The following is a 57,671-nucleotide window of genomic DNA, read 5'->3' on the forward strand; positions in this document are numbered from 1 at the left end:
GTTCTGGATGGCCGCCGGCTTTGCCATGCTCGAAGCCGGGCTGGTGCGGTCGAAGAACGTGGCCATGCAGCTGATCAAGAATATGGGCCTGTTTTCCTTTGCCGCCATTATGTACTGGCTGGTCGGCTTTAACCTGATGTATCCCGGCGATGGCTGGACCATCACCGGCATCCTTGGCGCCTTCTCGCCCACGTCGCTGGAACCGGTCGGTCTGGACGGGGTCGAAACTGATCTGTCCTACGCCTCTGTCGGGTCGGACTTTTTCTTTCAGCTGATGTTCTGCGCCACCACTGCCTCGATCGTGTCGGGCACCGTGGCCGAGCGGATCAAACTGTGGCCCTTCTTCATCTTCGTGATCGTTCTGACCGGCGTCATCTATCCGATTGAAGCGTCCTGGCAGTGGGGCGGCGGCTGGCTGTCCGAGATGGGCTTCAGCGATTTCGCAGGCTCGACCCTGGTGCATGCCGCAGGCGGCTTCGCAGCACTGGCCGGCGCCATCGTGCTGGGTCCGCGGATCGGCAAGTACAACAAGGACGGCAAAGTTGTTCCGATCCCCGGTTCGAACCTGGCGCTGGCCACTCTGGGTACCTTCATCCTGTGGCTGGGCTGGTTCGGTTTCAACGGCGGCTCGCAGCTGGCTATGGGCACCATCGGCGATATGGCCGATATCAGCCGCATCTTCGCCAACACCAACATGGCCGCAGCTGCCGGTGCCGTCGCCGCCCTGATCTTGACGCAGGTGATGTTCGGCAAGGTCGACCTGACCATGGTTCTGAACGGCGCGCTGGCCGGTCTGGTGTCAATCACCGCAGAACCGCTGGCCCCGTCGCTGTTTCAGGCGCTGATCATCGGTGCCATCGGCGGCGTGATCGTGGTTCTGACCGTGCCGATGCTGGACCGGATGAAGATCGACGACGTGGTCGGCGCCATCCCGGTTCACCTGATCGCGGGGTTCTGGGGCACCTTCATCGTCGCCTGGACCAATGGCGATGCGTCCTTCGTGACCCAGATCATCGGCTTCGCCGCCATCGGTATCTTCGTCTTCGTGGTCAGCTTCATCCTCTTCTCGGTCCTCAAGGCCACCGTTGGCCTGCGGGTTGGCGAGGAGGAAGAGATCAACGGCCTGGATATGGGCGAGCTGGGTATGGAGGCTTACCCCGAGTTCTCGAAGGGCTGATTTGAAACCCTTGAAAATGAAAACCCGGGCAAAACTGCCCGGGTTTTTTTGTTGTCAAATGGATCACACGCCGACGTCGATTATCGCCTTCGCCAGAATCGGTACTGTGGCCGCATTCAAACCGGCGATGTTCAGGCGGCTGTCGCCGACCATGTAGATGCCGTGATCGGCGCGCAGCTTCTCGACCAGTTCCGGTGCCGCTCCCAGACGCGAGAACATGCCGCGGTGTTGCGCGATGAAACCAAATCGGTCAGACCCGCTCAGGCGCTGCAACTCGTCGGCCAGTTGCTGACGCAGACCCAGCATGGACAGGCGGACCTCTTCCAGTTCGGCGGCCCAGTCGGCGCGCAGCGCGTCGTCATTCAGGATCGTGGTCACAACACGCGCGCCGTGATCGGGCGGGAAGGAATAGTTCTGGCGGTTCAGGAAAGCCAGCGTCGCCTGATTCAGCGCCGTTTGCGCGGCGTCATCGCTGACCGCCATCAACAGGCCCGTGCGTTCGCGATACACCCCGAAATTCTTCGAACACGATGCCGCGATCAGGCAACGCTTGACGGACGAAGCGACCAGACGGACCGCCTGCGCATCTTCATCCAGACCGTCGCCAAAGCCCTGATAGGCGATGTCGATCATCGCCACGAGGCCACGGCTGTTGATCAGATTCACGACCTCCTGCCATTGCACCATGTTCAGGTTGGCGCCGGTTGGATTGTGACAGCAGCCATGCAGCAGAACCACGTCGCCCGCATTGGCGGTCTTGAGGTCCTCGACCATGCCGTCGAAATCGACGCCACGGGTTTCGCCGTCGAAATAACGATACTGGACCGTCTCCATCCCCAGATAGTTCAGGATCGACAGGTGGTTCGGCCAGGTCGGGTTCGATACGAAAACACGCGCCGAAGGGTTGGCCATGCGGATCATCTCAAACGCCTGACGGCAGGCACCGGTGCCGCCAGGGGTCGCCACGGCGGCGATGTTGCCGCGCGGCACAGCATTGCCAAGGATCAGCCCGATCATCGCGTCGGCATAGGCCGGATCACCGGCCAGGCCGGTATAAGCCTTGCTGTCCTGCTCTTCCCAGATACGCTGTTCGGCGGCCTTGACTGCGCGCATCACCGGGGTGATACCCTCGGCGTTCTTATAGACGCCCACGCCCAGATCGATCTTCTGATCGCGCGGGTCTTCGCGGTACATCTGCATCAGCGCCAGTATCTTGTCGGCGGGCTGCGGTTTGAGATTTTCGAACATCAGGTCTCTCCGGTTGCGACGGGCAGGGTCGGGAAGGCACCCCATTCGGCCCAGGAGCCGTCATAAAGCGAGTGGTCTTTCTTGCCCATGCGTTCAAGCGCAAGGCTGAGGATCGCGGCGGTCACGCCCGACCCGCAGGATGTGATGGCGGGTTTCGACAGGTCGACACCGGCAGCCTCAAACACGGCGCGGCATTCGTCGGGCGATTTCATCGTCCCGTTCTTGTTCAGCAGAGTCCCGAAGGGCACATTGCGCGAGCCCGGAATGCGGCCGGAACGCAACCCTGCGCGTGGTTCGGCCTCGGTTCCCGCGAACCGGGCGGCGGACCGCGCATCGATGATTTCGTGATCGGCCAGCTTGGCGGCGGCCGAGACCTGCGTGACATCGCGAACCAGATGGTTCTGGACCCGCACGGTCATGTGGCGATCGCGGATAACCGGGGGCAGATCCTCGGTCTCGCGCCCTTCGGCCTGCCATTTCGGCAAGCCACCATCCAGAACGGCGATGTTGTCCTGCCCCATTAGCCGGAACAGCCACCAGACACGCGCCGCCGACATCAGCCCGGCACCGTCATAGACCACCACCTGATGGCCGTCCCCCACGCCCATCGCCCGCAGCCGCGACATGAATTTCTCGACCGGGGGTGCCATGTGCGGCAGGTCCGAACGGTGATCCGAGATCTCGTCGATATCAAAGAACCGCGCGCCGGGGATATGGCCTGCGTCATACTCGGCCCTGGCATCGCGCCGCTGTTGCGGCAGGTACCAGGACCCGTCCAGTATCCGCAGGTCCGGGTCATTGAGATGGGCCGCAAGCCATTCGGTTGAAACGAGGGTTTTCGGATCGTCCTGCATCAAAGCCTCCCCAAAGCGAGCTTGGTTTGTCCCTATACGCGCGCGCATTGGGGTTCAAGGCTGGATGGGGCGTTGCCCGCCTAACGCGCGCGCCTGAGTCTGAAAAACTGAACAATCCCGATCACACTGATCAATATCCAGAAGGATTCGATTAGCATCGACGCCAGATTGAAGTTCTGAAGCAGCGAATAGACGATCAGCACCGACCCGGCCAGATTCAGCACCGGAAAGGCCAGATCCTCGGAATTCATCATCCGCATCTGCGTCGCGAAATAGGCGGCCACGACGACCATTGCTCCAAAAGACCCGATGCCATCCGCCAGAGTCAGGCTGTCCAGAAAAGCGGTCATGGCGTGTCCCTTTCGTGCAAATTCCGGCCTCAGCCAATCGCGGCCAGCGCATCAAGCTGTGCGTAATGATGCATGTTCAGGAAAGCCGCGCCCTGATCGCCTGCGCGGTAGCCATGCGGCAGGTCCGCCGCAAACCGCAGCCCCTGCCCGGCCTGCAACGGCACCCATTCGCCATCCCGCAAGATCTCAAGCGATCCGTGCAGGACAAAGACCTCTTCCGTCACGCCGGCGGCATGCGCGGCGGATTCGTGGCTCTGGTTCGGGGCGAGATCGACGTGAAAGGTTTCGGCCCGCAATGCCGGGTCGAAGGGAAAGACGATCTTGACCTCGATGCTACCGGGAAAGGTCACCGTTCGGAACACGTCGGGCGTGGTGGCGTCGCGCAGCGAGGCAGGCCCGATCAGCGCGCTCAGCGGCAGCTGGAATCCCTTGGCGATCTTCCACAGGGTCGCGATGGTCGGGCTGGATTCACCACGTTCGATCTGGCCCAGCATGGCTTTGCTGACGCCGGTCATTTCGGCCACTTTGGACAGGCTCAGCCCCGAGGCCGCCCGCACATCCCGTAGTTTCAGCGTTATTTCATCCGGTGCCATCGTATTGCCCTGCGAATCCCCTTGTGCGTTATAGCGCACATGTGATACGTGCGCTATAACGTACGCAACCCGCATATCGCAACCGCGGCAAAAGGGAAACAGCATCATGCCAATGTACCGATCCAGAACCTCCACCCATGGCCGCAACATGGCCGGTGCCCGCGGCCTGTGGCGCGCCACCGGCATGACCGAGAGCGATTTCGGCAAGCCGATCATCGCCATCGTCAACTCGTTCACCCAGTTCGTACCCGGTCACGTGCACCTGAAGGATCTGGGCCAGATGGTCGCGCGCGAGGTCGAGGCCGCGGGCGGCGTTGCGAAAGAGTTCAACACCATCGCGGTGGATGACGGCATCGCCATGGGGCATGACGGTATGCTGTATTCGCTGCCGTCGCGCGAAGTGATCGCGGATTCGGTGGAATACATGGTCAACGCCCATTGCGCCGATGCGATGGTCTGTATCTCGAACTGCGACAAGATCACCCCCGGGATGCTGATGGCCGCTATGCGCCTGAACATCCCGGCAATCTTTGTCTCGGGCGGCCCAATGGAAGCGGGCAAGATCGACATTGCCGATCTGGACGTCAAGAAAATCGATCTGGTCGATGCGATGGTCGCTGCCGCCGATGATCACTATACCGATGAGCAGGTGAAACATATCGAGGAAAACGCCTGTCCCACCTGCGGGTCGTGTTCGGGCATGTTCACCGCCAACTCGATGAACTGTCTGGCCGAGGCGCTGGGTCTGGCGCTGCCGGGCAATGGGTCTACGCTGGCAACACATGCGGACCGCAAAGAGCTGTTCCTTGAGGCCGGTCGTCGGATCGTCGAAATCACCAAACGCCATTACGATCTGAACGAAAAAGGCTTTCTGCCGCGCGAGATCGCGACGTTCGAAGCCTTTGAAAATGCCATGAGTCTGGATATCGCGATGGGCGGGTCGACCAATACGGTTCTGCACCTGCTGGCCATCGCGCATGAGGGCGAGGTGCATTTCACCATGACCGACATGGATCGCCTCAGCCGCAAGGTTCCGTGCCTGTGCAAAGTCGCGCCCAACACCGAAAACGTGCATATGGAGGACGTTCACCGCGCCGGAGGCATTTTCTCGATTCTGGGCGAACTCAGCCGCGCCGGGCTTCTGCACGATGATTGCAGCACCGTGCACTCGGCCACGATGGGCGAGGCGATCGCGAACTGGGACATCAAGGTGGCCAACAATCCCAAGGCGCAGGACCTCTTCAAGGCCGCCCCCGGCGGCGTGCGCACGACGCAGGCGTTCAGCCAGTCGAACCGGTACAAGGAACTGGATATCGACCGCGAAGGCGGCGTGATCCGCAGTAAGGACCATGCCTTCAGCCAGGATGGCGGTCTGGCGGTGCTGTTCGGCAATATCGCGCGCGACGGTTGCATCGTGAAAACGGCCGGTGTGGATGAGAACATACTGACATTCACCGGGACGGCCTATGTCTGCGAAAGCCAGGATCAGGCGGTCAACGACATCCTGACCGGCAAGGTTGCTGCGGGTGACGTGGTGGTGATCCGTTACGAAGGTCCGCGCGGCGGGCCGGGCATGCAGGAGATGCTGTATCCGACCTCGTATCTGAAATCGAAAGGTCTGGGCAAAGCCTGTGCGCTGCTGACCGATGGTCGTTTCTCGGGCGGCACCTCCGGCCTGTCGATCGGCCACGTATCGCCAGAGGCCGCCGAAGGCGGTGAGATTGGTCTGGTGCGGCAGGGCGACAGGATCGAGATCGATATTCCCAACCGCTCCATCCACCTGGCCGTCTCCGACGAGGAACTGGCGGCGCGGCGCGAGGAGCAGGACGAAAAGGGCTGGGAACCGGTCCTGCCGCGCAAGCGCAAAGTTTCCACCGCGCTCAGGGCCTATGCCAAGCTGACCACAAGCGCAGCGAAAGGGGCCGTGCGTCAGGTCTGAGCCGTCCCACCACTCTGTCACTCAAGACCGGCCGATCGGTTCTGGGTGATATTCAGAAAATTCAATCTCGCAAAGGTTGTCTCAAATTCTCAGATGCTTACATGATACCTACCCTCATTTTCGTGAGGTAGATTAACTGATTAGGAAGGAGAATTAGAATGGGTAGAGGTGCACCCCAAAACGATCCGAATGGCGGAGGATACCCATCGCAAACTGGTAATCCGTCCGGCGGCGGTCGCGGCAATGACAACCCCGGTGGTAAAAAGTAGACCGGTTTGCGCGTAAACCACATGTGTTTCCGCTGAGTTAAATCCAGAAGGTCTCATAAATATTGGCGCTGCGCGGCTTCAACGTTTGCGCAGCGTTGCATTGAAACAAGAACTGCCCAAGCCGCCCTTCGACCGATCAGTCGCCCAGTTTGGCGTGAACCTCGTCCAGATCAATCTCACCAACCGGCATCTTGTTGGCCGGGTTCTCGAAATCATATCTGAACAGTTCGAAATCCTGTTTGTAGATCTCGTAGATCAGGTGCATCGACAGGTCGTCGAAATAATCCTCGACCGGATGCGCACGTTTGGGGCCGTGACCCTCGGATTCGTTAAACCTGGGTATCCCGGTCAGGTCCACGGCATGCGGCGGGTTCAGATTGTCCAGAACGCCCTGCATCCCGTCATTGAACTTCTCTGTCCAGAAAATCCGGTCATAGCGACCGCCATTGACGATGAAAGTGGACACGTGCCCTGACATGGCCGACCAGTGAATATCGGGGTCCATCGGTCTGCGCCAGCGGATCGTGTCGCGCGCAAACAGCAGGAACCGGCGGAAGCTGGCGATCTGGTCGAACTCGCCCTTGCCGTCCTCGCCGCCCACTTCGATCCCGTAATTGTAAATCAGCGTTGGCACCAGATTGCCGCGATACCGTTTGCCGTTGCGCTGAATGCCGCAGATCTTGTCGAAGAACGAGCTGAGCACCCGGGTGTAGGGGTTGCGCACGCAGGTAAAGGAATAGGATGCGTGATTGCGCACATTGGCGGAAATCCGCGATTGGCTGGCGTCAAACGCCCATTTGTGCATCCCGTCCGTGGCGTCGTGAATGTCACCGTCAAAAAATCGGCCGTGATCCGAGAAATACATGATCTGACCGATGGTCGAGCAGGCGCATTTCGGCACGACACGGTAAACCATGCTTTCACTTTCGGTCATCCAAGTCCCTGGAAAACCCATCTGCTGTGCCTCCTCAACAGGTCAGAACCTGTCACGCTCGCCCGCTTTTGTTGCTAAAGAACCAAAAATATTCTGTTTATTCAATCGCTCATCCTCAGTATCACGGAAGGAAGCAGGCAGAAACGGGTATCATAACGACACTATGGCAAGGATTGCCTACATTCTTCTGTGCCATAAGGACCCTGACGCGATCATCGCGCAGGCCGAGCAGCTGACCGCCGCCGGGGACTGCATGGCCATCCATTTCGACGCACGTGCCAGCGCGGTGGCCTATGATCGAATCCGCTCCGCCCTGAAGGACAATCCGAACGTGACCTTTGCCGCGCGGCGCATCAAATGCGGCTGGGGCGAATGGTCACTGGTTCAGGCGACCCTCTATGCCCTGCAGGCGGCTGTCGACGCGTTTCCCCGCGCCACGCATTTCTACATGCTGTCGGGCGATTGCATGGCCATCAAAACCGCCGAATACGCCCATTGGTTTCTGGACGAGAACGACAAGGATTTTGTAGAAAGCCACGACTTTTTCGCCAGCAACTGGATCAAGACCGGCATGAAGGAAGACCGGCTGATCTATCGCCACTATTTCAACGAACGCACGCAGGGCAGGCTGTTCTATGCCTCCTATGAGATGCAGAAGCGCTTTGGCCTGAAACGCGACATCCCGGCCGATCTTCAGATCATGATCGGCAGCCAGTGGTGGTGTCTGCGCCGCCGCACGGTTGAGATGATCCTGGAGCTTTTGCAGAAACGCCCGGATGTGATCCGGTTCTTCTCGACCACCTGGATCCCGGATGAGACCTTCTTTCAGACGCTCGTGCGCCACCTGATCCCGAAACAAGAGATCGAAAACCGGACCCCCACATTCCTGATGTTCTCGGATTACGGAATGCCGGTGACGTTCTACAACGACCATTACGACATGCTGCTGGGTCAGGATTACCTGTTTGCCCGCAAGATCAGCCCCGAGGCGCATGAGCTGAAGGACCGGCTGGGCAGGCTTTACGCCAGCGAGGGGGTCGAGTTTCAGATCTCGGACGAAGGGCGGAACCTTTATAGTTTTCTGGCCGGGCGCGGGCGTGTCGGGCGCCGCTTCGGGCAAAGGTTTTGGGAGGCCGGCAACACCCTGGGCCCCGAGCGTGAGATTTTCCTGATCGCCTGCAAGAAATGGCACGTTGCTAAACGCCTGGTCGATCAGATCGTGTCCGAGACCGACATTCCCTGCGTCGAATACCTGTTCAACGAAGAGGAAACCGCCCTGCCCGATCTCGGCGGGATCGAGACGACGCTGATCAAACGCTCGCGTCACCGGCGCGCCGTGGTGCGCATGTTGTTCGACAGTTTCGAGACCGACCAGCTGGTGATCTGCGTCGACCCGGCCAATCTGGATATCATTCAGGATTTCTGCGCCGATCAGGCCAGGACCCATGTTCTGGAAATCGAATGCGAATATTCCGACGATTACCTGATCGGACACGCGCGCCGGGTCGGTCTGGCGGGTGAGCACAGCCCGACGGAAACCGTGGCACGTCTGGTGCCGGCGCTGCGCAATTCACTGGCGCATGAATCCGAGCTGATCCGGGGGGCCGGTTTTGACGGGTATCTGCGAATTCGGGAATCCAACCCGCGCGCGGAAAATGAGGCGGCGGTGGCCGCGTTTCTGGGCGTTTCGCAAGACAAGGCTCAGGCCGTCATGCGCCTGGACTACCTGTTCGCGGACTGACCCGGCGACCCCGTTCAGGGCCGCCGGATCACATGATCAGATGTCGAACTTGACGCCCTGCGCCAAAGGCAGATCGGCCGAGTAATTCACCGTGTTCGTCTGACGGCGCATGTAAGCCTTCCACGCGTCCGAGCCGCTTTCGCGCCCGCCGCCGGTTTCCTTCTCGCCGCCGAACGCACCGCCGATCTCGGCCCCCGAGGGTCCGATATTGACGTTGGCGATGCCGCAATCCGACCCGGCTGCGGTCAGGAACTGTTCGGCCTCGCGCATGTTCAGGGTGAACACGCAGGAGGACAGGCCCTGCGGCACGTCGTTCTGGATATCCAGCGCATCGTCGAAATCGTCGTACCCCATGACGTAAAGGATCGGCGCAAAGGTTTCGGTTTTCACTACAGCGGTCTGACCGGGCATTTCGACAATGGCGGGCTCCATATAGACGCCGGCGGGCACGTTTTCGGTTACACGATTGCCGCCATGCACGGTGCCGCCTTCGGCCTTGGCGGCCGCCAGCGCGGCCGTCATTGCCGCGCCCGAGGCCTCATCCACCAGCGGGCCGACCAATGTGCCATCGGCCAGCGGGTTTCCGATGGGCAGACCGGCATAGGCTTTCCTGAGGCGGCCCACCAGTTCCTCGCGGATCGAATTGTGCACGATCAGGCGGCGCAGCGTGGTGCAGCGCTGACCGGCGGTGCCGACCGCGGAAAACACGATGGCGCGCACTGCCATTTCCAGATCCGCCGAGGGACCGACGATCATCGCGTTATTGCCGCCCAGTTCCAGAATGCACTTGCCGAACCGCTGCGCCACGATGGGGGCAACGGCGCGCCCCATGCGGGTGGAACCGGTGGCGGAAATCACCGGGATCTCCTCGCTCGCGACCAGCGCCTGACCCAGCGCAGCGTCCCCGATCAGGGTCTGCAACAGCCCGTCGGGCGCGTCACCGAACCGCGCCAGCGCAAGTTCAAAGATTTTCTGGCAGGCCATCGCCGTCAGCGGCGTCTTTTCGGACGGTTTCCAGATCACCGGATCGCCGCAGACCAACGCCAGCGCCGCATTCCACGACCAGACGGCGACGGGGAAGTTGAAGGCCGAGATCACACCGACCGGACCTGCCGGATGCCAGGTTTCCATCATCCGGTGACCGGGACGTTCAGACGCGATGGTCAGACCATAAAGCTGGCGCGACAGGCCCACGGCAAAGTCGCAGATATCGATCATCTCCTGCACTTCGCCCAGCCCTTCGGAGGTGATCTTGCCAGCCTCCCAACTGACCAGCGCGCCCAGATCGTCCTTGGCGGCGCGCAGTTCCTCGCCCAGCAGGCGGATCAACTCGCCCCGGCGCGGCGCCGGCACCACGCGCCACGCCTTGAACGCGGCCCTTGCACGGGCAAAGACGGCGTCCATTTCTACCAGCGGCGTTTCATGCACCTCGGCCAGCAGGCTGCCGTCGATCGGAGAGGTCACCCTGAGCGTGCCGCCGGTCAGATCGGCAGCCTCAAGATCCAGATTTGCCAGGGTTGTTTGCGCAGTCATAACGATGTCTTTCATATCTCAGGCCGCCTTGTTCTGTTCGGTTACGTCACCGGCGCGATAGAGCCGGCCAAATTCGGTGTTGAGGAAATCTGCAAGCTTCACCTGCTCCTGCCGCACAAAGCCTGTTGTGGGCAGCGCTCCCGTCCGCATCAGGTCCACCACGCCCAGAACGCCCGCAGCGGTGGTGACCTGAATGGCGCTCCAGACCTGTCCGTTGAGAGTGCGGGCAAAGCTCTTGTTGATCAGGGACTTCTCGCGCAGCGTGCCGTCGATCATGCCCTTGGCGGTGCAATAGACCAGCACAACGTCCTGATCGGTGCGCGGCAGCGCGGTTTCAAAGATGTCCTTCAACAGATCGCGGCGATGTTCCAGCCCCAGATCCTTGAGCAGCAGTTTCAGGATATCACAATGGCCGGGATAGCGGATCGAGCGGTAAGACACCGCCCGCGCCTTGCCGTCCAGCGTTTCAGGCAAGGTGCCCAACCCGCCCGAGGTGTTGAAACACTCATATTCCACCCCGTCATGGCCCAGCAGTTCGTAATCCTCCAGCGGCGCGGTCTTGACGCGCTCACCGTTCACGATGGCGTCGCAGGGGTTGCAGTATTCGTTGATAAGCCCGTCGGTCGACCAGGTCAGGTTGTATTTCAGCGCGTTGGTCGGGTAGAGCGGCAGCGCCCCCACCCGCATATGCAGACTGTCCAACTTATCAAACTCCGCCGCCAGCGACGCGCCGGCGATGCCGACAAAACCCGGCGCCAGACCGCATTGCGGCATGAATGCCGTGCCACTGTCCTGCGCCAGATCGCGTACGGCATTGGTGGCCGCGACATCTTCGGTCAGATCGAAGTAGTGGGCACCTGCCGTCTTGGCGGCTCTGGCAATCTTCGGCGTCAGAAAGAACGGTGCCGCCGAGATGACCGCATCGAACCCGGCCAGCGCCTGGGTCAGATCCGCCGCGTCATCCACATCAATTTGCCGGGTTGCAATTCCCTGCCGGTTCAGCACCGACAGCGCCGCCAGGTCCCGGTCGGCCACAGTGACCGAATAGTTGGACGATGATTGCAGCAGGGTGGCGATCATCTGACCGATCTTGCCTGCTCCGATAACACAAATATTCCAGCTCAAAACGCGCCTCCTCTTTCGTTTCACGCGTTTCGGGGCTTTGTTGAGTCGGGTTTTCCGCCGAAGCCGCCAACGTATTGTTGGCGATCGACGGCCAGACTGCTCCTGAAACGCTTTCCTGAAAGTATGAAGCCGCGGCTGTACAAATCGCAGGGGCTTTCTTGACGAAAACGCCGAAACTTACGTCATTTTGACGTCGGTTTCGGCGATATGTCTTCAGCGCAGCTGTTTCCGTGTCAGGCGGTCTGGGCCATGCGCGACGCAAGGGCTTCGGACGGCGGCGCGGCGCTGGTGACCTGCATCTCGTCCAGCGCGTGTTTCGCAGCGGCGACCACCGCCTGCATGACCTTGGTATCCATGTGGCCGATGCAGCCGATGCGAAAGCTCTCCACCTCGGTCAGCTTGCCCGGATAGATGATAAACCCTTGATCCTTCATGACATCGTAGAACCGGCCAAAGTTGAAACTGGGGTCTGCCGGGCAGAAAAAGGTGACGATGATCGGCGACAGCCACTCATCCGACAGCAGGGTTTCGAAACCCAGCGCTCGCATGCCGGCGACCATGACATCCCGGTTTCCGGCGTAACGGGCCCCGCGACCGGCAACACCGCCTTCGGCCTCATGTTCGCGCAGCGCCTGCAGGAAGGCGGCCACGACATGGGTGGGCGGGGTGAAACGCCACTGACCGGTTTTCTCCATCGTGTCCCATTGGGCATGCAGATCCAGGCTGAGCGAGTTGCAGTTGCCCCTGGCCGCGATCAGGGCCGTCTTGCGCGCCAGCACGAAACCAAACCCCGGTACGCCTTCGATGCATTTATTGGCCGATGAGACCATCGCCTCGAACGTATACTCACTGGGTTGCAACGGGATCGCGCCAAAGGCCGACATGCTGTCGATCAGCAGTTTCCGCCCGGCCGCGGCGGTGGCGTCGGATATCTCGGCCAGCGGGTTCAGAATGCCCGAGCTTGTTTCACAGTGAATGGCGACGACATGGGTGATCGCCGGGTCCTCGGCCAAAATCTGCGCCACTTCGGACCCGCGCGGCGGCAGATAGTCGCCCTTGTCCAGAACCACATGCGCGCGCCCGGCATATTCCAGCGTCTGCGCCGCGCGTTTGCCATAGGCGCCATTGGCCAGCACCAGCGCCTTGCCCGAAGGCGGGATCATCGATGTCAGCATCGCCTCGACCGCGAAGCTGCCCGACCCCTGCATGGGAACGCAGTCATAGTCCTGTTTTCCCTCACCCAGCAGGTCCAGCAACCGGGTGCGCAATTCGGCGGTCATGGCGCGAAAATCACCGTCCCAACTGCCCCAGTCGCGCAGCATGGCCTGTTTTACGGTGTGCGAAGTTGTCAGCGGCCCCGGCGTCAGCAGATAAGGTTCGCCGAGGTTCGGGCGGGGAAAGGATGGCATGGTGCGTTGCCCTTTTTGATGCTTCCCTTCTCTTCTATTCAGGCACCGCCACATCCTCCAGCCGCCATAGCTTTTTTCTATGACTATTGGTCTGTCAGAAAACCGACATCAAATCCGACCCTGCCCCAAGGGGGGTCGATCATAACGGCGGGTGGCGCTGAGCCGCGGTTCAGACCTCTGCGCTCAGCCCTTCGGTCGAAAGATCGTCGAGCTTGGGCATCAGCCGCAGCAGTTCGCGCGCATAATCCGTGTGGGGGTTAGCAAACAGCTCGTTGGTTTCCTGCAGCTCGACCACCTTGCCCTGTTTCATCACCGCCACCCGGTCGCACATCTGGCGCACCACGGGCAGATCATGGCTGATGAACAGAAGGGTCAGGCCCAGATGTTCCTGCAGGTCCTTCAGGATGTTCAGAATCTGCGCCTGGATCGAGACGTCCAGGGCGCTTGTCGGCTCATCACAGATCAGAAAGGCGGCTGTGTGGCCAGCGCCCGCGCAATCGAAATACGCTGCCGTTGCCCGCCCGAAAATTCATGCGGGTATTTCATCCCGGCCTCATGGCCCAGACCGACCTGATCCAGCAGCTCATCGACTCGGCGCTTGACATCCGCACCGTCCATCAGCCGGTGGTGACGGATCGGTTCGGCAACGATATCATCCACGCGCATACGCGGGTTGAGCGACGAATAGGGATCCTGAAAGATCATCTGGATGTTCTTGCGGTACGCATCCAGAGCCGCCTTGTTGGTCAGATCGCTGACCACCTGCCCCTCGAACGTGATCGTGCCGCCATCGACGGGGTAAAGCCCCGCGATCATCCGCGCGACGGTGGATTTGCCCGACCCGGATTCCCCCACAACGCCGAACACCTCGCCCGCGCGGATATCGAAACTGACCTCGTCCACAGCGGTGAAATAGGTCCGATCCCACGGCAGCAGGCCCCTGCGCTGAAGGAATTTCTTGGTCAGGTCGCGGATTTCGAACACCGGTTTGGTGGTGTCATTGTCGACCTTGGGCCAGTGGCGGGCCATGTCCTCGATCGCAAAGCGGGTTTCGCGCCCGCCATAGCTGATCTGCGGAAAGCGGTGCAGCTTGAGCGTCGGGCGCGGCACGGCGGCAATCAGCGACTTGGTATATTCGTGGCTGGGCTGGCCCATAACTTGCGCGGTGGGGCCGGTTTCAACCACCTTGCCCGCATACATCACCGTCACCTTGTCGGTGGTGTCGGCAATCACGCCCATATCATGGGTGATCAGAATAACACCGACCTGACGCTCCTGCGCCAGTTCCTTGATGAGGTCCAGAATCTGCGCCTGCACCGACACGTCCAGCGCCGTGGTCGGCTCATCCGCGATGATCACGTCCGGCTCGGTGCACAAGGCCAGAGCAATGACCACGCGCTGCCGCATCCCGCCCGAGAACTGGTGCGGATACTGGTCCAGCCGCGTATCCGGATCGGGGATACCCACACGGTCGATCAGATCGCGGGCGCGTTTATTGGCTTCGGCGTCCGAGCCGCCCAAATGGGCCTGAATGGTTTCAACCAACTGCTCGCGCACTGTGAACAGCGGGTTCAGCGAAGTCAGCGGGTCCTGAAAGATCATCGAAATTTTCTTGCCGCGCAGCCCGCGCATCGCCTCGGCGTCCAGACCGCTGATCTGGTCGCCGCTCAGCCGGATGATGCCGCTGGCAATCCGGCCGGGACGGTCCAGCAGACCCATGATCGCCGCGCCGATGGTGGATTTTCCGGCACCGGATTCCCCCACCAGACCGTGGATTTCACCAGGCTCGACCGACAGGTCCACATGGTCCACCGCAGTGAATAGTTGGCGGCGCGTCGGGAATTCGACCGTCAGGTCGTTGATCGTCAGTAGGCTCATGAAATCACCGCAGCTTGGGGTTCAGCGCGTCGCGCAGCCAGTCGCCCAGCAGGTTGACCGAAAGGGCCAGCGCCAGAAGGGTGCAGGCCGGGAAGAACAGGATCCACCACTCACCCGAGAACAGGAAGCCCTGCCCGATGCGGATCAGCGTGCCCAGCGAAGGCTGGGTCGGCGGTGCGCCCACGCCAAGGAAACTCAGCGTCGCCTCGGCAATGATCGCCAGCGCCAGCGAGATCGTGGCAATGACCAGAACCGGGCTGAGCACGTTGGGCAGAATATGGCGGAACATGATCGGAACCGAACCGCGCCCGATCAGGCGCGCGGCCTGTACGTATTCCTTGTTCTTTTCCACCAGCGCCGCGCCGCGCACGACGCGGGCGAACTGCACCCAGTCGGACAGGGCGATGGCGATGATCAGCACGTAGATCGCCATTTCATCGCGGTACTCCGGCGGGGTTACGCCCTTGGCGATGCCAAAGATCAGCATGGCCACCAGAATGGCCGGGAAGGTCAGCTGCACATCCGCGATCCGCATGATCAGGGTCTCGACCCAGCCGCCGAAATAGGCGGCCACCAGCCCCAGGATCACGCCGATGATCATCGCCAGCAGCACCGCAGCCGCGCCCACGAAAAGCGAAATGCGCATGCCATAAAGGATGGTCGAGAACACGTCGCGGCCCTGATCGTCTGTGCCCAGCAGGAATGTATCCTGAGTGAAGGCATTGGGCGTGCCCGGCGGGGTAAAGCCGTTCATCAGGTTCAGCGAGGCCGGGTCGAACGGGTTATACGGCGCGATCAGCGGCGCAAATACCGCCGCCAGAACCAGGATCACCACCACGATCGAGGCGACGATGGCCACGGGCGAATGGCGGAACGACCACGCAAAATCGCTGTCCCAGAACTTGGCAAAGCGCGTTTTGGCGGGGGCTTTCGGGGTTTCGATAGTATCGGTCATGTGGCCCTCGCGTCGACACGCAGGCGCGGGTCAATGGCATAGTAAAGAAGATCGACGATCAGGTTGATCGAAACGAACATGACCGAGATCAGCATCAGATAAGCGGCCATGACAGGGATATCGACAAACTGGATCGCGTTGATGAACAGCAGGCCGACGCCCGGCCACTGAAACACCGTCTCGGTGATGATGGCGAAGGCGATGATCGAGCCAAGCTGCAGGCCCGTGATGGTGATCACCGGCACCAGCGTGTTCTTCAGCGCGTGGCGGAAGTTGATCACCCGGTCCGACAGGCCGCGCGCCCGGGCAAAGCGGACATAGTCGGCGCGCATCACCTCAAGCATTTCCGAACGGACCAGCCGCATGATCAGCGTCATCTGATAGAGGCCCAGCGTGATCGCCGGCAGGATCAGCGCCTTGAGCCCCGAGGCGGTCAGGAACCCCGTGGACCAGTTGCCGATCATCACGGTTTCCCCCCTGCCAAAGCTTGGTAACAGGTCCAGTTCCACCGAGAATATATAGATCAGCAAAATCCCGATCAGGAAGGTCGGCAGAGAGACCCCGATCAGGGACACGGTCATGATGATATTCGCGGCAACCCCTTGTCGTCGGATGGCGGTGAACACGCCCAGCGCGATGCCCATGGTGATCGCCAGAAAGCCCGACACAAAGGCCAGTTCCAACGTTGCGGGCGCGCGCTCGGCGATGATGGTCGAAACCGGACGCCCCTGCCGGTACGAGACACCGAAATTGCCCTGCACAGCGCCTTGCAGGAACTTGAAATATTGGACCGGAAAGGGCTGATCCAGCCCAAGCTCGGTGCGCAGCCGGTCGATATCGGCTTGCGTACGCTCCTGCCCCAGCATGTTGTCGATCGGATCGCCGACAAAGCGGAACATCGAAAACGCGACCAGACCCACGACCAGCAAAACGATCACGGATTGGAACATCCTTCGGACGATATATGCGAACATTCATTTTCCCCGTTGATCTGTCTCTCTATGCCGCCCGTGACCGGATGGTCAAGTCGGTGCCGGTGGCCGGACGTCGCGTTCCGGCCCGGATCAGGGTTCGGCCCGTCAATTCACCGTCACCCAGCGCAACAGAAAGAAGTTGTCCGGACGCTGGGTCAGCGCGACATTGCTGCGCGTGCCCCAGACCAGCGGCTGCACATACATCGGCACATAGACCTGTTCATCCTGAATGATCCCGGTCACCTCGTCCAGCATGGCCTGCCGTTTGACCGCGTCCAGTTCCGACTGGATCATCGGCAGCAATTCATCCACCCGCGCGTTCGAGAAACCGCCGAAATTCCAGCTGCCCAGCTTCTTTTCCTCATTCTGGGTGGCGACAAGGAACCGGACCGGATGTTCGGCATCAAAAGTGCCGGGGCTCCAACCCAGCAGATACATGTCGTAATTGTCCTCGCGCAGCTCGGGCCAGTAGTTGCGCACGGGCATCGCGTCCAGCTCTGCGGTAATCCCGATCTGGGCCAGCATGGACACCACGGCCTGACACACAGCCTCATCGTTCAGGTAGCGGTCATTTGGGCATTTCAATCCGAACGAAAAGCCATCCGCGAACCCCGCCTCGGCCAGCAGCGCCCTGGCGGCTTCGACGTCAAAGGCCGGGCGACCGGCATTGGCTTCGGAAAAGCCGCTCATGGCCGGGCTGACTAGTTGCGAGGCGGCCTCGGCATTGCCGCGCATGATGGTGGCCAGAATGGCATCGACATTCACCGCCTGCGCCACCGCCTTGCGCACCCGCGGATCGCGGAACGGGTTCGGCTTGCCCGCATCGTCGGTGTATTTCAGCGTTTCGGCTTCATGCCCGAATCCCAGCATGATGACCCGCGCCTCGATACCCTGAATAACCTCGACATCGCCGCTTTCCTTCAGCCGCGCCACATCCTGAATGGGCACCGGGTTGATCATGTCCACATCGCCCGCCAACAGCGCCGCCACGGCGGTGGCCGGGTTCTGAATCGGAGTGAACTCGGCGCGGGTGATATTGTGCTCCGCCTCGCCCCACCAGCCATCGAAGGGTTCCAGCACGGTGCGCAGACCCGGCTCGCGCGTGGTGACTTTGAACGCGCCGGTGCCGTTGGCGTTCAGCGTCGCGTAATTGCCGGTTTCCTTGTCCGGAACGACGGCGTCATTTGCCTCGGTCCAGCCCTGATCCATGATCATCCAGTTGGCGATCGACGAGGGGAACAGAGGGTTCGGAGCGGTCGTCATGAAATCGATCGTGTAGTCGTCGACAACCTTCACCTCGCTGATCGGCGCGAACCAGCTGCGGGTATCCGCCGCCTCGCCCGAGGCGCGCTGATAGCTGAACAGCACGTCCTGCGCGTCAAAGCTGCTGCCGTCATGAAAGGTCACGCCCTCACGCAGTTTGAACCGCCAGCCTGCACCGTCGCCGATGGGCTCCCAGCTGACCGCCAGCGCGGGCTCGACGCTCATGTCTTTGTCGCGGCGGACGAGACCTTCGTAGACGTTGTTCAGAAAGCCCAGAACCGGTGCCGAATTGACCGCATGCGGATCCATCGTCTGGGGGTCGGTGGTCGAGGCCCATTTGAAATCGGCGGCCTGAACGCTGGTTGCGGCCAGCAAGACCAGACCGATGGCGCTGTTCCTGAGGATCATGACGAAATCTCCCTGTTTGTCCCGCGACGGGGCGTTGCATTGAAGACTAACGCAAAAAACAGCAGGGCGCGACATTCGCGCCCTGCCAGATCACAGACGTGATCGCCTTAGTTCAGCGTAAAATACTTGAACTTGGCTGTGTCATCCGGTGCAACGCCGGTGCCGACATTCGACTTCATGCCCCAGTTCAGCACCTGGTGGTGGATCGGGATATAAAGCTGTTCGTCCTGCACCACCTGCCAGATCTCGGCGATCTGCTTGTCACGCTCGGGCAGGTTGGTTTCCGAAGCCAGCGCCACGATCTTGGCGTCCAGATCCGGGTTGGAATAGCGCGTGCCGTTCCAGGAACCGTACTTTTCACCTTTGGTGTGGGCGAGGAAGTTGAAGATGTATTCCGAATCATAGGTCGGAACACCCCAGCCCAGCATGTAGAAGTCGGTTTCCAGGTTGTTGATCAGCGGGAAGTGCTGCGCCTTGGGTTTGGCATCCAGGTTTACCGTCACGCCGATCTGCGCCAGCATGCCGACGGCCGCCTGACAGATCGCCTCATCATTGATGTAGCGGTCGTTCGGGCAGTTCAGCGTCAGCGAGAACCCATCCGGATACCCGGCTTCGGCCATCAGCGCTTTGGCCTTTTCCACATCTGTCGAGGACGAGCTGTCCATGGCTTCGTTCCAGCCGTTCACGAAGGGCGGGGCAATCATGCCCGCGGGGGCCGATTGGCCGCGCATCACCACCTGCTTGATCGCATCGCGGTTGATCGCCATCGACATGGCCTTACGGACACGCACATCGGACAACGGGTTCTTGCCGTCGACATTGTCCGAGGTCAGATCCGCGTCACCCATGTTCATGCCGAAAAAGATGACCCGGTTCTGCGGCGCGGTGCGCACGTCCAGACCATCGGTGCCGGACACGCGTTCAAGGTCCTGCACAGGCACATCCTGGATAAAGTCCACCTCACCCGACAGCAGCGCGGCAACCCGGGTCGCAGCGTTCTGGATCGGGGTATAGACGATCTCGGTCACCTGCATCGGGAACTCACCTTGGCCCCAGTAATTCTCGTTGGCGGTCAGAACCGTTTTGACGTCGGGCTCGCGGCTGACCAGCTTGTAGGGGCCGGTGCCGTTGGCGTTCTTGGCGGCATAGGTATCTTCGCCACCTTCATAGTCCTGAACCTTGACGGCGTTGTTCGCCTCGGCCCAGCCCTTGTCCATCATGAACATGTTGGTCAGGTTGTTGGGCATGATCGGGTTGGGACCGTCGGTTTCGATTTCAACCGTATACTTGTCCGGCGCGCGCACCTCTTTGACCGAGGCCAGCAGTTCCTTGTAATCGGAATCCGGTGTCATCGCACGGTTCAGCGAGAACACGACGTCTTCGCTGTCGAACTCGGCGCCGTCATGGAAGGTGACGCCTTCACGCAGCTTGAATACCCAGATATTCGGGTTGTCTTCGGACGGGCCCCATTCGGTGGCCAGCGCCGGAACCATCGCACCGGTCATGTCGCGCATCACCAGCGGCTCCATGATCTGGTGCGCCAGCGCCGAGGTCGGGCCCTCGTTCTGAGCATGCGGGTCCAGCGTCAAGGCATCGCCCGCACGCGCCCAGCGCAGGGTTTCGGCCGAAGCACCGGCCGCCATCAGCGCGGTGGCGCTGGCGGCAATCATCAGGTTTCTTAGGATCATTATAGTCTCCCCGGTTTTTGTTCGCGCCGTTTCAGCAAACGACGGGCCGCTTTCCGCGGCCATGGTGACCCTGATCATCCAGATCATTCTGGCAGTTGCAACAATTGATTGTGATTAACCGCGACGACCCGAGGGAAAGTCCGGCCAAACCGCCACAATTTCGGCGGCCTTCACCGCAATCCGCACGGATATCGCGGTGGTTTCAGCCCGGTCTGACCGGATTGAACCGTGATCTAGCGGGCGCCCGGGGAACAACCCGCATCAGATCCGTCAGCCGTCAGCGGGTGAAAGGCACGAGCGCCTCATCCAGCGGTGCTTGCCCGGTGGGCAGGCTCATCTCATGAATCACCGGGTTTGACCGCGACACGACCTTGCCGTTGCGGATCACGGCCAGACGGTGGGCGCGCAGCCTGATCGCCTCGATCGGGTCGGTGGCCTGCAACAGGACGAAATTCGCGGCGCAGCCCTTGGCGACGCCGTAGCCCTGCAGCCCCATGATCCGGGCCGAGTTCTCGGTGACCGCATCGAAACACCACGCCATGTCCGCGCGGCTGGATAGCTGACCCACATGCAGGCCCATGAAGGCCACGTCCAGCATGTCGGCCTTACCCAGCGAATACCACGGGTCCATCATGCAGTCCGAACCAAAGCCCACGATGACGCCGGCATCGCGCAGCTCGCGTACGCGGGTCTGGCCCCGGCGTTTGGGATAGGTGTCGTGCCGGCCCTGCAACATGATGTTGATCAGCGGGTTCGGGATGGCGTGGACCCCGGCCTCGACCATCAGCGGGATCAGTTTCGAGACATAATAGTTGTCCATCGAATGCATCGAGGTCAGATGCGAGCCTGTCACCCGGCCATTCAGACCCAAACGTTGAGTTTCAAAGGCCAGCGTTTCGATATGGCGGCTCTGCGGGTCGTCGCTTTCGTCGCAATGCATATCGACCATCAAACCGCGCTCGGCCGCGATTTCACACAACAGTCGGACAGATTCGGCCCCGTCCGCCATGGTACGTTCGAAATGCGGGATGCCGCCCACCACATCGACGCCCATATCCAGCGCCCGGATCGTGTTCTGCATCGCGGTCGGGTCGCGCAGGACACCGTCCTGCGGGAAAGCCACCAGTTGCAGGTCAAGGTAACCCTTCACCTGTTCGCGCACCTGCAACAGGGCCTGCACACCTTTGAGTTCGTCATCGCACGTGTCCACATGACTGCGGATTGCGCCAATGCCCTTGGCCACGGCCAGTTCGCAATAGCGCAGGGCGCGGGCAACGATATCCTCAACCGACTGGATCGGCTTCAACTCACCCCAAAGCGCAATCCCTTCCAGCAACGTGCCCGAGACGTTCAACCGCGGCGTGCCCAGCGACAGGGTCGCATCCATATGGAAATGCGGGTCGACAAAAGGTGGTGAGACCAGCTGCCCACCGGCGTCGATCATCTCGCCCGCTTCGGCGGTGATCCCGGGTTCGATCGCGGCGATCCTTCCATCCGCACAGGCGATATCCACCCCGGTTCGGCCATCGGTCAGGGTGGCATTCTTGACGATCAGATCGAACATGGCGGCTCCTATCGTTGGCCCTTGAACCAGGGGGTAAGCAATGCACGCGGATAATCCGCTGACCGCGCCGCAACCACAAGCGCGATGATCGACAGGATGTAGGGCGCCATCAGAAACACCTGCCCGGGCACCAGCGCGCCGATCTCGGTCTGCAACCGGACCTGCAACGCGTCGAAGGCGCTGAACAGAAGCGCACCCAACAGCGCCTTGCCGGGGCGCCAGCTGGCAAAGATCACCAGCGCTATGCAGACCCAGCCGCGCCCGTTGACCATACCGAAGAAGAAAGCGTCAAAGGCGCTCATGGTCAGGAATGCCCCGCCCAGCGCCATCAGGGCCGAGCCCGCGACAATCGCTCCGATCCGCAATCCGTAGACCGACAGGCCCTGCGCGTCGACGCTGTCCGGATTGTCGCCCACCGCCTGTATCGCCACGCCCAGCGCGGTGCGATTCATCACGTACCAGACAACCGCAACCATCAGCAGTGCCAGCCAGGTCAGCGCCGTCTGCTGAAACAAAACAGAGCCTAAAAAGGGTAAATCGGACAGAACCGGCAGATCCAGCGGCTGAAACGGTTCGATCCGGGGCGGCGACGACACGTTCGGCAGCGCCGTGCGATAGGTGTAATAGCTGACCGAGGTAGCAAACAACGTGATCCCCAGCCCCGAGACATGCTGTGACAGGCCCAGAGGCACCGTCAGGATTGCGTGCAGCAGGCCAAACAAAGCCCCGGCCAGCGCCGCGACCATCACGCCGCCCCACAGCCCGGCACCCAGCCAGACGGCCATCCAGCCGCACATAGCGCCAACGACGAAGATCCCTTCGATCCCGAGGTTCAGCACCCCGGCGCGCTCGCAGATCAGCGCGCCCAGCACGCCGAAGATCAGCGGCGTCGCAATGCGCAGCGATGCGGCCCAGAAGCTTTCGGACAGCAGGATGGTGAGGATATCCATCATGGGGCCGCTCCTGCCGTGCCAACCCGCACGACCCGGTATCTGGCAAAGAACCCGCCAACCAGCACGCAGAGCAGCGAGACCGACACCACCAGGTCGGCCAGAAAGGACGACACGCCCATGGCGCGGCTCATGCTGTCGGCCCCCACAAAGACCGAAGCGATGAAGAGTGCCGCGATCACCACGCCCAGCGGGGAAAGACCCGCCAGCATGGCGACCACGATGCCGGTATAGCCGAAACCGGGCGAGAGGTCGGCGGTCAGGTAGCCCTTAAGCCCCGCCACCTCGCTGACACCCGCCAAACCGGCCAGACCACCCGACAGGATGGCGACGCCGAATAGCGAGCGCTTCACGTTGATCCCGGCATGGCGTGCGGCGGCAGCATTCTCTCCGACCGCGCGCAGACGGAAACCCCAGACCGACCGTGCCAGCATGAATTGCGCCATTCCCGCCAGTATCAGAGCCACAATCAGTCCCGAATGCACCCGCATCCGGTCTATCAGCGGTGGCAGCATGCCCTGATCCAGCACCGGGGCCGATTGCGGCCAGCCCAGACCCATCGGGTCCTGCAATGGCCCCTCCAGCATCATCTGCACAAAGATCAGGATGATGAAGTTCAGCAGCAGTGTGGTCACCACCTCATCCGCACCGAACCGGGTTTTCAGATAGGTGGGGGCGACCATCCCCGCCGCCCCCGCCGCCGCGCCCAGCAGGACGATCAGCGGCAATAGCAGGACGCCCGATACGTCCAGCACCCCGGACCCGATGGCCACAGCGGCCATCGCCCCCAGATACAGCTGCCCTTCGGCTCCGATGTTCCAAAGCCTGGCCCGAAAGGCCAGGGCCGCGGCCAGCCCGGTAAAGATCAGTGGCGTGGCGCGGGTCAGCACCTCGGAAAAGGCAAAAACAGAGCCAAACACGCCGCGAAACATCTCGGCATAGGCGGCCACGGGGTCGGCCCCGGCGGCCAGCAGGGGAATGGCCGCAAATCCCAGCGCGATGGCGGCGGACAGGACGGGGACACCCAGCGTTACGGCGCGCGGCTGGCTTTCGCGGGGTTCGATGCGGATCATGCCGGCTCTCCTGCCATCATCAGCCCGATCCGTTCGCGATCCCGGCCGGGGGCCTCGTGCAATTCACCGTCCCGGATCACCATGATCCGGTCGGCAAGGCCCAGAATCTCGTCCAGATCTTCCGAGATCAGCACCACACCCGCCCCGCGTGCACGGGCCTCCAGCAGGCGTTGCCCGACCTCGGCCGCAGCCCCCATATCCAGACCGCGCGTGGGCTGGTTAGCTAGGATCAGACGCGGCGCACGCTCAAAAACGCGCGCCAGGATGAGTTTCTGGATATTTCCCCCCGACAGCAGCCGTGCCGGGGCCTCGACACCCGGCCCGCGCACATCATAGGCCGCAGCCAGACGTTCGGCATTTGCCTGAATGGCTTCGCGCCGCAACAGGCCGCGGGATTGCACGTCGGGATCATCCAGCCGTTCGATAATCATGTTCTCGGCCACGCTCATCGCGCCGACGATGCCCTCATGGTGGCGGTCTTCGGGGATGCGACCGACGCCCGCACGCACCATCGCCGAGGGGCTGGGGGCGTCGATGTCGGCCCCGTCAACGCGGACCAGGCCCTGTTCCGGCTTCACAAGGCCCGAGATCACGCTTGCCAGCCCGTTTTGTCCGTTGCCCGAGACCCCGGCGATGCCCAGAATTTCATGCGCATGTACGGTCAGGTCTATACCCCGGAGCGTATCGCGCTGGGACCGGCCCGGCACGGTCACGCCCGACAGCGTCAGAACCGGCGCGCCGGGTGCCATATGTGATCCCACCAGTTCGGGTGTCTCGGCCCCGACCATCATCCGCGCGATGGATGTCTCATCCGCTTCAGAGGTCGCCATCTCACCCACCTTGCGCCCGTGGCGGAGCACCGCGATCCGGTCGGAAAAGGCCAGAACTTCGCGCAGCTTGTGGCTGATGAAGATCACCGACAGCCCCTCATCCGTCATCATGCGGATGTTCTCGAACAGCGCGTCGGCCTCTTGCGGGGTCAGCACTGCGGTGGGTTCGTCCAGCACCAGAATCCGCGCCTGCCGGTACAGCGCCTTCAGAATCTCGACCCGCTGCCTTTCCCCAACCGACAAACGCCCGACCGGAATTTCCAGCGGCGCGGTCAGCCCGCTTTGGGCGATGATCGCCTCGATCCTGCGCCGCGCTGCACGTCGGTTGCGGCGCAGCGCGAACAGCGGCTCGGACCCGAGCATGATATTGTCCAGGGCCGAGATGTTCTCGGCCAGCGTGAAATGCTGATGCACCATACCCACGCCGGCCGCCAGCGCCAGTTGCGGATGGCCCAGCGGCAAAGGCCGCAGGACTCCCGCCGCATCCGCCACCTCGATCGAACCCGCATCGGGCAGGTAATGCCCGAACAGCATGTTCATCAGCGTGGTCTTGCCCGCGCCGTTTTCGCCCAGCAGCGCCAGCACCTCGCCCCGGTTCAGGGTCAGGCTGACATCGTCATTGGCGACAACCGGGCCGAACCGCTTGCTCAGCCCGTTGAGCTTGAGAACCGTGGAATCTGTCATCGGAAACACGGGCCGGTGCCCAGACCGGCCCGCCTGCGATCAATTGTCGGAAACCGGGCGGTCATCGTTCACATTGACGCGGAACAACCCGTCCAGAATCTCGCCCTGCCGGGCATTGACCGCCTCGACCACATCCGCCGGAACCAGTGCCTCGTCCAGAACCATCGAACCGCCGCCATAACCCATAAAGCTGTACTGGCCGTAATCCGCGGCCTCGAACGACCCGTTGGCGACATTGGCGATGGCCTTGTCGATGGTCGGCTCCATATGCCAGAGCGCCGAGGCCATGATCGTGCCCGGATAATCGCCCGAGGTGTCGATCACGTTGCCCACGGCCTTCACGCCACGTTCCACGGCCGCATCTGACACACCAAAGCGTTCCGCATACATGATGTCCGCGCCCGCATCCATCATCGCAATGGCGCTTTCCTTGGCTTTGGGCGGGTCATACCAGCTGTCGATGAAGGTCACGAGGAACGTGACGTCGGGGTTCACCTCACGCGCGCCGTCCATGAAGGCGTTCATCAGCCGGTTGACCTCGGGGATGGCATAGCCGCCGACCATACCGATCACGTTCGATTCCGTCGCCGCGCCGGCCACCATGCCGGTCAGGTAAGAGGGTTCGTGAATCCAGTTGTCGAAGACCGAGAAATTGGGTCCGACCGGACCAAAGGACGACCCCATCAGAAAGGCGGTATCCGGGTAATCCTTGGCCACCTTGCGCGCCGCGCGCTCCAGGCCGAAAACCTCGCCCACAATCAGTTGCGAGCCCTGCTCGGCATATTCGCGCATCACCCGTTCGTAATCGGTGTTGGCGACATTCTCTGAAAAGACATATTCGATGTCCCCGCGCTCGGCCGCGGCATTCAGCGCCTTATGGATGCGGCTGATCCATTGCTGTTCGACCGGAAGCGTGTAAATCGCCGCGACCTTGACGGTCTCTGCCGCCGCTACGCTGACGGAATACAGGGTCGACGCCGCCGCAACCGCGGCCAGCAGAACTCTGCGGGTCATATTGTGTTTGGCCATCACTCTCTCCTGTTTTCCGGGATGCGAGCATCTTTTTACTGTTCAGTCAATTTTTTCGATGGCGTTGCCTGTTGATCCGCCACGACGGTGACCGAGTATCAGGTCGAAACTTGCGGGCCCGGCTCACGTCTCAAAAAGAAACATGATTCTACTTTAAGTTGCAAAATGACTTAGGGTTAGTTTCGCATTTCGCGATCGCTTCACAGCATTTGCACAGAAATTCGGCGGCGGAGAAAATAAATTGTGGAAAATTGATTTTCGATCTTAAATTTTTATTCGCTTAAGTTTAACACCCGAAAAAACAATCAGCTTAACGCTGTAATAACAATTGCACTTGGGTATCGGAAGTTCGGGCTATGCTGGATTTTGTTTCGTCAACACATTCTCACAGCACGGCACAAGGGCACCCTGCACCGCACAGCGCGCCGTCCGGACTTTACGCCGGTCCGGGCAAACGTGTTTTCGATGTTCTGTTCGCTTTGCTGCTGTTGCCTGCCGTAACGCCGGTCATTCTTGTCCTGTGTTGTCTTGTCCGCCTTGATGGCGGGCCGGGTTTTTTCGGTCATACCCGCATCGGTCAGAATGGTAAACCCTTCAAATGCTGGAAAATTCGCAGCATGGTCGTTGACGCAGAGGCACGGCTTCAGGCGCATCTGGACGCTGATTCCGCAGCCGCGGCCGAATGGGAACGCGACCACAAACTGACCGATGATCCCCGGATCAACCGGCTTGGGCACCTGCTGAGGAAGACCAGCCTGGACGAGCTTCCACAAATCTGGAACGTGCTGAAAGGCGAGATGAGCTTTGTCGGACCGCGCCCCGTGGTGGCCATCGAACTGGTGAAATACGGCAGTTCGGCCTCGGCCTATCTGGCCCAGAAACCCGGCATTACCGGGCTGTGGCAGGTGTCGGGCCGCAACGATATCAGCTATGGCGAGCGGGTTGAGATGGATGTCACCTACCTGACCCGGCGCAGCTTTCTTTGGGACATCAAGATCATAACTCAGACGGCATCCGCCGTGTTCCTGCGCACAGGCCGTTAATACGCCTGAGGGCCTTTATTATTGGTTCAGAGCCATGTAATGAGCGGCTGCGCACGCGTTCTGCGTGCGTTTTGCAATCAGGAATCCGGGCTGAAAATGAAGCAATCCCCCATACAGCAGGCGCAGCTTGCGCCGGGCCGGCCATCAATGATGGACACGTCCGAAGAGGCCGTCCTTGACCTGAGCGCCCTGATGGGAACGCTGTGGCGCGGCAAGTGGATCGTGGCACTGACCACGGCCCTGACCCTGTTGCTGGGCGGCTATTACGCCTTTGTTGCCGCAACCCCGCAGTTCCGTTCAAGCGCTGTGGTCATGCTGGAGACCAATCAGGAAAGCGTGGTCGATCTGCAAAGCGTGGTCGGCGGGCTGGCCGGCGATACGGCTGAGATCAATTCAGAGCTGGAGGTGCTCAGGTCCCGCGGGCTGATGGGCAAGGTGGTGGACAAGCTGGATCTGGTGTCGGACCCGGAGTTTAACACCAAGCTGGCTGCGCCGTCGCTGCTCGGCTCGGCCAGGACCGGGTTGAAATCCCTGCTGGGCCTGTCGCCGGATGCCAAAGCCCTGCCCGATGACATCCATGACCAGATCACCCGCGACGGGGTGATCACCGCGCTGCTGGAAAAAGTCTCGGTCCGGAGTGTTCCGCAGAGCTTTGTATTCCGGGTCACCGCCGAAACCGAAACCGCGCGCAAATCGGCACTGATCGCGGATACCATCGTCGATCTGTATATTCTCGACCAGATTGAGGTCAAATTCGCCGCGACCGAACAGGCCACCATCTGGCTTTCGGATCGTGTGGCCGAGTTGCAGCAGGAGCTTGAAACCGGCGAGAGCAAGCTGAGCGAATTCAACGCCTCGACAGCGCTGATCTCGCCCGAGGCGCTGCAGCTGCAGGAGGTTCAGCTGAAGGATCTGCGAGAGCGCAGCGCCACCGCCAGCGCAACGCAGGATGCAGCGCAGTCCCGTTACGAGCGCCTGCAGGCGGCCGATGGCGCCGCGGCGCAGGCCGAGGCCAGTGAGGACCCGCAGATTCAGCGCCTCTATGCGCAGATCGCCGGATCCGAATCCAACCGGCAGGCTTTCGAAACCGCGTTTCAGCGGTTGCTGGCGCGCACCGCCCTGGAAGCGCGCCGCGCCACGCAGCAGGTTCAGGCGCTGACCCGATCTGCTGAAGATCTGGGACTGCAGATCGCGCGGCAGAACGCCGACCTCATTACATTGCAACAGTTGACCCGCGAGGCGGAAGCCATCCGGTTGCTGTATGAATATTTCCTGACCCGCCTCAAGGAAACCTCGGCCCAGGAGGGGATTCAGAAAGCCGACAGCCGGCAGATTTCCCGCGCGGTGATCCCGACGGACCCGTCGGAACCCCGGAAGTCGCTGATCATGGTCGCATCCGCCCTGCTGGGTCTTGTGCTGGGCATGGCCGTGGTGTTCCTGCTGGAAGCCCGGCGCAAAGGCTACCGGTCCGCGCAGGAGCTGGAGCGCAAGACCGGATACAGCGTTCTGGGTCAGGTCCCGATGTTCCCCGCGCGCGGGCGGCGCAAAGTTCTGGAATACCTCGCCTTGAAACCGTCTTCGGCCGCGGCCGAGGCGGTGCGCAACCTGCGCACCTCGCTGATGCTGTCCAATGTGGACCATCCGCCCCAGGTCGTGGTGATGACATCCTCACTGCCAGGTGAGGGCAAGACGACGAACTCGCTGGCGCTGGCGCAGAACTTTGTCGGTATCGGCAAAAAGGTCCTGCTGGTCGAAGGTGATATCCGGCGGAGGACGATGACGGCGCAGTTGAACGACGTTCCGAATACGGGAATCGTCTCGGTCTTGTCCGGCGATGCGACACCGCAAGCGGCGATTTTCCAGGATCCGCTTTTGGGCTGTGACATTCTGGCGGGCGAAGAAACCTCGGCCAACGCCGCCGACCTGCTGGCTTCGGAACGGTTCAAGCAGTTCCTGGACGACATGCGCAAGATTTACGACGTCATTCTGATTGACACGCCGCCGACGCTGCTGGTGTCGGACGCGCGCCTGATCGCCCGCAACGCGGATGCGGTTCTGCTGACGGTGAAATGGAACGATACGACCGAACAGGACGTTACTGAAGCGCTGCGCCTGTTCCACATCGACAACCAGCGTCTGACCGGAATTGTGCTGGGCCAGATCAACGTCCGAAGCGCCAGACACTATGGTTATTCCTACGGCAGCTACGCGACGAAATACTACAGCAACTGAGGTCGCGAACCCCGGAACGCCACATGAAAACAGCGCGCCGCAAGGACGCGCTGTTTTGCATTGATCCCGGTTCTGATCAGTTGGTGCTTACGGTACTGGTCGTGTTGGTGGTCGAGCCGCCGCCACCGGCCGCCGCCAGCCCGACCGCTGCCGCCACAGCGCCAAGAGCCGGCGCAACCAGCGGTACGAAACCGGTAACGCCCTGCTGCGCAGCGGCCACGGCCGCGTCACCTGCCGGCGCGGCGGTTCCGGGCACGTTCTGGCCCGCTGCCGCATCGGCGGGCACGTCCTGCGCATAAACGCCTGTGGTTGAGAGGGCAAAAACCAGAACAGCGTTTCTGATCATCGTATGTCTCCTGAAACAAGTCTTGGCCGGACGCTAGCACACCCGGTCAGGGCAGAAAATGCCAGTTTGGGCAAAATAAAAGGTTACCTTGGGAAAGTGATGTTTTTCAGCGACTTGTTGGTGAATCACCCGACCACGGCGCGGTTTGTCAGACATCTGACGCAATGTGCCTTCTTTAAAGCGCCCGAAAACTGCGCTAACGGGCCACGTAATCATGCGGATTCGCCAAAAAGATGAATGAAACCGTCGGGCGTTGACGTAAAGGAAGACCCCGTTCGGAAAAGCGGCTAAGCAGGCGCCAAGAAAAAAGCGACGACAAAAGTGAAGATTCGAGCGGTATCAAAAGGGCGATTCAGCCTGCTGGCGGCGCTGTGCGCCATGGTTTCCGGCATGGCCTCCGCGCAGTCCGTTTCGACATATGGCACCCCCGGCCTGCTGGAGCTTCCGAGCGCGGAAATGTTTGATGACGGAACCCTGGCCTTCACCGCCGCGGGCCTGCGGGACACCGGGCGCGCGACGATGACCTTCCAGATGCTGCCCTGGGTGCATGGCAGTTTCCGCTATGCGTATATCAAGGATTTCGACGGCGATGTCGGCGACCGGTATGACCGCAGTTTCGACATTCACTTTCGGCTGCGCGAAGAAAGCCGGAACGCGCCGGCCGTGGTGCTTGGGTTGCGCGATTTCGGCGGCACCGGGCTGTATGCCGCCGAATATATCGTCGCGACAAAAACGTTTCGCGACCGGTTCAAGCTGACCGGCGGTATCGGCTGGGGGCGTCTGGCCGGGAGGGGGGCGTTTTCCAATCCGCTGGGCCTGATCAGCAGCCGGTTCGACGTCCGCGAGGACGAGAACGCAGGCGACATTTCCGAAACCGGGCAGCTTGATTTCAGCAACTGGTTCCAGGGCGACGCGGCGCTGTTTGGCGGTGCAAGCTGGCAGTATAGTGACCGGCTGACCTTTCTGGCCGAATATTCGCCGGACCTGTACACCGCCGAGCGTGAGAATATCGGCTTCGATGTCCGGTCGCCGATCAATGTCGGGGTCCAGTACCGGTTCCGGAACGGGTCGCAACTGACGACCTCTTTCCTGTATGGCACCACGCTGGGAATGACCTACAGTTTTTTCATTGATCCGCGCAAAACGGTCGCTCCGGGGGGACAGGGAGCAGCGCCGCCGCCTTTGTTGCCGCCGGAGCGGGTCGCCGCGCACGCGCCGGGCCAAACTGCCGATCCCCGCGACCGGTTGCAAAAGGCGCTGAAACAGGAGGGGCTGCGGCTGGTCTATCTGTCCCGTGACGAAGACACGGTTCGGGTCGGGGTCGAGAACAACACCTTTGGCCAGGCCGCTCAGGCGCTTGGGCGCACGGCGCGGGTGCTGGCCAACGAGCAGCCACCGCAGTCCGAACATTTCGACATCGCGCTGATGTCCAACGGCGTGCCGCTCAGCGCGGTTCGGGTCAACCGGAACGACCTGTACGAGCTGGAGCATGATCCCGACAACGCCTGGCGCAGTTTTGCCCGGGCGCGGATTTCCGACACGATCCCGGTGCTTCAGGGCGGGTATCTCAGCGATGCCTACCCGCATTTCTCGTACCGGTTCGGGCCTTATCTGAATTTTTCGTTCTTCGATCCCGACGACCCGCTGCGGTACGAAATCGGGGCCGCACTTGGGCTGGACTATACCCTGTCGCCCGGGCTGACCCTGTCGACGGGGCTGCGCCAGCCGATCCTCAGCACGCTGGACGACAGCACCCGGGCGTCGGATTCGCCGCTGCCGCATGTGCGGTCCGACTGGGCGATCTATGCGCGGGAATCCAACCTGCGTATCGAGCATCTGACCGCCGAATACATGTGGCGGCCGGCGGAAAACCTGTATGCCCGCACCACGCTGGGCTATCTGGAAACCATGTTCGGCGGGCTCTCGACCGAGCTGCTCTGGTATCCGACGGACAGCCGTCTCGCGCTTGGGGTCGAGGTCAATTACGTCGCCCAGCGCGATTTTGACGTCTTGTTCGGCTTTCAGGACTATTCCGTCGCCACCGGCCATGTCTCGGCCTATTACGACCTGCCCGGCGATTACCACGCACAGGTGGATGCGGGCCGCTATCTGGCGGGCGATTATGGGGCGACGTTTTCGCTGGATCGTGAATTCAACAACGGCTTCACGGTTGGTGCCTTCTTTACCCTGACCGATGTCAGCTTTGAGGATTTCGGCGAGGGATCGTTCGACAAGGGCATCCGACTGGAAATTCCCGTCTCCTGGCTGACCGGGCGGCCGTCCCGCAACAAGGTGCGGCAGACGATCCGCCCGGTTCTGCGCGACGGCGGCGCGCGCCTGAACGTGCGCAATCGCCTGTATGAAGTGACGCGCGAGGCCCGCGCGCAGCACCTGTCCCGCGGCTGGGGGAGGTTCTGGCGATGAAGACCCTGCGATCTGCCATTCTCGCCCTGATGCTGGTGTCCTGTGGTGAAGCGCGGCAGGATTTCGATCTGCTGAAAGGCGCGCTGCAACCCAACACCCCCCGGTTCCACCCGCGCGCCGAAACACTTGCCGCGCGCCGCCCGATCCCGCCCCGGCTTGAGGTCGGCTTTCCGTCGCGCGGTCTGGGCGGCGTGATGCTGCTCGAGGTGGAACGCAACGGCGTTCAGACCTGGCTGACGGCGGACGGTGCCACCATTACGCTGGACCAGGGGATGTTGACCTCGACCAAGGGGTTCGGCGGTGGCATGGCCGGATCGGATGTCAGCCAGAGCACGCGCCTGATTCTGTCCGGCGGCGACGGTCAGGCCGAACGGTTCCACACTTTCCTCAACGGCAATGACGAGATCGAACTGCATGCCTACAGATGCCGGATCACGACCGTCGGAACCGAGACTGTTTTGTTGCGCGGCAATCCTGTCGCGACGGAAAAACGGCAGGAACGCTGCTATGGGCTGGCCGAAAGCTTTACCAACATTTACTGGGTGCAGAACAGCACCGGCCGGATCGTCCAGTCCTCGCAATGGACCGGCGATTTCCTGGGCAACATGACCATGAAGGTTGTGCCGGATGAAACTTGAGATTGTGACCAGCGGAGGATCCCTCGTGCGCCAAATTCCACTCTTGCTCAGCGTGATGATCCTGGGCGGATTGATCACCGGATGCTCGACCATTTATCGCAGCCCGTCGGTGACCGCGGGCGTGTCGGACAGCGGCAAGGTACGTGTCGTGCCGGTGACGCCGGAAACCGTTCTTGTGGCCAATCGCTCGACTTACGCGCCGAAAACCCTGCCATCGGTCTTTCAGCTTTCGGCCGGGTCGGGATCCGGCACCAGCCAGCGCGGCCTTGGCCCCCTGCCCGACGCGCCGTCGACGCAGGACGGATCGCGCGCGGGGCTGCAACTGGACCCGCCGCCAAACGTGGACCCCGGGCCCTATACCATCGGCATCGGCGATGTCGTGGTGCTGTCTACCCCGTCCACCCAGGGCACGGCTGGAGAATTGTCCGGCCTGCTGGCGGCCCAGAACAGCCGCAACGGGTATACTGTGCAGGATGACGGATCGATCAACATCCCCGATGTGGGCCGGGTCCGGCTGGCGGGGCTGACGGTGGACGAGGCCGAGGCCCTGCTGTTCCAGCGGCTGGTGGAAAACCAGATCGACCCGACCTTCAGCCTTGAGATCGCCGAGTTCAACTCCCGCCGCGTCTCAGTCGGCGGCGCCGTTGGTCAACCCGGCGTTCAGCCGATCACCCTGACCCAACTGACACTGGGCGAGGCCCTGTCGGCCGCCGGGTCGGTTTCGGTCCGCGATATCGACAACAGCTCGGTGCGGATTTACCGCGACGGGCAGATGTACCAGATCCCGCTCGAAGACCTTTACGCGCGGTCCGATCTGCAAAACCTGAATCTGGCCGCCGATGACTCGGTCTTTGTCGATACCGATTACGATCTGGATCGCGCCGAACGCTTTTTCGCGCAACAGATCCAGTTGCGCGAAACCGTTCTGCAGGGCCGTCAGACCGCCCTGCAGGAACTGTCGACCGCCGTCGACCTGCGCCGCGATGACCTGAATGAACGCCGTGACACCTTTGTTCAGGCGGTGGAACTGGATGCAGTCGACCGGGATTTCGTTTACCTCAGCGGCGAGGTCCGCACCCAGGGCCGCTATGCGCTGCCCTTTGGCCGCCGCGCCTCGCTGGCGGATGCGCTGTTTGACACCGGTGGCGGCATCGCCAAGGAAACCGGCGACGCCTCAGAGGTCTATGTTCTGCGCGCCTCGCAGGATGCCCGTGAGTTTGGTGCGGTCACGGCCTGGCACCTGGATACCCGCAACGCGGCGCATCTGACGCTGGCGGCGCAGTTCGAACTGCGCAGCAACGACATCATTTTCATTGCCGAAAACCCGGTCACGCGCTGGGGCCGCACGATCAGCCAGATCACTCCGTCGCTGATCACCACACCCATCGTCGCGGCGGTGAACTGACACCCCGTGCCCTTCGGGCGGGTCGTGCGCCGGACAGTCGCACGGCCCAACATGCCCCTAATTCTGCCAAGTCCCTTGGGAAGTTTCTTTTGAGCGCACCACGCCTGCATATCCCAAACCACGTCCTTTTCGGCCGGAGCGCCTGATGGTCAAAGCTGCGCTCACAGCGGTGATGTTGCGCATTTGCGGCACGGTTCTGTGGCTGGGCTTCACGATGCTTTGCGCGCGGGTTCTGACGGTCGAGGATTTCGGGCTGGTGTTTTTCACCGTGAACGTGATCATCACCGGCGGCGTCATCGCGGCGCTGGGATATGACGTCGCGGTTCTGCGTTATGGGTCCCAATATGCGAAGGCCGGGCAGGGAGCGGCGATGCGCAAATTGCTGAGCGAAGCCCGGCTGGTGGTATTTGCCGGCGGGCTGGTGGTTCTGGGCGGGTTCGTGGTGGCCGCGATTTTTCGGGTCGACACGCCGGTGACAAGCGACACGGATATCGCCATCGTGGCCGGGCTGGCGATTGCCGCCACCGCCCTGATGGCGGTGCATCGCGACATGCTGCGTGCAGGCGGCAAGCTGTCACAGGCGCTGTTGGGCCAGTCCGTGCTGCGGACAAGCGTGCCGCTGATCCTGACCACAGGCGCGCTTTTGGTGACGCAGGTCACGCCGATGGCGGTTTTGCTGTTTTATCTGGCCGGATTACTGGTCTCGCTGGTCTGGGAACAGGCCTGCATCACCCGCCTCGAACTTGGAACCGACGGTGGCGCCGGGCTGAAACACCATGCCAACACGGCCTTTTCCGTCTGGCCGGGTGAAGCTGCGCTGATCGTATTTCACCGGGCCTGCGGCATCGTCATCGGGTTGACCACGGGGCTTGAGGCGGCGGCACTTTTCATCGCGGCCGAACGCGTATCGCAGCTTGGCGTCTTTCTGACCGATGCGGCGCGCACGGCCATCGCGCCGATGATCGCACAGGCGCGCAACACGGCCGAGATTCAGGCCGCCATCACCCGCGCCAGCGTCCTGATGCTGATCAGCGGCGGTATCGGCTGCGCGCTGCTGCTGGCGGGCGGCTGGGTGCTGCTGTGGGGTTTCGGGCCCGAATACCTGCACGCTTTCCCCATCCTTTGCGCCCTGCTGGCGGGTCAGCTCAGCTGGACCATCCTGGGTCCGACCGCGCTGATCATGAACATGCAGGGTCAGGAACGCGCGCGCAGCCTGGTCACCATGCTGGCCACAGGCGCACTGCTGATCTGTCTGGTCTTCACCCGCTCACCCCTGTTTGCCGCGCTGGTATTCGCGCTGATGTCCTGGGTCATGAACGGGGTGCTTTGGGCCCTTATTCGGTCGCGGCTGGGTGCCAAATCGGGCGTTTTCGGCATCACCCGCCACGATGTCCGGGCCTTGTTCCATGACGAGGGCGACATCGCCGCAATCCTGCGCAAGCGCCTGAATTTCATCAAGTTGCGATCCTGAACGACCATGAATTTTGTAACGCCCCGCACCGCCCTGCCCAACCTGTTCCTGATCGGCGCCCCCAAAAGCGCGACCACGTTTCTTTATGATGTTCTGCGCCGCACCCCCGGCGTTTACACCGCAGAAAACAAGGAACCCGCCTTCTTTCATTTCGACGGGCAGGTTCCCCGGCACCGGGATGCGCCGCTCAGGCCGCTTTATGCCTGCCTGACGCCCGAGGAATACGGGGCGCTGTATGCCGGGGCAAAGGACGCCCGTTACATCGTGGATGCCAGCACGCATTACCTGTCGACCCCGCAATGCGCGGCCCGGATCAGGGATATGCAGCCCGATGCCCGCATCATCGCCGTTCTGCGGGAACCGGTCACGCGGGCCTATTCCCATTACCTGATGGGGGTGCGCGACGGCTTTGTTACCGAAGACCTGATGGGGGCGCTGGACCGGGAAGAACGTGAGATGAAACAGCCTGCGGTTTTATGGGGCGAACACTACCGCATGATCCGCCGCTCTCAGTATCTGGCGGGGGTCAGGGCGTTCCATGCCGCCTTTGGCGATCGGTTTCGCCTGTATCTGTTCGAGGACATCCAACAGAGCCCGCAGGCCGTTTTCGCGGATCTGCAACGGTTTCTGGATCTCGAAATCCCGGACCCTGCCGAAGACGAAAACCAGACCGCGCGCAATGCCTATGCCGTGGATCGGCTGCGGATGATCACGCGGCTGCTGAATGCCTACCGGGCATCCGGGTTGCGGCAGCTGGTGAACCGTCTGACCCCCGCCGGGCTGCGCAGGAAGCTGCGCGAAAGCTACGAGAATCTGCGTCTGACCGAGGCCCAAAAGCCCGAGATTCCGCCAGCAGCCCAGCAGCGCCTGAGCACCTGGCTGGACGAAGATTTTGCGGAAACCCTGCGCTATGCCGACCAGCACGGGTTGCTGGCCCGCCCGGACCGAAAGGACCCCAAGTATGGCTGAGCCGGATATCAGGTCGCCGGGCGCGGCACGTCTGAAGGTTTCCGCGGTTATCGCCACCCTTGGCCGGTCCGACGAGCTGATCAGGCTGTTCGAGACCTTCCGTCAGCAAAGCCGCCAACTGGACGAAATCGTGGTCGTGGACCAGAACGCCGATGATCGCCTAACCCCCGTTCTCTCCAAGTTCCGTGACCTGCCGGTAACGCATATCCGGGACGACAGGCTGCGTGGCGTCAACCGCAGCCGAAACCACGGGTGGCGGCAGTCCGGCGGCGATGTGGTGTTCTTCCCGGATGACGATTGCTGGTATCCCGGGGATTTCGTCGAAAAAGCGCTGTCGGCGCTGGAACGCAGCGGGGCGGATATCGTCTCGGGTCGGGCCGCGGCCGAGGACGGGCGCTCGATCAACGGTAAATTCCTGAACCGCGCGGTTTGGGTCGATCGCCGCTCGGCGTGGTTCACGCAGATCGAATGGGTCATGTTTCTGCGCCGCGATGTCCTTGAGGCCACCGGCGGGTTCGACGAAGGGATCGGCCCCGGATCAGGCACCCGCTGGGGCGCGAACGAAGTGCAGGACCTGTCCCTGACCGCGCTGTCCGGGAATTACCGGCAATATTACGACCCTGCCCTGTTCGGCCATCACGCTGAAATGCAAATAGACACCGCCGACGAAAACAGCCTTGCCAAAGGACGAACCTATGCCCTTGGCTTTGGCTATGTGCTGGCAAAACACGGGTACGGCTGGGGTGCGGTGGCCTATTGGGTGGCCCGTTCGGCGGCCGGAGCGCTGATTTCGGCACTCAGGGGCAATCCGGGTCTGGCCAAATACCGAATGAATGTTGCGCAGGGTCGCCTGACCGGCTATCGCGAGCGCCGCGCCCTCGACCTGCACAAGAAGAAGCACACCGATAGATGAAAACCGTTTACTGGATGAACCCTCTGGTGATCATGCTGGCCTGGGCCTGCATCGCGGTTTTCTCCTATGCCATGTCGGCTGACCTGTATTACCTGTTCATGCGTACGACCAAAACGATCGAGTCGTACCATGTCGGGATCGCGCTGGCCGGGATCGGAGTTTTCTGTGCCGCGGCGGTTCTGGGCATGTATTCCGTGTCCGCGCGCAAACCGTCGCGCGATCAGGTGATCGACGATCTGACCTTTGTTTTGCAATCGGTGCGGTTCCGGCGCGTCTGCCTGATCTATGCCACGCTGATGGCGGCGGCCTATGCGATCTGGCTGGGACCCACGCTGAACCCGTCGGTCATCATCGCGTTTGTCACCGGCAAGGGATTTGTCGGCCGCGAGGCGGGAAACCAGATCGGCGGGCTGACCACGATGACGCAGTTCGGCGTCGCGCTGGCCGTGGTCTGCGGCTATGGGGTCGCGCTGTGCACCAGGAAACACTGCCGGGCATTTTACAAACGCCTGCTGATCATCATTCTGTTTCTGGCGCTGTATCGGTCGTTTATCTGGAGCGAACGCCTGGCCCTGGTCGAATGCGTCATTCCGGCGGCGACCGCCTGGGTGATCGCCCGCAATACGGGCCAGTCTTCCTTTCGCATCCTGCCAGTGCTGGCGGTGTTTTTCGTCGTCTTCTTCTTTGGCGTGACCGAATATTTTCGCTCGTGGAATTTCTACAGCCAGTTCGACATCAACATCGCGTATTTCTCAGCCTCGCGGTTCTTATCCTACTACGTTTCTTCGTTCAACAACCTTGCGGTTTCGATCGAGTATTTCGAACCCAGCGGGTTGCCTCTGAACTCTCTGAACTTCCTGTTCAAACTGCCCTTGCCGGGGTTTGAAGCCCTGAACCAGATTCAGGCCAATCTATGGGAGCAGACCTTCATGGGCGGGCTTGAGCGGTTCGGAAACCCCGAGTTCAACCTGTTCACCGGCGTTGGCATGATGATCAGCGACTTCGGCCTGTTCTGGGGCGTCGCCCTGTTGTCGGTGCCCGGCTTCATCTCGGGCCGCCTGTATCGGCTGGTGCAGATCGGCCGGTTTTCCGGGCTGTTCCTGTTTCCCGTCTGGATGATCGGTCTGCTGGAGTTTGGCCGTTTTCTGTATTGGGGCACGTCGCGCACCCTGTTGATCTGGGTTCTGGCCTTCGTGCTGTTGTGGATCGCGAACGCGATGATCAATGCGGTGCGTGCATCCCGGGCGCACCCGACCCCGGTGCAGGTCTAGGAGGCGGCGTCCAACGCGGCCAAAAGCTGCTCTGCGGCCCGTTTCCAGGTGAACATTGCCGCCTGTTCGCGCCCTTTGGCGGCCAGTTCTGCGCGCAGGGCCGGCTCAGCCTCGATCCGCAGCATCGCGGCGGTCCAGTCCTGCTGACGGCGCGGATCCGCATACAGGGCTGCATCACCGCAAATTTCCGGCACCGCGCCCCCGGTTGTCGCCACCACCGGACAGCCGCAATACATCGCCTCTAGCGGGGGCAGCCCGAACCCTTCGGTCAGGGATGGAAACACCAGTGCAGAGGCGTTGGCGTACAGGGCCTTAAGCTCGGCATCCGACACCCGGCCCAGGAACCGCAGGCCGTCATTTTCGGACAACCCTTCATCCCGGAACACCGCGCTGTTGCCGCCGCCAGCCACGATCAGCGGCAACGCCCCTCCGCCGCGCGCTTTCGCTGCTGCCGCCAGAAGCTTTAGGTTCTTGTGCGGTGCAAGCGAGCCGATTGCCAGGAAATACCCGCCCCGCTCCAGCCGGTGACGGGTAAGGGTCTGGTCATCCGGTGTGATCGTCGCAAGGTGATCCACCCCATTATGGATGACGCGCGCTTTTCCTTTTGGGAAGACACCGAACCGCTCAAGCTCCTGACGGGAAAAATCTGAAACTGTCAGCAACACGCGGGCCCGCCGTGCGAGGATCGGCAGATACAGTCGATACAGGCTGCGAAAGGCCCGCGAGTAAGAGGCGGGCTGGGTAAAGACCTGTGCATCGTGGATCATCACCGCCTGCCGCGACCGGATCAGCGGCCCGGTATTGCACAGGCTCAGCAACCAGTCCTGATGCTGCAACAGACCGGGCAGTTCGGTTTGCTCCCACATATGGCCGGATCGGCGGGAATGCCCCCGGCGGGCGAGATTCAGAACCGGCTCCGGGCGGGTCTCCGGGTTCTGTACCGGCGCACCGGGCACGGCCAGCTGCATGTTTGCCGCTGCGGGCAGGTGCGCCAGCGCGCTTGCCAGTTCGCTGGCGACCCGGTCAACGCCGGTCAGCGACCGGGTCAGAAAGCGGCCATTCAACATAAGGGATTTCGGAGGGGTCATGATGCGGTTCCGCCTGTCGTTTCCGGCCCTGCCTTTGGGCCTGTCAGGCGTTTTCCAGTGACGCGGATACAAAGGCGGAAATCTTGTCCTTGAACACGGAGGTGTCAAAGCCTCGCGCCAGCGCCTGAATCTGCTGCGGTGCGGCCACCAGATCCGGCTGGCTTTCGAACCGGTCGATGGCGGCGTTCAGGGCATCAACCGTCTGTTCATGGAACAACAGCCCGCTGACCCCTTCGACGACCGTGTCCAGCGCCCCGCCGCGCCCATAGGCAATCACCGGACGGCCGCTGGCCATGACCTCGACCGGGACGATGCCGAAATCCTCTTCGCCCGGAAAGATCAGAGCCCGGCAGGCGGCGAACTGATGCTTCAGCTCGGCAAACGGCACCCGTCCAAGAAAGGTGATATTGGGCCCGGACTTGCGTTCGAGCGTTTCACGCATCTCGCCATCCCCGACGACGACCAGTTTGCGCCCGGACGCGTTGAACGCGTCAACCGCAAGGTCCGCCCGTTTGTAAGACACCATCTCGCCCGCCAGCAGATAGTGATCGCCGACCGTGTCGGAGATCCGGAATTCCCCGGTTTCGACCGGCGGGAAAATCACCTCGGCGTCGCGGCGGTAGAACTTTTGAATGCGTTGTCTGATGAACGAGGAATTGGCAATGAACCGGTCAACGCGGGCCGACGTCGTGACATCCCATTTCCGCAACCTGTGCGCCATGAAGGGCATGCCCAGACTGGCAACCCCACCCGCCTGCGCGCGGTATACATGGTAATGATCCCAGATATACCGCATCGGCGAATGGCAATAGCTGATATGGGTCGCATCGGGGCGCGGAATGATCCCCTTGGCCGGCCCGGACTCGCTAGACAGGATCAGATCGAATTCCTGCATGTCCATTTGTTCCAGCGCCAGCGGCATCAGCGGCAGGTATTTCTGGTAATGCCGCTTCGCGCCGGGAAGCCGGCCGATAAAGGTTTGCCGGACCTCGTGCCGCCGAATCTTCTCGCTGACGTTTTCGGGGTCATAGACATGGGTGATGATCACGGCATCGGGGTACAGGTCGAGGAACGCTTCCAGCACCTTTTCCCCGCCGCGCATCCCGACGAGCCAATAGTGAACGATGGCAACTTTCACGGGGTTCAGCCCTTGGCCCCCTGACCACGTGCGTAGATATCTTCGTACCGGACGATATCGTCCTCACCCAGATAGGTGCCGGTCTGCACTTCGATCAGAACCATCGGCACCTTGCCCGGGTTTTCCATCCGGTGAACCGCGCCCAGCGGGATATAGACGGACTGGTTTTCGGTCACCAGCTGCTGATGGTCGTCAATGGTCACGCGGGCGGTGCCCTCAACCACGATCCAGTGTTCCGAACGGTGGAAGTGGCTTTGCAGGCTGAGCGAAGCGCCGGGGTGAACGTGGATGCGTTTCACCTGGAACCGGTCGCCGACCACAAGGCTTTCGAACCATCCCCAGGGGCGATGATCCTTGGGAAAGGCGGTGGCCTGCGGCGCGCCTTTCTTTTTCAGTTCGGAAACGGCTTTCTTGACGTCCTGCGCGCGGGAGGTATCGGCCACCAGCACCGCATCGTTCATCGCCACAGCGATGATGTTTTCCAGACCGATGCCGACGATTTCCAGCTGATCGCTGTCCGAACGCAACAGCGTGTCCTGACAGTCGATCGCCGTGGCACCGCCGCTGGTCACAACGCCCTGCGCATCCGGGCCACTTTCGCGCCAGACCGCATCCCAACCACCCAGATCGGACCAGGACGCGTCAAACGGAACGACGGACAGGTTCGTCGCCTTCTCCATCACCGCATAGTCGATCGAGATGTCCTCGACCTGGCCCCAGTGTTCGGGATCGAGGCGCAAGAACCCAAGATCCGCCGCCGCCGCTTCGACCGCGGCTTCGACCGGTGCCATCAGCGCCGGAGCGTGGGCGCGGAATGCCGCAAGGATGTCGGCCGCGCGGAACAGGAAAATACCGGCGTTCCATTTGAAATTGCCGGCGGCCAGCATCTCGGTCGCGCGGGCCAGATCCGGTTTCTCGACAAATTGCTTCAACGGAACCGGCGCGCCGTCGCTGTCCGGCGTGGCCGCCAGTTCAAGGTAACCATAGGCGGTTTCCGCATGCGTCGGCGTGATCCCGAAAGTGACAAGCTGCCCCTGTGCCACGGCCTGCAAACCGCGCGCGACGGCGGCCCGGAAGGCCGCAGCGTCAGGCACGACATGGTCGGACGGGGCGACCAGCAGCACCGCGTTTTCATCCTCGGCATGGGCGCGCAGCGCGGCGGCCAGAACGGCGGGCGCGGTGTTGCGGCCCTCGGGTTCGATCAGAATGGCGCCCGGGTCGATTCCGACCGCCTGCAACTGTTCCGCCACGATGAAACGGAAATCCGAGTTGGTCAGAACCACGGGTGCCGCAAAGTCCAGATCCGGTCCCGTTCCGGACAGCCGGCGCGCAGAGGCCTGAAAAAGCGTTTCCTCACCGACAAGCGGAACGAATTGCTTGGGGTAACTTTTTCGGGACAACGGCCAAAGGCGCGTTCCGGAGCCTCCGCAAAGAAGGACTGGTGTAATCAACATGAAAAACTCTGGCTCTGATCTACTTTGGCACGGTCCTATTAAATGTGATTTGCCGTGACAAGGCCAAGCTGGGATTGCGCCCGAAAAGATAACGTGGGGTCCTGTTTCGCGGCCACACCGGTTTTTGCGCTCAACCCCTATACGCCCGCGTAGATAAAACGCGGCTCGGTCCCGTCAAGGCACACGGCGGTCAGGATCCCCGTCGCAAAGGCACCGGTATCGATGGATATGCGTCCGCGATACACCATGGGCGCGTCGACGATCGTGTGACCATGCACAACCCAGATGCCGTCCTGCCGGTCCGTGGTCAGAAATCCCGGATGCCCCCATAACAGCGTCTTTTCCACTTGCTGACCGGGCGGTGCGCCGGGATCAGCCCCGGCATGGGTGATCAGGACATTGCCCGACATCACCAAGGTCCTCAGCCCCGACAGCCAATTGCACAGGCGCTCGCCCATCGCATCTTTCAGCTTGTCGCGGCAGGTCTGCAACTCCTCGGCGTTCATCTCTGAGCGGACCCCGCTCACCCCGAAGGACGCCAGAGTCTGCAACCCGCCATTGCGCAACCAGAGATGCCCGTGACCCGCCGGGTTCTTCAGAAACCGCAGCAGCATATCCTCGTGATTGCCCTTCAGGCAGGTGAAATCATCACGTTCACTGATCAGACGCAGCACATCGGCACTGCGCTCGCCCCGGTCAACGTAATCCCCAACCAGAATGATCCTGTAGCCCTGCGGCACCTCTGACAGAAGATTTTCAAGCCGGGTGAAACACCCATGAACATCGCCAATGACACATAGGGGTTCTTCTGGTGCGGGCATGGAAAACTCCCCGCGCCGTCCGAACCTTTGAATTAGCGATGACAAAACGATGGGCGGGTCTCCTGCCTGGTTTCAGGCGAATGATTGCGGCTTTGGACTCTGTTGCGACGTTCAGGGCATGTCTGTGATAGCCCCCAGCCCGATCCGGGGCAAGCCTCGGGTCAGGCGGTTCGGCAGGCCGGAACGCCCATTTTGATGATCTCGGTGCCCTTGATCCTGTGGACCCCGGCAATGCGGTTGCGCCCCTCGCTCATGAACCATGATCTCAGGGGTTCGGGGTAATAATCTGCCATCACCCGGCTGAAGTAATCGAAATCCTCTTTCGGCAACCGCCGGCCACTGCGTGAGGGGCCGTGAAACCCAAAAGTCGTATCCGGGTCAACACAGGTTCCGGGCAGCCCCAGAAACATTGTGCAAGTGGAAAAACAGACCCGTCCCCGAATTTCGACCCGAATGCCGTTTCGCCGCAAATTCTCCAACTCGATCAGCCGGTCATGCAAGTATCCGCCGCGATCACTGCCCACCACATGCGGTTGCTGAGAATTTGCGGGCACGGGCAAGAAAAAGGCGGACATCAAAAGCCCCAGAACTGAAACGACAAACGGTTCCCGCGATCTGCCCGACGTGACCAGAAAACCGGCAATCCGTTGCAGCAATCCCGAAAGCGCAGGTGAAATTCGCATTGTCCAATCTCCAAAACCGGTGGTGGTCGGGATCAGGACTAATGCTGCGCCTTGCTGTCTCTGCGTGCTTCACATGTCAAAAACATGTTTTAAAACAACAGTTTGTATCAAAGTTTTTTCAAAAATCACGCATTTGGACCGGTCCGTTCATGTGGGCGAACTAAAGTTCCTGCCCCAATGGGACGCCAATCCATCCCCGGACCCGGCATTTCAGGCGACGCTCTGCGCCCGACCGGAATAATCCGCTCGCTCTGGGCTCCGCGCTGCTGACCTGACTCAATGCGATTTCGACCAAGTTTACATAATCACACAGCTTGCCGTCAAAAACGCCCTGCGATCTCGCGTTATTCCAGGTTGGAATGGCCGGATGTTCAGAGCCCGCAGACCACCTTGACCCGACCGACACGACCCGCCACGCATTTAACGTGTCAGGACGGTTGTTTGCCCCGAAGCCATGTTTCACATTTCCGAAGCCCGTCCGGGTCAACGGAACGCAGAACGATCATCCCATAGAACCTCAGATGCGCCGCATCCGAGATCAGCGACCCGTGCCCGAACAGGGCGGCCTGCTGGGCGTTGTTCACCGGCAGAAATGCCCCGTTTGCCGACGAAGACACCGCGATTTGTGTGCCGTCCAGACGCAGGGCGCTGTCTGCATAGGTGCTGCTTTCGGGGCGCGTCCACGTCGCGACGATATCCTGCCCAACCTGAGTGGAGACATATTTGGTATTCCCGTTGTTGAACCTCCAGGAATACCCGTCTCCGCCCAAGGCACAGCCCAGTGATCCGGCCTCGTTATCACCACCCAAATGAAAAACGCGCTGAACCGGCGCGCTCAGCGACAAGGGTTGAATTGCGGCGATCACCGAAATTTCGGGATTGGCGGACAACCCCATGCGGGACGGCAGCTGATAACTGTCATCGGTGCCATCCGTTTCCAGCCAGCAAACACCGTTTTCCTCACGAAATACCGCCCGGCGTGTCCCGTCCGGCTGGATCATATGATGACCGAGCCCTGACTTGTCGCGGATCTGAGCGATAGGATCAAAATCGGATGTCACCGGTACCGTTCCGTCGACATCCTGAAACAGGGTCGACCGATCCGAGGGATCGTACCACGCCAGCGGCTGCAGACTGATCGGACTGAACCCGCGCGCCCGGTTCACGGACAGTTCGGAAATCCCGAAACCCAGCATCGTTCAGGACACCACGAATGCATGAATACCGTCGGCATCTGTGCCGGTCGCGAAAACGCGGACGACCCCGACCGGAAGGATCGCGTTATCCGCAACCTGAACGCTGCGCTGTTTGCCCGCGACGGTCTGAATGGACAGCGTGCCGCCGGTGGTCACATAAAGCGCAACCGCGATTTGCGGCAGATCCTGGTTGTCGTTCGGGGTGACCGGGCAAATATCCGGTGTCGGTCCGTTCAGAGACATCGTTCGGCCAGCGAAAGGGTTCTTCATTTCTGATCTCCAGAGCATGAGTGGCGGGTTCTCCCTGATCATCTCAGGGCACATGCGAGGAGTTCTAAGTTCGCAGCAAAAACGTTCCGTTATTTGGCCGTGCGGGCGCGCATCCGAGTCCGCAACGGCCCGCGGCATTTTTCAACCACCGGCACGTAAACTGTTTGCGCGCTGCGTTCGCCTGAAAGCGCCGCGACATCGCAGAAAACCCATAGGTCGGCATCAATTGATTGAGCGCTTCGAAAAGGGAGACCTGAACCGAAAGAACGCAGGTCACCCAAACATATTGATCCACCGGATCAGCATAGGTGCCAGGCAAATCAGCAACAGAACGGGCATCATGCACATGGCCATCACGGCCGACATCTGCACGGGCAGGCGGTTGGCTTTTTCCTGAGCCCGAAGCTCACGATCCAGTCTCATGTCAGTCGCGAACCTGCGCAGTGACGCGGAAATGCTGGTCCCGTATTGATTGGACTGCAAAAACGCATTCGCGAAGGAGTTCACTTCGTCAATGCCGACCCGCTCTGCCATATCCAAAAAGGCGGCCTGGCGTTCCTTGCCGGCCTGCAACTCCAGTTGAAGGATGGAAAACTCCTGCGAAATCTCCGGGGCGGCATGGGCCATTTCATGCGACACACGGATCATCGCCGCATCAAAGCCCAGCCCGGCCTCAATCGCGACCTGTAGCAGGTCCAGCGCGTTCGGCAGGCTGTGTTCGATTGCCTGGCGGCGTTTCTTTATCCGGTAACGCAACCACAGCGCGGGGCCATAGAACCCGGCAACCATCAATGCCGTCACAATCTGCAGCGCGTTCAGCCATGTGATGCTCTGCGTGATACCGGCGATGCCAATCTGAACCTGCATTTCTATGGGCAACGCAATTGCAATCACGAAAACCGCCGGCAGGACAAAACCCATGACCACCCGGAAGATATAAAACGTCCGGATGGCGTGCCTGCGCTGTATTCCCGCCTGCTTCAGAAGCTTACCGATCTTCGAGCGTTCTCGTTTCGATGAGGGAACAAAGGCTTTCAGCAACCCGTGCGGATCGCTGTTGTCACCCTGGATGAGGTCAAAGTCCTCTCCATGCGCGTGCGAAAGCGATCCCACGTGCATACGGCGCGCAGCAACGTTGTCGCCGACGGTCAGGCCGGACAGGCCCAGGACAACAAAGAAAATACTGACAGCCATGCCAGCCAGCAAAAGAAACTGAGGCGGCAGGTTCTGGTCGTTCAGAAAATCTTGAATCATCTCCATTTCCACGCTCCCGATTAAAACTTAAACTTGACGAGGCGATGCAGGATCAGACCCTGGGCAACCGTCAGGCCAATGATCACGTAGGCAAAAAACGGAAACCACGGGTCGCTGCGAACGTCGCCATAGAAGGATGGTGTGGACAGTTCGATCGACAGGTAGATCACGATCGGCAGGATCGTAAGAATAAGACCGCTCAGCCGACCCTCGGCAGAGATGGCCTTGATTTTCTTCTGCATCGTGTGACGGTCCCGGATGACCTGAGACAGAATGCCCAGAATGCGGGCAAGATTGCCGCCGGTGCCATGCTGAATCCCGATGCTGACAGCAAGATAGTTCGCATCCTCGGTACCGACACGTTTGGCAAAGTCATGAAACGCTGTTGCAACATCATCGCCATAGTTGATCTGATCCTGAATAAGACCGAATTCCGAGCCAATCGGATCCGGCAGATCGGTGGCCACATTCCCAACTGTGACCGCCACGGGATGACCAACCTTCAGACCGCGCGCCATCAGATCCAGAGCGTCCGGCAGTTGTTTTGTCAGCTTTTTCGAACGGGCTTCTTTCATGGCGACCAACACCATCAAGGGCAAAACCACAGCGAAAACCGCGCTCAGAGCGATGGCAAGTTCCGACACCAGGAACCGGGACGCGACGGCAAAGATCATCGCTGCCAGCAGAAGCGTAATGAAAACCACCCAACCCGGATGGATCGTCAGCCCGGCCTGAACGATCAGACGGCGAAACCGGGAAACCGGTCCGAGCTTTTCGCCGGATTCCATCATCGCAGGATCACGCAGCAGCTGCAAAACCTCGTCAGTTGACGCGCCTTCCTGAATCATTTTCATCCGGCGGTTTCGCGCTTCGCCGAAGGTCTCCTTGCGTTGCAGAAGCTGGTTCACCCCCTCATACGCCAGCAAAACGCCCAGGAAAATCATAATATAAATCAAGATGTTCAATGTGTTTGGCTGAAGGTCGATCATGATGACATAGCCCCGCGAACAAACATGTTGGTGTCGACATCGATTCCGGACGCGACCAGTTGGTCGAAACATTTCGGCCGGATGCCCGTTGGCAGGAACTCTCCCAGAACGTCCCCGTTTTCGGACTTGCCGCGGCGCTTGAAGACAAAGATGTCCTGCATGGTGATGGTGTCGTCTTCCATGCCGGTAATTTCCGAAATGCTGACGACTTTTCGGGTACCGTCACTGAGACGGCTGAGCTGAAGCACGATGTGGATGGCCGAGGCGATCTGGGACCGGATGGTTCTGATCGGCAGGTCCGCGCCCAGCATTGTCACCATCTGTTCCACGCGGCTCAGCGCGTCACGGGCCGAGTTTGCGTGAACGGTGGTCATCGATCCGTCATGCCCCGTGTTCATTGCCTGAAGCATGTCAAAGCATTCCGAACCCCGAACCTCGCCGACGATGATGCGGTCCGGCCGCATCCGCAGCGCGTTGCGCACCAGATCGCGCTGGGTGATCACGCCCTGCCCTTCCGAATTGGGCGGCCGTGTTTCAAGCCGGACCACATGGCTTTGCTGAAGCTGCAGTTCGGCGGCATCCTCGATTGTCACGATACGCTGCTTGCCGTCGATATAGGACGACACCGCGTTCAGCATGGTTGTCTTACCGGTGCCGGTGCCCCCCGAAATAAGGATATTGAGCCTTGCTTCGACCAGCGCCTCAAGAAGCATCGCAGCCTGTTCGTTCATGCTTTCCTGCTGCACGAGCTTTTCGATGGTCAACGGATTGCGCGAAAATTTCCGGATCGACAGGGCTGGTCCGTCGACCGAACATGGCCGAATGATCGCATTGACGCGGCTGCCGTCTTCCAGACGCGCATCGACCCAGGGCTGCGATTCATCGATGCGCCGGCCCACCTTGCTGACGATCTTGTCAATTATCCGCAGCAGATGCCGCTCGTCGCGAAACCGCACGGTTGACTGCTCCAGCAGGCCGAAGCGTTCGACATAGACCTTGTCGTATGAGTTGACGAGAATGTCGTTGATGGTCGGGTCTTCCAGCAGCGGCTCCAGCGGCCCAAGACCCATGACTTCGTGGATAAGCTCGTCGACCAGAGCGGTGAAAGCCTCGGACCGCATGTGCAGGCGTTCAGCCTCGATCATGCCGGTCACCAGTGACGCGATCTGGCGTTTCAGTTCCGACCGTTCCACCTTGTCGATAACGGACAGGTTCAGCCTGTCCAGAAGTTCGCTGTGCAGGCGGCTCTTGAGTTCCAGATGAGCCTGCAGATCGGCGTCCACGGGATCAGAGGTCACCTTGGATTTGGGCGGCACTTCAATCGGCCGGTCCAGCATCAACACATTCGATTTAGACGCTGCCCTGCGTGATCTATATTCATTGAACACGGTGATCTCCCTTTATTTATTCAAAGATGCCGCGGGCTGAATGTCAGCAGACACAGCAGCAGCCAGTTTTGCCAAAGCCTTGCCCAGATCGGATTGCGGCTTCATCTCCACGACCGGGCGTCCAAGATCCACTGCGTTGCGGGCCACTTTCGGGTTGTCCGGCAACCAGTGTTTCAGCTTTGTTTCCAGAACCTTCTCGGCCTCGCGGACATGCGCTGGCCGGATCAGAGAATTGCGTTCCCGGTTGACGATAACCTCGACAGGCAGGCCGACATTTGCCTCGCGGTACAGGTCGATCAGGCGCCGCGCCTGGCGAACGCAGGGCACCGTGGTGTCGGTGACAAGCGCTAGCTGGGTCGCGCGTTTGAAAATGGGCTCGACCCATTCCACGACGGCACAGGGCAGATCGATCACGATATAATCGTAGCGGCGCTGAAGCAGGTCCAACATCCCTTCGATCAGATCGGCGCGCAGCGACTGAAGCGGCACCATCGGAACAGGTGCGCACAACACATCGACGCCCAGGGTATGGTTCTGAAGGATCGACGACAGAAAGTGATCGTCAGGTTCCTCGGCGTTTTCTATGAACTGCAGGCAGCCGCCGTTGTCTTCGAGGTCCAGGAACACATTTGCGTTCCCGAATTGCAGATCGAAATCCAAAAGGGCGACGCGGCTTTTCGCGGTTTTGCGGAAGAACGACCCTTTGCCGCCAACCAATGCGCAGGCAAAGTTCACCGCCACAGTCGATGCACCCGCTCCGCCGCGGGACTTTGCCACCGGGATCACTTTGCCCAGCGCAGTGGACCCATCCAGCACCATAGGCTGCGCAACCGGCCTTGCCGTGAATTTCTCGCTGACGACCGCCTTCAACTCATCACCGTCAACCGACATGGGAAGGACTTCGTCGATGCCGATCTTCCGCAGCTCGCGCGCCTTGGTGATCGACAGATCATTCTGCGTCAGGGCGACAAACAGGGTGTCGTCATCGCGATGCGCCAACAGATCCCTGACCGCCTGAACCTCGCCCGCGTCATCGGGATCGATCTCGAAGACCACCAGATCGTGCTTGAACGCCAGTTTCAGGGCTGTCCCGTTGAGAGCCTGAAACGAGCCTGCATTCCGAGTGACCTTGTTGTCCTCGTTCGCAGGAAAGACGTCGGCGACAACCTGCGCGATGGCTTCTTTTTCGGACACAAGCATGACCGAGTGCGACTTCAGATTGGAAACGTTGTGATCCATTATCCTGACTCTCCTAGTGCTAGGTCTTCAGCAGGCAGCGAAACGCTGAAATTCGAGTAACCGGCTGTCGAAGACAGGGTGCTGTTTGTTGCGCCAGCGGCATTTGCCAGCGCCGCCAGCGGTGACACGAACTGAAAATCGTTCAGGTTCAATTCGACGGTGACCATGGGTGTATACGGGCCACCCAGGAAGCCCAGATTTGGGTCAAAAGCATACGAAAACTGCATCATCTCGATTGTGCTGCCCGGCGGCAAAAGGGGGCTGATGCGACCCCAGATTTCCGACGCCGTCGGATTGGTGGCCACGCCGGCACAAGACAGCGTACCGACATCGGCGCACACCCCGGCCGAGGCGCTGCAGGACGTGCCGTAACGCGGTGCAAGGGCCGATGGGCCGCGCTGATGGGTCTGCGGAACCCCGGCGCAAACCGCCGTTCGAACCACGGCAATGCGTGTCGCCAGCTGCGCGGCTTTCTGCGCATTCACGCCGCTGTAAGACAGCCGGCCGAAATCCAACAACGCCAGAAACAGGAAGAAGAACAGCGAAACGACCAGCGCGAACTCGACCAGAACCCCGCCATGCTGATCGCGCAGGAAGGCTTGGCCGGCCTGGCGCAACAACGCGCGGATATGCAGCAGGGTCTTCATTGGCCAAAGATCCGCGACGTGTCGGCGACGTCCGTCGTGACCGACGATGCGCCGCTGCCGAACAGCGACAGAACACTGCCCATCGGGAATTGAATGGTGATATTGGCGCTCACCTGTCCTACTGGGGCCGGATTCATACGATAGGTTCCGGAAACACAGGACAGGCTGGGTGTGACCGAGTTAACGGAAATTCCGGCCGGGAACAGTGAATTGCCGTTGATGTCCTCTTCCACGATGGTTTTCAACGTTGTGGCAAGACCCGCGACAGACCCGCCAGAGGTACAGATATCCGCAGGTGTGACCCTGGACAGATAGCGGCTGGCGTCCCGGACACCTGCGATGACCGACTGGTAGGACCACATCAGACGCGCGGATTCCAGGGTCACCACCAACAGCAACAGCATCACCGGCATGACAAGGCCGAATTCCACGATGATCGCGCCTTCGTCGGCCTTAAGAAAGCGTTTGATGCGGGCGGCAAGGCGCTTTTTCATGACTCTGCCCCCTTACCGATACAGCTGAACGACGTCGCGAAAGATGCCGCTGAACCCGTTGCCGCCGCTTCCGGTACCCACCACATCCGGAAAGCCCACGATCTCGCCATGGATATCGAAGCTGGGCGGCGAGTCGCCGTCATCGCCCACCGGTTCGGTCAGGAACACGGCGACGAATTTCGTGACGGGAACACCGGTCGTCGAACCGGACACGGGGTTTTGCGCGCAATCAATGCCAGCGGCTGTCACGACACGCCGCGCCGGATTGCTTGACATATGGCTCGAACACATCGGGCGGCCGGTTTCGGCCAGCAAGGGATCCAGAATGGCATTTGCGTTCGGGGCTGTGTACGGGCTTGAGTCTCCGTACGCGATTTCCCTCAGATACATCCCGTAACGCGTGCCTGCGAACACGGTATCCGCTCCGGTCAGCACCGGCAGATGCGCATCGCTGCCGATCCCATCGGCGACACCATCTGCCAGGTCGTGGTTCTGGTTCAGGTAACCCGCGCGATCCCAGTTTCCGTCGCCGAAGCGGTTGTTGCCGCCGCAGGTGCCCGCGGTCATGCAAAGGTCGCGACCCAGAGCCGTGGTATCAGGCGTCTGTTGTTCGCTGCCCTGGATGCAGGCACCGCCGCCGTTCTTTTCAATGCCCTTGATGACGTTTGGCGCCGGGGCGAAATCGACATTGTTCTTCTCGCCGTTGAGAACGGCGCGATAGATGTCAAAGCGGACGTTGAATGCGGCATTGGTGATGCCGACCTTCTGGCCCGGTTCCGTGTTCAGACCATTGGTCAGAACGCATTGGGTGATCTGGTCCTGCGCCGCGATGAGGCAGGCCAGCTTGTTGCCACCCTCATCCGCGCACACACCTGACGTGTCCTGGAAACTCGCCAGATCAATAAAGCCAAAGTTACCCGGCCCCCAAGCAGAACCATTGCCACCACTGCGCAGCAGGATCTGATCGCCCACGGTCAGCGTGGATTCCCAGTTGGGCGGCAGGCAAAACATCAGCGGCGAGATATCGCACGCGGCCTTCGAATACCCGGCCACCGCCTCGGCCGACACGCTGGCCGCCGAAAAGCCGCCCCCCCCAAGCATCTTGTCCAGCGCCGAGGCAAGGCTCATGCTCAGCGATTTTGGTGTCAGGACGACCTGCGCGAATTTGGCTTTCCGCGGGTCCATAGTGAGGTCCGCGCCGAGCGGCGTCAGATCCGATGCCGGAAGGGCGGAGTGAAAGGAAAGCGTGTAGTCCGACGACCCCGAAAGCGCAGTGGCCCCGGTTGCAAATGTCTGGCTGTCACTGATCAGATTGGCCGCAGCATTCGTGGCACGGGTGATCGCGTCAGGCTGGCCGTCCAGCTCACCAGCCGCAGCCAGTGCAACGTTATCTGCGAAAGACTGAAGTTCCGCGTGGGTCGAGTTCAGCCGGCCGACATCCAGAGTGATTGCAAAAAAGCCCAGGAACGCCACCAGCGCAGTGCCCCAAAGGATCGCAACCGTTCCATGCTCGTCCCCGGCGAAATGGGATATGTTCGCTTTCAGTTGCATGGCTCAGGCTTACTGTCCGGAGTTCTGGCTGATTGCGATCGGGCGAATCTGAGGCCGGGCATCGGGCGTCGCGACCGCCGGAGCAAGCTGCGCATCCGTCTGGGTGTTCACTTCGGATTCAGTGCCCGGCTCGGTTTCTGCCGCGCGACGCTTTCGCTGGATCGGCACAACCTCGGATTCCGTGCCTCGGTTCAGCCTGACGGTCGGCTGGACTTCGGCGTTTTCCACCGGACCTTCCTCCTGAAGCAGGTCGCGCAGGCGAACCATCTCCATCGGCTCGTCCACGACGCCGTCCAGGGTTCTCAGGGTCAGGCTCAGGGTGCCGGCCTTTTGCGCCAGAGCAAGGCGCTGACCTTCCTGAGGGGTGACTTCAACTGTAATCGTCCGGGCCACCTCGGGCTGATCGCTCAGCTCTTCGGATTGCTGATCCACACCGATCACGCGGATGTCCTGCAGGATCGTGACAGCGCGCAATTCCAGTTTCGCGCCCTGCGTCAGAACGATGTCCACCCGGTCGCCCGGTGTCACAAACCCGCCCACGGCGGTTGCGGCATCGACCTCAATGGCCATGGCGCGCGTGTTTTCACCCAGCTTCTGGACCAGAGTTACCTTTTCACCAAAGTTCGAAACTTTGGATAGGATCATCACTTCGCCCGGGTAAAAGCGACCCTTGGCGCGGCGCAGCTGCCTGCGGTTATCGGGCACAAGAACGTCGATCTGGGTGAACACACCTGCCGGCAGCGCCTCGCGCGGCCAGGGATGTGTGGTGACGTGGTGCTTTTCGATCATCTGACCGAAAGCAATTTCGGATCTGGCGACATAGATTTCCACCAGATCGGCACCGGACGACGCAGTTGCGGCGCTGGTCCGGAGCTGAATATGATCTTTCGCCAGGTAAACGGAACCGGACGCGATCGCAATTCCAAAGAGTGTGGTAATAATTGGTCTGATACGCATCTCTGTCTCCAAAAGTTACGCTTTCAAAATTCGAAACTTCGGTATTCCCGGTGTCGCGAAAATCCCGGCGGTAATTTCTGCGCCGCTACAATGTTGCGACGGCGCAGAATGATGTCGTGGTAAGTAAAACTTTGCGCGAACCTGAATCAGCAGGTTGCGCTGCCCAGAGCCGCGCAGGCACCGGTCACGTTGGTGTTGGTGGTGGTGCCAAGATACGAGAACGCACCCACCGCAATCGACGCGACGACCAACAAGGCCAGGCCGTATTCCACAATGGCCGCACCACTTTCGTTCTGAACAAACTTTTTGATGAATTTCGTCATTTTTCCCCCGAAAAGGTTAGATTGATATCGACGCTGCAAAGTGCTGCAGCGCAAGCCAGGCAAAATCTGCGGAAGCTCACCAATCAAGTTAAATGTCTCGAAAATATTTGCCTTCCGACATTCGTGGAGAAAATACCCGTTATAGGTGATTTTCTAGATCCAATTGCTTTTTAAAGACGAGTTTTGTTAACCGCGCATTAACGTGTCATTAAAGTTCAGACGAATCACTTTCCGGGGAAACAATGAAGTGAAATAGCGTCAAATTGTGGCGTAAATGAGGGCGCTTTATCGGATGATCCCACCAAGACTGAAATCATGCCAGAGCGGTGCCCGAACATCATTAGTTGAAAATTTTTTTGTTATTAAACAGCACTTTATATATATACCACAAAATCCATTTTGAATCTCAACCTTCAACTCAGGCCACATAACCGGTTGCTGGCCCGACATAATCCGAACAAGTTTGAAAGTGTGATGAGGACCTAATGGTTTCGACCGTGTTGTTTTGGTTGGGATGGTTAAAGAGTAATGAGTGTAAGTTTTTCCAAACGCGTTCCGACGCAGGACAGCCTGAGCTTCGTTTTGGACTGGGCGCAGGCATTGAATGGAAATAAACCCCTTTCAGATGTCCTTTTGCAATTAATGAAATTGTCAAATGCAGACGCTGCATTAATTGCGCGGACTTCAATGGCGAACGGCAGAATCCGACATATTGCCCGGTGCAATTCCCAAGAGGGGAAAGTCTGGCCTTCGCAACCGCAAACCCAGGCCGAACTGGTTATGGGCGACTGCATTTCATCTGCAAAAGCCGGGTCAGTCTGGAAACAGTCCGAGATGATGACGTCTGAGGCCGTGGCAGTGTCCCGTTACAAGGACCGGAAGCCGGGCGGGCTGCTGGAGGTGATTGTCGTGCCGCTTGAGGCAAATAAGGGGCACGTCGATCATCTTGAACTGCATTACAATCGGCACCCGAACAATCACGACTTGGACCTGCTGGTCGTTTTGGCGCCGACGCTTGCGTCCGGCTGGGGCAAACGCACGCCCGGCTCGATCTCTGCGCGCGTTGAACAGGCCGGAAGACACCTTCTCAGAGAAGTGCGGGAGGAACGTCACATTCCGATCCTGGACCCGAAAAACCCCGCGAACCTCAGCCGGTGCGAATTCCGGGTTTGCGCGATGATGAAGGAAGGCATGACCGTCAAACTGATCTCGGATACTTTGTCCGTCTGCCCGGCAACGATCCGGTCTCATCTCAGCTCGATTTTCTCCAAGACGGGGGCTTCAAATCAGGTTGAGTTGCTGCACCTGCTGAACCGCAAGACAGAACCCGCCTGCGAAATCCCTGCAAGGGCGAGGGCCTAGCCAAAATTTACCTGCGATATGGATCGGTGCCTGGCACAAACGTTTTGCAGAAGCCCGACATCGACGAACGCCCGCTGCTTAATCCAGCAACAGAACTGAGTGCCTGAACGGCCAACCTTTCGGTTTCCTCAACGATGCGTCACGCAGCAAGTCGCCCGGTGGCGAATTGCGGCAGGGCCTGCACCTGTTAACAAAAACTGGGCTTAAGAGGGAAAATTCAGTATCGTCCAGAGCCAACCATCGGCCGAGTGATCATTTGGCTCAGCATCGCCGTGAACGGGTATCAGTTCTTGATGGATGACGAGGAAACGAAATTGGGACCGCAGGCCGATCCTGCAAGTCAGGCCCGGGCGCTTGCGCAGGAACTGGCAAAGGAAAAGGCGCGGTTTGCTGCCACGTCCGAGATACTCAAGGTCATTGGACGGTCAAAAAACGACGTACAGCCGGTATTCGATACCATCGTAACCAGCGCGACAGAACTCTGCGGCGCGCGGTTTTCCATGCTGTGGCGATACGAAAACGGGATGGTCCACTATTGTGCCAGCCATGGGTTCCCGTCCTCGTACATGGCGGAATACCTCACCAATTTTCCGGCACCGCCGGATGAAAGTTCGGTCACCGTCCCGGCGATCCGCGATCGCCGGACGTTTCGCATGACGAATGCCCAATCCACCGACTATTGGGATCACCAGACCGCGCGCCGGTTCGGCTATGACGAATTGGTCGCGGTTCCAATTTTCAGCAATGATGAGGTTTGGGGCGTTCTGGCTTTGGGCTGGGCGAAAGGAAGCACAGCGCATCAAAGCGACATTGACCTGCTGGAGGCATTTGCCGATCAGGCGCGCATTGCGATTGAAAACGCCCGCCTGTTCGCAGACACACAGGAGGCGTTGCAACACCAGACGGCGACGTCCGAAGTGCTTGGTGTCATCTCGCGCTCTCCCGACGAACTGACGCCGGTTTTGAAATCAATCCTCGAAGTCGCGTCGGACATCTGCCAGCCGCAAACCGCATATGCGACACTTCTGGACCCCACGGACAACACGTTCCGCGTTGCGGCAACGCATGGCATGACGGCAGAATTTCGGACCTTCCTGTCGGACATCGCTTTTGAGGCGGAAGTCGGCAGTTGCACCGGCCGCACTGCGCTGTTGAAGAAGACGGTCTATATCGAAGACACCGAACTCGACGCGGAATTCGAATGGAGAGAGGCGGCCAAGCAAGGGAAATTCCGCTCGGCGCTTGGCGTGCCGCTGATAAACAAGGGAGTCGTCGTTGGTGTTATCACGCTGGGGCATACGAAGCCTGCGGCCTTTACCGAAAAACAGATTGCGCTGCTGGAAACCTTCGCGTCGCAGGCTGTCATAGCGATCAACAACACGCAGCTTTTCGAAGACGTGCAGACACGCACGGCAGAACTGGCCGAGGCGCTGGAATACCAGACCGCGACATCCGACGTGCTGAGCGTGATTTCCCGGTCGCCAAACGAAGTGCAGCCGGTGCTTGAGGAAATACTGAAAGTCTCGGTCCGGATCTGCCAACCCGAAGTTGCCTATGTTGCACTGCTGAACGAACAGACCGGCGTCTATGACATCGTAGCCACGCATAGCGTCAACGAGATGTTCGAAGAGATACTG

At 60.6% G+C, this 57,671-nt stretch carries 50 protein-coding genes (2 of these 50 running past the window's edge); 14 read left to right on the top strand and 36 right to left on the bottom strand.

The window, feature by feature from the left end; genetic code table 11:
* Positions 1-1,177, top strand: the 3' portion of a protein-coding gene (locus ACR0D8_RS20155; RefSeq protein WP_480649231.1) for an ammonium transporter. Its footprint begins 149 nt before the window's first position; only the last 1,177 of its 1,326 coding nucleotides appear in the window; its start codon lies beyond the left edge, outside the window; it ends in the stop codon at positions 1,175-1,177.
* A gap of 63 nt (positions 1,178-1,240) precedes the next feature.
* Here the strand turns inward: ACR0D8_RS20155 and ACR0D8_RS20160 are convergent, their stop codons facing one another.
* The 4 genes from ACR0D8_RS20160 to ACR0D8_RS20175 form a co-directional block, all read right to left on the bottom strand.
* The gene (locus ACR0D8_RS20160; protein ID WP_480649233.1) at positions 1,241-2,425 is read right to left on the bottom strand and encodes an amino acid aminotransferase; all 1,185 of its coding nucleotides are present in this window, start codon (positions 2,423-2,425) and stop codon (positions 1,241-1,243) included.
* Entirely contained in the window at positions 2,425-3,279 is an 855-nt protein-coding gene (sseA, locus tag ACR0D8_RS20165; protein WP_480649235.1) for a 3-mercaptopyruvate sulfurtransferase, read from the bottom strand. The genes ACR0D8_RS20160 and sseA overlap by 1 nt, the downstream gene beginning before the upstream one ends.
* Before the next feature lie 80 nt (positions 3,280-3,359).
* Complete coding sequence (locus ACR0D8_RS20170) at positions 3,360-3,629, bottom strand: CBU_0592 family membrane protein (protein ID WP_480649237.1); 270 nt, start codon at positions 3,627-3,629, stop codon at positions 3,360-3,362.
* 29 nt (positions 3,630-3,658) lie between these two features.
* Positions 3,659-4,222 (bottom strand): helix-turn-helix domain-containing protein, encoded by a 564-nt coding sequence (locus ACR0D8_RS20175; protein WP_480649239.1) that lies wholly within the window; start codon positions 4,220-4,222, stop codon positions 3,659-3,661.
* Positions 4,223-4,328: 106 nt separating this feature from the next.
* On the opposite strand from ACR0D8_RS20175, the gene ilvD reads away from it, so the two are divergent.
* Positions 4,329-6,161: a dihydroxy-acid dehydratase gene (gene ilvD, locus ACR0D8_RS20180; RefSeq protein WP_480649241.1), complete on the top strand. Its 1,833-nt coding sequence runs from the start codon at positions 4,329-4,331 to the stop codon at positions 6,159-6,161.
* Positions 6,162-6,566: 405 nt separating this feature from the next.
* Here the strand turns inward: ilvD and ACR0D8_RS20185 are convergent, their stop codons facing one another.
* Positions 6,567-7,385, bottom strand: a complete 819-nt coding sequence (locus ACR0D8_RS20185; RefSeq protein WP_475155514.1) for a sulfotransferase family protein — start codon at positions 7,383-7,385, stop codon at positions 6,567-6,569.
* Positions 7,386-7,527: 142 nt separating this feature from the next.
* Here ACR0D8_RS20185 and ACR0D8_RS20190 point away from each other — a divergent pair, with 142 nt between their 5' ends.
* Entirely contained in the window at positions 7,528-9,105 is a 1,578-nt protein-coding gene (locus tag ACR0D8_RS20190) for a DUF5928 domain-containing protein (RefSeq protein WP_480649243.1), read from the top strand.
* Positions 9,106-9,141: 36 nt separating this feature from the next.
* Here ACR0D8_RS20190 and amaB read toward each other — a convergent pair whose 3' ends face one another.
* The 14 genes from amaB to ACR0D8_RS20260 all read right to left on the bottom strand — a co-directional run bounded on the left by amaB (position 9,142) and on the right by ACR0D8_RS20260 (position 26,468).
* Positions 9,142-10,638 (bottom strand): L-piperidine-6-carboxylate dehydrogenase, encoded by a 1,497-nt coding sequence (gene amaB, locus ACR0D8_RS20195; protein ID WP_480649246.1) that lies wholly within the window; start codon positions 10,636-10,638, stop codon positions 9,142-9,144.
* An 18-nt stretch (positions 10,639-10,656) separates the two neighbouring features.
* The gene (locus tag ACR0D8_RS20200; protein WP_480649248.1) at positions 10,657-11,763 is read right to left on the bottom strand and encodes a saccharopine dehydrogenase family protein; all 1,107 of its coding nucleotides are present in this window, start codon (positions 11,761-11,763) and stop codon (positions 10,657-10,659) included.
* Positions 11,764-11,996: 233 nt separating this feature from the next.
* Positions 11,997-13,172: a 2-aminoethylphosphonate--pyruvate transaminase gene (locus tag ACR0D8_RS20205; protein ID WP_480649250.1), complete on the bottom strand. Its 1,176-nt coding sequence runs from the start codon at positions 13,170-13,172 to the stop codon at positions 11,997-11,999.
* Positions 13,173-13,341: 169 nt separating this feature from the next.
* The gene (locus ACR0D8_RS20210; RefSeq protein ID WP_480649252.1) at positions 13,342-13,515 is read right to left on the bottom strand and encodes a hypothetical protein; all 174 of its coding nucleotides are present in this window, start codon (positions 13,513-13,515) and stop codon (positions 13,342-13,344) included.
* Positions 13,516-13,634: 119 nt separating this feature from the next.
* On the bottom strand, positions 13,635-15,050 hold the full coding sequence (locus ACR0D8_RS20215) for an ATP-binding cassette domain-containing protein (protein ID WP_480649254.1): 1,416 nt from the start codon (positions 15,048-15,050) through the stop codon (positions 13,635-13,637).
* A 4-nt stretch (positions 15,051-15,054) separates the two neighbouring features.
* Positions 15,055-16,005: an ABC transporter permease gene (locus ACR0D8_RS20220; protein WP_480649256.1), complete on the bottom strand. Its 951-nt coding sequence runs from the start codon at positions 16,003-16,005 to the stop codon at positions 15,055-15,057.
* On the bottom strand, positions 16,002-16,979 hold the full coding sequence (locus tag ACR0D8_RS20225; RefSeq protein ID WP_475155549.1) for an ABC transporter permease: 978 nt from the start codon (positions 16,977-16,979) through the stop codon (positions 16,002-16,004). The genes ACR0D8_RS20220 and ACR0D8_RS20225 overlap by 4 nt, the downstream gene beginning before the upstream one ends.
* Positions 16,980-17,084: 105 nt before the next feature.
* Positions 17,085-18,650: an ABC transporter substrate-binding protein gene (locus tag ACR0D8_RS20230; RefSeq protein ID WP_480649258.1), complete on the bottom strand. Its 1,566-nt coding sequence runs from the start codon at positions 18,648-18,650 to the stop codon at positions 17,085-17,087.
* 107 nt (positions 18,651-18,757) lie between these two features.
* Positions 18,758-20,338, bottom strand: a complete 1,581-nt coding sequence (locus tag ACR0D8_RS20235; RefSeq protein ID WP_480649260.1) for an ABC transporter substrate-binding protein — start codon at positions 20,336-20,338, stop codon at positions 18,758-18,760.
* Between the two features lie 277 nt (positions 20,339-20,615).
* Positions 20,616-21,902: an amidohydrolase family protein gene (locus ACR0D8_RS20240; protein WP_480649262.1), complete on the bottom strand. Its 1,287-nt coding sequence runs from the start codon at positions 21,900-21,902 to the stop codon at positions 20,616-20,618.
* An 8-nt stretch (positions 21,903-21,910) separates the two neighbouring features.
* A complete protein-coding gene (locus ACR0D8_RS20245; RefSeq protein ID WP_480649350.1) occupies positions 21,911-22,852 on the bottom strand; it encodes an ABC transporter permease in 942 nt (313 codons plus the stop codon).
* The gene (locus tag ACR0D8_RS20250; protein WP_480649352.1) at positions 22,852-23,922 is read right to left on the bottom strand and encodes an ABC transporter permease; all 1,071 of its coding nucleotides are present in this window, start codon (positions 23,920-23,922) and stop codon (positions 22,852-22,854) included. Before ACR0D8_RS20250 ends, ACR0D8_RS20245 begins: the two co-directional genes overlap by 1 nt.
* Positions 23,922-25,439: an ABC transporter ATP-binding protein gene (locus ACR0D8_RS20255; protein WP_480649264.1), complete on the bottom strand. Its 1,518-nt coding sequence runs from the start codon at positions 25,437-25,439 to the stop codon at positions 23,922-23,924. Before ACR0D8_RS20255 ends, ACR0D8_RS20250 begins: the two co-directional genes overlap by 1 nt.
* 39 nt (positions 25,440-25,478) lie before the next feature.
* Positions 25,479-26,468, bottom strand: a complete 990-nt coding sequence (locus ACR0D8_RS20260; RefSeq protein ID WP_480649266.1) for a BMP family protein — start codon at positions 26,466-26,468, stop codon at positions 25,479-25,481.
* A gap of 356 nt (positions 26,469-26,824) precedes the next feature.
* Between ACR0D8_RS20260 and ACR0D8_RS20265 the strand changes: the two genes are divergently transcribed.
* Together ACR0D8_RS20265 and ACR0D8_RS20270 are read left to right on the top strand one after the other, a co-directional pair.
* The gene (locus ACR0D8_RS20265) at positions 26,825-27,511 is read left to right on the top strand and encodes a sugar transferase (RefSeq protein WP_480649268.1); all 687 of its coding nucleotides are present in this window, start codon (positions 26,825-26,827) and stop codon (positions 27,509-27,511) included.
* A 39-nt stretch (positions 27,512-27,550) separates the two neighbouring features.
* Complete coding sequence (locus ACR0D8_RS20270; RefSeq protein WP_480649270.1) at positions 27,551-29,743, top strand: GumC family protein; 2,193 nt, start codon at positions 27,551-27,553, stop codon at positions 29,741-29,743.
* A 76-nt stretch (positions 29,744-29,819) separates the two neighbouring features.
* Here the strand turns inward: ACR0D8_RS20270 and ACR0D8_RS20275 are convergent, their stop codons facing one another.
* A complete protein-coding gene (locus ACR0D8_RS20275; RefSeq protein WP_480649272.1) occupies positions 29,820-30,089 on the bottom strand; it encodes a hypothetical protein in 270 nt (89 codons plus the stop codon).
* A 390-nt stretch (positions 30,090-30,479) separates the two neighbouring features.
* Here ACR0D8_RS20275 and ACR0D8_RS20280 point away from each other — a divergent pair, with 390 nt between their 5' ends.
* The 7 genes from ACR0D8_RS20280 to ACR0D8_RS20310 all read left to right on the top strand — a co-directional run bounded on the left by ACR0D8_RS20280 (position 30,480) and on the right by ACR0D8_RS20310 (position 39,180).
* Positions 30,480-32,513 (top strand): YjbH domain-containing protein, encoded by a 2,034-nt coding sequence (locus ACR0D8_RS20280; protein WP_480649353.1) that lies wholly within the window; start codon positions 30,480-30,482, stop codon positions 32,511-32,513.
* Complete coding sequence (locus ACR0D8_RS20285; protein WP_480649274.1) at positions 32,510-33,151, top strand: YjbF family lipoprotein; 642 nt, start codon at positions 32,510-32,512, stop codon at positions 33,149-33,151. The genes ACR0D8_RS20280 and ACR0D8_RS20285 overlap by 4 nt, the downstream gene beginning before the upstream one ends.
* Complete coding sequence (locus ACR0D8_RS20290) at positions 33,141-34,556, top strand: polysaccharide biosynthesis/export family protein (RefSeq protein WP_480649276.1); 1,416 nt, start codon at positions 33,141-33,143, stop codon at positions 34,554-34,556. Before ACR0D8_RS20285 ends, ACR0D8_RS20290 begins: the two co-directional genes overlap by 11 nt.
* A gap of 145 nt (positions 34,557-34,701) precedes the next feature.
* On the top strand, positions 34,702-36,027 hold the full coding sequence (locus ACR0D8_RS20295) for an MATE family efflux transporter (protein WP_480649278.1): 1,326 nt from the start codon (positions 34,702-34,704) through the stop codon (positions 36,025-36,027).
* 6 nt (positions 36,028-36,033) lie between these two features.
* Entirely contained in the window at positions 36,034-36,996 is a 963-nt protein-coding gene (locus ACR0D8_RS20300) for a sulfotransferase family protein (protein WP_480649279.1), read from the top strand.
* Entirely contained in the window at positions 36,989-37,909 is a 921-nt protein-coding gene (locus ACR0D8_RS20305) for a glycosyltransferase family 2 protein (protein ID WP_480649281.1), read from the top strand. The genes ACR0D8_RS20300 and ACR0D8_RS20305 overlap by 8 nt, the downstream gene beginning before the upstream one ends.
* On the top strand, positions 37,906-39,180 hold the full coding sequence (locus ACR0D8_RS20310; RefSeq protein WP_480649283.1) for an oligosaccharide repeat unit polymerase: 1,275 nt from the start codon (positions 37,906-37,908) through the stop codon (positions 39,178-39,180). Before ACR0D8_RS20305 ends, ACR0D8_RS20310 begins: the two co-directional genes overlap by 4 nt.
* Here ACR0D8_RS20310 and ACR0D8_RS20315 read toward each other — a convergent pair.
* From ACR0D8_RS20315 to ACR0D8_RS20390, 16 genes are all read right to left on the bottom strand, one after another.
* Complete coding sequence (locus ACR0D8_RS20315; protein WP_480649284.1) at positions 39,177-40,268, bottom strand: glycosyltransferase family 4 protein; 1,092 nt, start codon at positions 40,266-40,268, stop codon at positions 39,177-39,179. The two genes, ACR0D8_RS20310 and ACR0D8_RS20315, sit on opposite strands and share 4 nt — an antisense overlap.
* 43 nt (positions 40,269-40,311) lie before the next feature.
* Positions 40,312-41,406, bottom strand: a complete 1,095-nt coding sequence (locus tag ACR0D8_RS20320; protein WP_480649286.1) for a glycosyltransferase — start codon at positions 41,404-41,406, stop codon at positions 40,312-40,314.
* Between the two features lie 5 nt (positions 41,407-41,411).
* Complete coding sequence (locus tag ACR0D8_RS20325; RefSeq protein ID WP_480649288.1) at positions 41,412-42,860, bottom strand: mannose-1-phosphate guanylyltransferase/mannose-6-phosphate isomerase; 1,449 nt, start codon at positions 42,858-42,860, stop codon at positions 41,412-41,414.
* Positions 42,861-42,997: 137 nt separating this feature from the next.
* Complete coding sequence (locus ACR0D8_RS20330; RefSeq protein WP_480649290.1) at positions 42,998-43,681, bottom strand: metallophosphoesterase family protein; 684 nt, start codon at positions 43,679-43,681, stop codon at positions 42,998-43,000.
* Between the two features lie 161 nt (positions 43,682-43,842).
* Positions 43,843-44,364 carry a hypothetical protein gene (locus ACR0D8_RS20335; RefSeq protein ID WP_480649292.1) on the bottom strand — a complete coding sequence of 174 codons (522 nt, stop codon included), beginning with the start codon at positions 44,362-44,364 and terminating at the stop codon, positions 43,843-43,845.
* A gap of 428 nt (positions 44,365-44,792) precedes the next feature.
* On the bottom strand, positions 44,793-45,560 hold the full coding sequence (locus tag ACR0D8_RS20340; protein ID WP_480649294.1) for a hypothetical protein: 768 nt from the start codon (positions 45,558-45,560) through the stop codon (positions 44,793-44,795).
* A gap of 3 nt (positions 45,561-45,563) precedes the next feature.
* Positions 45,564-45,830, bottom strand: a complete 267-nt coding sequence (locus tag ACR0D8_RS20345; RefSeq protein WP_480649296.1) for a spike base protein, RCAP_Rcc01079 family — start codon at positions 45,828-45,830, stop codon at positions 45,564-45,566.
* Positions 45,831-46,103: 273 nt separating this feature from the next.
* Entirely contained in the window at positions 46,104-47,090 is a 987-nt protein-coding gene (locus ACR0D8_RS20350; protein ID WP_480649298.1) for a type II secretion system F family protein, read from the bottom strand.
* A 14-nt stretch (positions 47,091-47,104) separates the two neighbouring features.
* Positions 47,105-48,145 carry a type II secretion system F family protein gene (locus ACR0D8_RS20355; RefSeq protein WP_480649300.1) on the bottom strand — a complete coding sequence of 347 codons (1,041 nt, stop codon included), beginning with the start codon at positions 48,143-48,145 and terminating at the stop codon, positions 47,105-47,107.
* Positions 48,070-49,410, bottom strand: a complete 1,341-nt coding sequence (locus ACR0D8_RS20360) for a TadA family conjugal transfer-associated ATPase (RefSeq protein WP_480649302.1) — start codon at positions 49,408-49,410, stop codon at positions 48,070-48,072. Before ACR0D8_RS20360 ends, ACR0D8_RS20355 begins: the two co-directional genes overlap by 76 nt.
* A gap of 63 nt (positions 49,411-49,473) precedes the next feature.
* Positions 49,474-50,700 (bottom strand): CpaE/TadZ family protein, encoded by a 1,227-nt coding sequence (locus tag ACR0D8_RS20365; RefSeq protein WP_480649304.1) that lies wholly within the window; start codon positions 50,698-50,700, stop codon positions 49,474-49,476.
* Positions 50,700-51,347 carry a TadE/TadG family type IV pilus assembly protein gene (locus tag ACR0D8_RS20370; protein WP_480649306.1) on the bottom strand — a complete coding sequence of 216 codons (648 nt, stop codon included), beginning with the start codon at positions 51,345-51,347 and terminating at the stop codon, positions 50,700-50,702. Before ACR0D8_RS20370 ends, ACR0D8_RS20365 begins: the two co-directional genes overlap by 1 nt.
* Entirely contained in the window at positions 51,344-51,841 is a 498-nt protein-coding gene (locus ACR0D8_RS20375; protein WP_480649308.1) for a TadE/TadG family type IV pilus assembly protein, read from the bottom strand. The genes ACR0D8_RS20370 and ACR0D8_RS20375 overlap by 4 nt, the downstream gene beginning before the upstream one ends.
* Before the next feature lie 12 nt (positions 51,842-51,853).
* Positions 51,854-53,392, bottom strand: a complete 1,539-nt coding sequence (locus tag ACR0D8_RS20380; protein WP_480649310.1) for a pilus assembly protein TadG-related protein — start codon at positions 53,390-53,392, stop codon at positions 51,854-51,856.
* A gap of 9 nt (positions 53,393-53,401) precedes the next feature.
* On the bottom strand, positions 53,402-54,349 hold the full coding sequence (gene cpaB, locus ACR0D8_RS20385; RefSeq protein ID WP_480649312.1) for a Flp pilus assembly protein CpaB: 948 nt from the start codon (positions 54,347-54,349) through the stop codon (positions 53,402-53,404).
* 146 nt (positions 54,350-54,495) lie between these two features.
* Complete coding sequence (locus ACR0D8_RS20390; RefSeq protein ID WP_475155690.1) at positions 54,496-54,672, bottom strand: Flp family type IVb pilin; 177 nt, start codon at positions 54,670-54,672, stop codon at positions 54,496-54,498.
* 780 nt (positions 54,673-55,452) lie between these two features.
* Here ACR0D8_RS20390 and ACR0D8_RS20395 point away from each other — a divergent pair.
* Complete coding sequence (locus tag ACR0D8_RS20395; RefSeq protein ID WP_480649314.1) at positions 55,453-56,034, top strand: helix-turn-helix transcriptional regulator; 582 nt, start codon at positions 55,453-55,455, stop codon at positions 56,032-56,034.
* Positions 56,035-56,282: 248 nt separating this feature from the next.
* Positions 56,283-57,671 carry the beginning of a GAF domain-containing protein gene (locus tag ACR0D8_RS20400; RefSeq protein WP_480649316.1) on the top strand. The gene runs 3,471 nt beyond the window's last position, so only the first 1,389 of its 4,860 coding nucleotides appear in the window; it begins with the start codon at positions 56,283-56,285; its stop codon lies beyond the right edge, outside the window.

Source organism: Ruegeria sp. BG10 (assembly GCF_056538575.1).

Excerpts from the sequence above, each read along its gene's own strand:
- ACR0D8_RS20230 (WP_480649258.1), bottom strand. The coding sequence starts at position 18,650 with ATGATCCTCAGGAACAGCGCCATCGGTCTGGTCTTGCTGGCCGCAACC.
- ACR0D8_RS20235 (WP_480649260.1), bottom strand. The coding sequence starts at position 20,338 with ATGATCCTAAGAAACCTGATGATTGCCGCCAGCGCCACCGCGCTGATG.
- ACR0D8_RS20285 (WP_480649274.1), top strand. The coding sequence starts at position 32,510 with ATGAAGACCCTGCGATCTGCCATTCTCGCCCTGATGCTGGTGTCCTGT.
- ACR0D8_RS20255 (WP_480649264.1), bottom strand. The coding sequence starts at position 25,439 with ATGACAGATTCCACGGTTCTCAAGCTCAACGGGCTGAGCAAGCGGTTC.
- ACR0D8_RS20185 (WP_475155514.1), bottom strand. The coding sequence starts at position 7,385 with ATGGGTTTTCCAGGGACTTGGATGACCGAAAGTGAAAGCATGGTTTAC.
- ACR0D8_RS20170 (WP_480649237.1), bottom strand. The coding sequence starts at position 3,629 with ATGACCGCTTTTCTGGACAGCCTGACTCTGGCGGATGGCATCGGGTCT.
- ACR0D8_RS20300 (WP_480649279.1), top strand. The coding sequence starts at position 36,034 with ATGAATTTTGTAACGCCCCGCACCGCCCTGCCCAACCTGTTCCTGATC.
- ACR0D8_RS20355 (WP_480649300.1), bottom strand. The coding sequence starts at position 48,145 with ATGTTTCGACCAACTGGTCGCGTCCGGAATCGATGTCGACACCAACAT.
- ACR0D8_RS20160 (WP_480649233.1), bottom strand. The coding sequence starts at position 2,425 with ATGTTCGAAAATCTCAAACCGCAGCCCGCCGACAAGATACTGGCGCTG.
- ACR0D8_RS20295 (WP_480649278.1), top strand. The coding sequence starts at position 34,702 with ATGGTCAAAGCTGCGCTCACAGCGGTGATGTTGCGCATTTGCGGCACG.
- ACR0D8_RS20345 (WP_480649296.1), bottom strand. The coding sequence starts at position 45,830 with ATGAAGAACCCTTTCGCTGGCCGAACGATGTCTCTGAACGGACCGACA.
- ACR0D8_RS20335 (WP_480649292.1), bottom strand. The coding sequence starts at position 44,364 with ATGCGAATTTCACCTGCGCTTTCGGGATTGCTGCAACGGATTGCCGGT.
- ACR0D8_RS20395 (WP_480649314.1), top strand. The coding sequence starts at position 55,453 with ATGGGCGACTGCATTTCATCTGCAAAAGCCGGGTCAGTCTGGAAACAG.
- ilvD (WP_480649241.1), top strand. The coding sequence starts at position 4,329 with ATGCCAATGTACCGATCCAGAACCTCCACCCATGGCCGCAACATGGCC.
- ACR0D8_RS20310 (WP_480649283.1), top strand. The coding sequence starts at position 37,906 with ATGAAAACCGTTTACTGGATGAACCCTCTGGTGATCATGCTGGCCTGG.
- ACR0D8_RS20205 (WP_480649250.1), bottom strand. The coding sequence starts at position 13,172 with ATGCCATCCTTTCCCCGCCCGAACCTCGGCGAACCTTATCTGCTGACG.
- ACR0D8_RS20270 (WP_480649270.1), top strand. The coding sequence starts at position 27,551 with ATGAGCGGCTGCGCACGCGTTCTGCGTGCGTTTTGCAATCAGGAATCC.
- ACR0D8_RS20290 (WP_480649276.1), top strand. The coding sequence starts at position 33,141 with ATGAAACTTGAGATTGTGACCAGCGGAGGATCCCTCGTGCGCCAAATT.
- ACR0D8_RS20390 (WP_475155690.1), bottom strand. The coding sequence starts at position 54,672 with ATGACGAAATTCATCAAAAAGTTTGTTCAGAACGAAAGTGGTGCGGCC.
- ACR0D8_RS20245 (WP_480649350.1), bottom strand. The coding sequence starts at position 22,852 with ATGGATATCCTCACCATCCTGCTGTCCGAAAGCTTCTGGGCCGCATCG.
- ACR0D8_RS20360 (WP_480649302.1), bottom strand. The coding sequence starts at position 49,410 with ATGCTGGACCGGCCGATTGAAGTGCCGCCCAAATCCAAGGTGACCTCT.
- ACR0D8_RS20370 (WP_480649306.1), bottom strand. The coding sequence starts at position 51,347 with ATGAAGACCCTGCTGCATATCCGCGCGTTGTTGCGCCAGGCCGGCCAA.
- ACR0D8_RS20365 (WP_480649304.1), bottom strand. The coding sequence starts at position 50,700 with ATGGATCACAACGTTTCCAATCTGAAGTCGCACTCGGTCATGCTTGTG.
- cpaB (WP_480649312.1), bottom strand. The coding sequence starts at position 54,349 with ATGCGTATCAGACCAATTATTACCACACTCTTTGGAATTGCGATCGCG.
- ACR0D8_RS20380 (WP_480649310.1), bottom strand. The coding sequence starts at position 53,392 with ATGCAACTGAAAGCGAACATATCCCATTTCGCCGGGGACGAGCATGGA.
- ACR0D8_RS20225 (WP_475155549.1), bottom strand. The coding sequence starts at position 16,979 with ATGTTCGCATATATCGTCCGAAGGATGTTCCAATCCGTGATCGTTTTG.
- amaB (WP_480649246.1), bottom strand. The coding sequence starts at position 10,638 with ATGACTGCGCAAACAACCCTGGCAAATCTGGATCTTGAGGCTGCCGAT.
- ACR0D8_RS20215 (WP_480649254.1), bottom strand. The coding sequence starts at position 15,050 with ATGAGCCTACTGACGATCAACGACCTGACGGTCGAATTCCCGACGCGC.
- ACR0D8_RS20280 (WP_480649353.1), top strand. The coding sequence starts at position 30,480 with ATGGCCTCCGCGCAGTCCGTTTCGACATATGGCACCCCCGGCCTGCTG.
- ACR0D8_RS20175 (WP_480649239.1), bottom strand. The coding sequence starts at position 4,222 with ATGGCACCGGATGAAATAACGCTGAAACTACGGGATGTGCGGGCGGCC.
- ACR0D8_RS20240 (WP_480649262.1), bottom strand. The coding sequence starts at position 21,902 with ATGTTCGATCTGATCGTCAAGAATGCCACCCTGACCGATGGCCGAACC.
- sseA (WP_480649235.1), bottom strand. The coding sequence starts at position 3,279 with ATGCAGGACGATCCGAAAACCCTCGTTTCAACCGAATGGCTTGCGGCC.
- ACR0D8_RS20220 (WP_480649256.1), bottom strand. The coding sequence starts at position 16,005 with ATGACCGATACTATCGAAACCCCGAAAGCCCCCGCCAAAACGCGCTTT.
- ACR0D8_RS20340 (WP_480649294.1), bottom strand. The coding sequence starts at position 45,560 with ATGCTGGGTTTCGGGATTTCCGAACTGTCCGTGAACCGGGCGCGCGGG.
- ACR0D8_RS20275 (WP_480649272.1), bottom strand. The coding sequence starts at position 30,089 with ATGATCAGAAACGCTGTTCTGGTTTTTGCCCTCTCAACCACAGGCGTT.
- ACR0D8_RS20325 (WP_480649288.1), bottom strand. The coding sequence starts at position 42,860 with ATGTTGATTACACCAGTCCTTCTTTGCGGAGGCTCCGGAACGCGCCTT.
- ACR0D8_RS20350 (WP_480649298.1), bottom strand. The coding sequence starts at position 47,090 with ATGGAGATGATTCAAGATTTTCTGAACGACCAGAACCTGCCGCCTCAG.
- ACR0D8_RS20375 (WP_480649308.1), bottom strand. The coding sequence starts at position 51,841 with ATGAAAAAGCGCCTTGCCGCCCGCATCAAACGCTTTCTTAAGGCCGAC.
- ACR0D8_RS20190 (WP_480649243.1), top strand. The coding sequence starts at position 7,528 with ATGGCAAGGATTGCCTACATTCTTCTGTGCCATAAGGACCCTGACGCG.
- ACR0D8_RS20330 (WP_480649290.1), bottom strand. The coding sequence starts at position 43,681 with ATGCCCGCACCAGAAGAACCCCTATGTGTCATTGGCGATGTTCATGGG.
- ACR0D8_RS20315 (WP_480649284.1), bottom strand. The coding sequence starts at position 40,268 with ATGACCCCTCCGAAATCCCTTATGTTGAATGGCCGCTTTCTGACCCGG.
- ACR0D8_RS20265 (WP_480649268.1), top strand. The coding sequence starts at position 26,825 with ATGCTGGATTTTGTTTCGTCAACACATTCTCACAGCACGGCACAAGGG.
- ACR0D8_RS20305 (WP_480649281.1), top strand. The coding sequence starts at position 36,989 with ATGGCTGAGCCGGATATCAGGTCGCCGGGCGCGGCACGTCTGAAGGTT.
- ACR0D8_RS20260 (WP_480649266.1), bottom strand. The coding sequence starts at position 26,468 with ATGGCCAAACACAATATGACCCGCAGAGTTCTGCTGGCCGCGGTTGCG.